The organism is Litoreibacter halocynthiae, assembly GCF_004365635.1.
GTDB classification, from domain to species: domain Bacteria; phylum Pseudomonadota; class Alphaproteobacteria; order Rhodobacterales; family Rhodobacteraceae; genus Litoreibacter; species Litoreibacter halocynthiae.
This window is the reverse complement of sequence record NZ_SOBH01000001.1, coordinates 1248808-1306478: the sequence shown is the minus strand read 5'-3', so window position 1 is coordinate 1306478 and position 57671 is coordinate 1248808. Positions and strand designations below refer to the sequence as shown.

Genomic DNA, 57671 nt, shown 5'->3' with positions numbered 1-57671 from the left:
ATCAGTGCTGGCGCGCACATCATCATGGTCGTCCCCGCCATTCCGATGCTCAGAGCCTCGCCATCCAGAATGTAGCTTGCAACCAACCGGTTACAGGATGCGTTCCCCGCAAGGCCGCCATCCGGCAGAAACAACAGACTGGCAGGGCTGTTGTCGATCACACCCTTGCCGCCAATGTCCTCGATAAACCACTCGCGGCCCGAAAGTTTAGGGCTCGATTCCTGCGCCATCAGGTAGTCGGCAACGGCGCGGTAAGCGGGCAGGGACGTCGGGTCGCTTGCCGCGTTTCCGGCGACGGGGTTCGAGGCAAAGCGGACGATCACCATGTCAGCGGTTGGATCAATCCAGATCGTCTGGCCATGCACGCCACGTGCTGCGAACGAGCCGTGATCGTCATGGCTGACCCACCACATCCCGCGATAACTCCAGCCCGGCAACAGGTCATAACCAGCCTTTGCAAACGTGTCTTTACTGCCTCCTTCGCGGATCCGTGCGATGGCTTTTGCGGGGATGATCTGCTCCCCGTTCCACGCGCCTTCGTTCAGTATCAACTGACCGAAGCGGCCCAAATCGCGCAGAGTGGCGTTGAAACCGCCGCCGGCAAAGGGGGTGCCGATGGAGTCGACGGTATAAAACGCCTCGCGCTCCGCACCGATGCGAGACCAGATACGCTTTGATAGATACTCCGCCGCCGAAACGCCCGTGGTTCGGGCAATCAACCAGCCTGCCGCATCGGAGTTGACGGTTTTGTAGCCAAAGGCGTCGCCATGTTCGGCGTCGTTCTTCTGCACCGTTTGCAGATATTCGAAATAGCTGCGGGGGCCATCATATCCTTCCGGCTTGGGCAAGGGGCTGCCAGCCTCGGCGTAGGTCCAGACTTCAGCATCGGGATCAGAGTAGTCTTCGGAGTAGTCCAGCGCCGTGGTCATTTCCAAGACCTGCTGCACCGTCGCATCGCCGAAGGCGCTGCCTGCCAGTTCCGGGATAATATCCGCGATCGGGGCGGTTTCATCCAGCTTGCCTTCGGCGACCAGCACTTCGGCCATCAGACCGGTCAGGCTTTTGGTGACAGACATCGCGCCGTGCAGGGTGTTTTCATCCAGGCAGCCGTCATAGCGTTCATAAACAATGCGGCCTTTATGCAGAACCAGAATTCCGTCGGTGTAGTTTGTATCGAAGGCCGCGTCCCACGTCATCGGGTCACCGCCATCAAGCGGGGTGAACTCGACGGCATTGATACCCGCGTCAATATCAGCGGGCAGGGGGCTAACCTTGCCCGAGCCGTTATTCACGCCGGTCGACGGCATCAGTTCGCGAAAGTGACAGACTGTCCAGCGCAGTTTTGGGAACGCGAAGTAGTCAGGGTCGGTAAACCGGATTGTCTTGTCCGCTGCTGGTGGGAATCCTTGCATCCAACCCATCGTTACCGGGTTCGATGCCTGTGCTGAAAGCGGTTTGGATTCCTGCGCCATTGTGGCTCCTCCAAATGTCAGAGATGCGGCCAGCGCCGTGCATATCGCTTTTCTCATTACAGTCTCCTTAAATCGGTTAAGTATCGTCGCAGTGCTTAGGGTGAAGTACGCGCGCAGTTGCCTGAAAATGCGCGGTGTTAAAACGGTTCCTGAACAGTCCCTCCCGAAACCGTCAGTATCTTATCAATGACCCATGCCGCGGCAGGTGAGCACAAAAACAGCGCGGCGTTCGCCATGTCCTTCGGATCGCCCAAATTGATGTCCCAAGGACTGATATCCGGGCGTTCAGGACAATTAACCAAAGTTGGCACTTCGGTGATTTTCGAACCACGGCGACGCCATCGCTGCAGTCTTCAACGGTCAGTTTGGAATTTTGCTGCCATCTGCAGGATAACCTGCTTGTCTGATTTGAATATGCACCGTGTTCCAGATTCTACAAGCACCGGCTACCGACTGCATTGCCCATCTTGGGTAGACAACGGCGAAATTATCCGCGTTTGGCGCTCTGATCTCTTTTTTGTTTAGAATGGAAACTCCAAAGTCGTGGTCAATTAATTGTGCCGTGCTTCGGGCACCAGATCAGCACATCACAGACCGCATCCCTCAAAAGTCGCCTTGAGACGCTGCCGATGAATGCCCGACTGACAAGACTGCTTCGCCCTTGTCCCAAGGCAATCAAATCGAAGTCCTGATCACGACACATACGGGTCAGGACGCTCAAAGGATCGCCCTTCAAAACGCGAGAGGTCATTCCCCGCCCGTGGCTCTGGGCTTTAACGTCACGCAAATGATCTTCAGCCTCCTCGATCAATTTGCGTCGGTGCTTTGTCAGATCTTTCGTGCGGGATCCAAAGCGCAACATGGCTTCTTTGAGCTGAGGAGGAATCTGCACGGCCTGAACCACATGCAGTTTGACTTCGGGTAGAAGGTTGGAAACGAAAGCAGATCGGTCCAACGCGTTGTCAGTCCCGTTGGTCGCCAAGACGGCGCGACCGTAGCGGTGCTTTACCGGACGTTTCACCACAAGCACTGGGGTATGTCCGGCGGCGATGACCCGATCTGTTGTTGAGCCAAGCAATTTTTCGCTGATTTTAACCTTCTGGTGCGCGCGCATAACGATTAGGTCGGGAGACAGATCATGGCAGAGGTCAAGCAGCGCAAGCGCATGCGAGCCCAACACAATATGTAACTTGGTACTGGAAAGGTCTGCACCCAGCTCTGTCAGTGCTGCCTGGATCTTGTCACGAGCCGCAAAAGCGGCCTGACCGGGCAGGGTGGTCAGATCGTCCAGCTGTGCGGAGCTTCCTGGAAGGTCGAGGACGTGAACTACGTGCAAATCAGCTCGAGAGGCGGTCGAAACTTCCAACGCACGGTCCAGAACCGCGACGTCTTGCGGCAGTTCCCCAATCGCAGCGAGAATTGTGGTTTGTGTCATGGCTTTGCCCCCCAAATGCAGTCTGGATGTTGGAAATGATCAAGTAAATGGTTTGCGACGGCTCTAGACGTGTTGTGCCTGTCGGTCCTGACCTGCACCTGCGCCGGGTTTTTCGCCCGACGGCAGCTTGCGCGCTAACACATTTGGACCTTCTTCCGGTGCGGCCTTTGCCTGCTTCGGGTCGCCCTTCAGCAACAGGTCATGCACTGGTTGTTCCCTTGGGGCGAACACGTGCGGGAAAAGTTCTTCAAAGTCAGCTTTGCAAATCATCATGGTCTTGCTCCTTCTGATGAAGTTGTCTTTCGTTTTTCACTTGGTCGGTCGCGTCAGTAGCGATCAATGACGCGACCGATCGGGGCTAGGATTAAATCAGGCGACCAGTCTTACATTGCCGAGATTATCACAGGCCGCCTTTGATGCCGGAGCGACCGGAGACATCCCAAGCTCGCGGCTGTCCAAGCTCTCTACAAACCGCTTGATCTCGCTTCGGTGAATACCGATGTCATTGAGAACAAAGTCATCCATTGCCTCGAATGCTGCGATCATTTTGCGCCGCTTCCAACTTTGGTTGGCGTCGCGCAACCAGCGTCGCATGAACCCACCCTTTTTGGGGGGGGTGATTGGCATTCATTGCCGCCGCATTGAAATGCTGGGTCATGTAGTTTCGATGTGAAAGAAAGGGATGCATGTCATCCTCCAGATATAAGGTTACTGAAGCCGTGACGTCGGTTTTTGAAGTCCCGTAGCGACAGACTGCAATTGATCGCAATTCGCCGTTGGGCAGTGCAAAAACTGATGTCGTCTAAAGCAGATCAAACGATCTGAAAGAACCCCGTGGCGTGAAGCGGCACAAACGGCTCGCCCCGCCCGGGGCTACCGGCGGTTCAGGGTTTTTCCTGCGAAAAGCAGGGACCTCATATGGAAGCTGGTGAACATCATGCTTCTTAGATGGGATGCACAGCTGAATCTTTCAATGCCGTTGAGGGCGGATATCAGGTTTTGGATGAAACAGGTATGACTCTGGGCCATTTAGGTCACAAAGCGCTCAAGCCTCCAATGTTTTCGCCTCAGGATTGACTAACGAGACGCGGATACATAAATCGAAGTCATGATGGTACATGCAGATCATTTTCGATTTCTACTGCTGAACCGCCCGTTTCCCCGGGCGGTCTAGGCGCGTTCGCGCCTGCCATACCCCCGGGGCCTCCTTACATTCCTGAACTTAAACGCGGTGTGTATTCGTTTGACGAGCACTCGAACCGCTCCCGTCAGACCCTCAGCAAATTTGCGAGCAAATCCAAGGAGTCCATGAAATGACTGCGACTGTCTCGACTGCAAAAAAATCCGCCCAACGTAACCCCAAGATCGTTATCAATGCGGACGATCTGGACCATCTGGAAGGCTTGGCCGACGGAATGATGAAACGTCACCCTGCCTTGGCTGACCGCTTGTTTAATGAGATCGGCCGGGCGCGTATCGTTCCTGCTCAGAAGATGCCAAAGAATGTCGTCGGCATGGGAAGCACAGTGACCTATCGTGATGAATCCACCGGGCAGGAAAAATCGGTGACGCTGGTCTACCCTGAAGAGGCCGATATCACCCGACTTCGGGTTTCGGTGATGACACCTATCGGCGTTGCCCTACTAGGGTTGGCCGAAGGGGCCAGTTTCTATTGGGATACGCGTGGTAACCAGCGGCGCATGTTGACCATCATCGGAGTTGAGCACCGCACAGAGCAAATGTGAAAGTTGCATTTGCGGCATCAAAACATTTCGATGAGCAGCATTCCCGTGCCATGGTGCTCATCGAGACGCATATTTTAACTGCAGGCAGGGCGATTGTTTTGCCACGCACTGCAAATGAGGGGCATCTGCCATGAAAGTCGTTGTTATGGGCGCGGGCGTCATTGGCGTCACCACCGCATATTACCTGGCCAAACAAGGCGCGGAAGTTGTGGTGATTGACCGTCAGACCGGTCCCGGTCTGGAGACGAGCTATGCCAATGCGGGCCAGCTAAGCTACGGCATGACCTCGCCCTGGGCGGCACCCGGCATTCCCGTGAAGGCCGTTAAATGGATGTTCATGAAACGCCGGCCGCTGTTCATCTGGCCTTTGATAAGCCCGACCATGTGGAAATGGTGTGCGCAGATGGTCGGCAACTGCAACGAGGAAAGCTACCGCATCAACAAGGGCCGCATGGTGCGCGTCTCCAGCTATTCACGGGACGTCATGCCGGAACTGATTGCGGAAACCGGCGTGGAGTATGACGGGCGGGCGCAAGGCACCTTGCAATTGTTCCGGACCGCCAAGCAGATGAAGGCTTCCAAGGCTGATCAGGAAATTTTGTCTGAATACGGCTCTCCCTACGACGTGCTTGGCCGCGACGCCTGCATCGAGGTCGAGCCCGCCTTGGCCGAAGTCCGCAACAAGTTCGTGGGCGGCCTGCGCCTAACAGCCGACCGCACCGGAGATTGCCGGATGTTCACCATCGCTTTGACCGAGAAATGCGTCGAGATGGGCGTCGAGTTTCAGTATGGCCAGTCGATCAAGTCCATCGCGGTCGAGGATGGCAAGATCGCCGGTGTCGACACTGAAATCGCGGGCCGCATTACCGCGGACGCCTATGTCTGCGCGATGGGCAGCTACGCGGTGAACGTGCTGCGCCCGATCGGGATCAAGTTGCCGGTCTATCCGGTGAAGGGCTACTCCGTGACGCTGCCCGTCACGGATGACGCGTTTGCACCGCAATCCACTATCATGGACGAAACCCACAAAGTCGCGATCACTCGTCTGGGAGACCGCATCCGCGTGGCGGGGCAGGCGGAGATTGCAGGGTATTCCAACCGCCTCGGCCCGCATGCGACCGACACCGTGAAGCACGTAATTGGCGATCTGTTCCCCAAGGGCGGCGATATAACGCGCGCCGAAGGGTGGACCGGCCTGCGCCCCATGACGCCCGACGGAACGCCTGTGCTGGGGCCGAACCAATACGATAATCTGTTCCTGAACACAGGGCACGGGACATTGGGCTGGACGATGGCCTGTGGCTCAAGTCGTGCTGTCGCCGATGTGGTACTCGGCAATACGCCGGAGATTTCAATGGACGGGCTTACCGCCGCAAGATACGCGCGCTGATCCTACGTATCGGGCGGCGCGACAACACCCGATCTTTGAACGCTCCTCTACCTGCTTGAGAGCATCACGCGCAGTCCTCAGTGCGTGGATCGAGCGCCATGGCGACAGGTGTCACATCGGGAAGCGGCACATATGGTTCCTGCTGATCCTCGGACACAAAAGGCCTTTTGGCGACGCTGACCAAAACGAACATAGCGTAAAGGATCGCCACCGCAGATTCGAACAGGAAGAAGCTGGAAGGCCCGTAGATCGACATCAGTGTCGCGGCGAGTAGCGGACCGATGGTCGCGCCGACAGAATAGACCATCAGCAAACGTCCCGACGCGGCGATGTAGTATTTGCGCTCCAGACGGTCGAAGGTCTGTGCGACGCATAGCGGGTAGACGCTACTCATAGCACCTCCGAACGCGACTGCCATGACCAGCAAAGTCGTGAACGGCAAACCGGATACAACGAAGCTGGCGAGCGTCCCCCATGCAACGCCTACAGCAATCAAGGCACCGGACATCACAATGCGCCGGTCGAACCGGTCCGCCAGTACCCCCATGGGAATCTGTGCGGCCAAGCCGCCAAGCACCACGGTGCTCATGAACAGGGCGGCTTCGGTCACGCTCAACCCGATCCTGCGGGCAAAAACGACACCCAGTGCATAGAAGGATCCCACCATCAGCCCCGCGACCACGGCGCCGACCACGCCAACCGGCGACGCCGAATACAGGTCTTTGACCTTGAGCACACGGCTTTCGCTGAGGTTGGGCTCGCCCAAACTGGTCATTGCGACCGGAACCAGCGAGAGCCCGATCAGCGCTGCGGCCAGCATGAAGAGGTCGGGCGTGTTGACCTCGGCAAGGTTCACCAAGGTCTGCCCCGATGCAATCGCAAGATAAAAGGTCAGCATGTAGAAGCTCAGGACGCGTCCGCGCGTCTCGTTGCTACTTCTCGTGTTCAGCCAACTCTCGATGGTGGCCGTCAGTCCGGCAATACAGAACCCGTTGATAACGCGAAACACCAGCCACGTGGCCGGATGGAAAAAGGCGGCGTATGCCAGCGTGGTCGCGGTCGTCAGCGCGGCGAAAACAGCGAACGCGCGGATATGCCCAATCCGGAAAATCACATGTTTGCCGCGCAGGCCACCAAGCGCCAGACCAAGGTAATACGCCGCCATGATCGCGCCGGTCAGCGCGACAGGGTAGTTCGCGGCTTCCATGCGCAGCGGCAGGATCACGCCGAGCAGGCTGTTGCCGATCATGAAGGCGGCAGTACCGCCGAGAAGGGCTTTAACGGAGACGAGAATTTCACGTAGATTATGTGCCATGATCGTTGCTCCGAGTTCTGTCGTCCGGGAGGTGCGGTCAGCCCACGCTTGAGTGACTTTGCCCTTCGACGTTTATGTTGTTGATCTGAAAACGGAACAATTCAGATGTCCGTCGTAGTAGTCTTGCCATGGTGCAGCGGTATGCAACACTTGCACAGGAGACTACGCGTAGAAAAGCCCCGGACAAGCCGGGGCTGATCTGTCTGCCTTCACAAGGGTTCGGCGTCAGGCGGCCAGCGAACGCAGCATCCAAGCCGTCTTTTCGTGGAACGCAGCGCGTTCGGTCGCCAGATCCGCAGTTGCGGGATCGTTTTCGGTTTCTGCGATCTCCACCAGCGTGTGCATGCGGCCTGCCAGTTTCTCGTGGTCGGACAAGAGGTCCTTGACCATCTCGACGGCAGTCAGGGCCTCACCGCCGCTCTTGTTCGTGTCCGTGACGTTTACCGACGCCATCATATTCAATGCTCTGATGCGTTCGGCGATGACGTCTGCCGCGGCGAACATATCGGTGTATTGTTCCTCGGTCAGGCTGTGCACGGCGAAAAACAACGGGCCGGTGACGTTCCAGTGGTAAGTGTGGGTCTTGATGATGAGTGCGTAGGTATCGTTCAGCACCTCGGCCAAGGCCTCCGCGACGGGCGTCGCATTCCGGATGCCAGCTGTTGCGGTGTCGGTTGCCGGGTTTTGTTTCAAAGTCGTTGTCATGGTGTCTCCAATTCTACGGTTAGTGGTGAGGTGGTGTAATCGTTGGTGCGGTAGCGTCGACTGCCCGTCAGACGGCCCGCAAGTCGCGGCGGCTTTGCCCTGCTGCCACACGAGGGATGTCGCTTCGTTGAAGCCCGATGTCTGCGAGCATTCTGTCGCTTAGCCCATGCAGGGCGTTTGCCGTTGCGTGCCGTTGCCACCAGAAGGATGCTGCAAGTTGCAAACGGCGCAACAGGCTGGTGTCGCTGTTCGACAAAGCAGGGCGGGTGGCGGAAGCGATCATTGGTTTTGTCATATAGATGGACATGTAATTCTCCGGTTTCGAGGTGACTGACATCGAAACGGCCGCGTCCGCATATTGCGGGGCGCGTGATGCACAAGCTGGCGCGCCGCCCGTTCAACACGGCGTTTCGGTCAGATCAGTTGATTGGTGAAAGATCATGAAAACCCCAGAGCGTGGACAGGCGCAATCGCCCGCCTCGCCCGGGGCTACCGGCGGTTCAGAAGCTTTCCCGCAATAGTCGGGAACCTCTTATGAGTGCTGAAGGTCATCATGTTTTTGATATGGGCACCGCAACCCGGGCTTTCAACGGGGCATACGCCAAATATTTACCGGTCCGGCCTCGCTCGTCGGGGTTGTGTTTCGAGCCGCGTTGCCCATGTCCTGAAACGTGTCAATCGCGAGCGGTCGTCTCGCCCTCCAAGCGCCCCCGTCGTGCAAGCCAGCTGGCAATTACCCCGCAGAGCAACGCCCACGCAGCCCCCACGATCCAGCCCGCCAGAACATCGGTCGGCCAGTGAACGCCAAGATAGACGCGGCTGACGCCGACGGCGATGACCACGAAAGTCGCCAACGTGATGACATAGGCCTTTGCAGTCCTGCTGTCCAAGGTCCGGGCCAGCAATACGGCAAGCGTTAGATAGACAATCGCCGCCATCAGCGAATGGCCACTGGGGAAACTGGCAGTATACACCGCGGACTCGTGCGACACGAGTTCAGGTCGCGGGCGGTCGAATCCCGACTTCAGCATTTGACTGAGCGAGATGCCGGTCGTTACCGCCACAAGCAGCAATCCGGTGAGGCGCTGTTGCCCTTGCAGCCATAAAAATCCTGCCGAAGAGAGGGCCAGAAACGTCAGGATGCCCACACCGCCAAGGGCTGTGATATCGCGGGCAAGCTCTTCGACCCAGACGGGCCCCAGCGGATCGCTGAAGTCGGCAGGATTTCGAAACGCCAGCATGACAAGTGTGTCGAACCTGTGCGTTTCGTTCTCGATGACAGCGTCGGCGAGCTCAAAGAAAACCCAGATCATGCTGGCCAAGACAAACAGCGCGGAGATTATTCGGCTAATTCCGCCGCGGTCACTTTGCGTGTTTTTCGTAGTGCTGTCCAAGGCTTGGTCCTTGTCTTCTCAGAGATGGCTCTACACCTGAATAGCCCAAAATACTGAAACTGCACTACTTCGGATTTCGCCAACTGCCTGTGCTGCTAAGAACGGAAAACTCAAAGCGGAGTAACGAGAACATCGCATGTCGGGTCTGCGAGCAATTGTTCGGTGGTGCTGCCAAGCAATGATCTGGACAACCACGACCGTGCATGCGGGCCGACGCAAATCAGATCAGTGCCAAGGCGTCGTGCTTCTCGGTCGAGAACGACCGTCGGAGCCCCTTCAATCAGTAGCCATTCATAGGTGCGCGCGCTGTCCAGTTCATCCTCAAACGACTGCATCGGCGCTTGCAGTTCGGCCTCTGCCCGTTGTTTGTCCCTCATCGAAATTTCACCAGCCGCGTTTGCTGTCGTAGTCAGCGCTCTGAAAGGAATGTGATAGGCGTGAAGTAGCGTGAGATTTTGCTCGGGTACCAGCGTGGCGGCAAGGCGGGCTGCGTTTCCGGCGCATTTGGAAAAGTCCACGGCAACCAGCGGGCGGCAGTAGGCGCCCGTGACCTGTTGTGCGACGACCAGCGTAGGAACGGTATTTGACGCGGCGACCCGCGCAATGGTCGTTCCTCTGAACCGATCCAAGAACCCGCGTGAGCGATGTGTTCCCAGGACGATAATATCCGCGTTCTTCAGCACCGCAAACTTCAGAATTTCTTTCCAAGCGTCCCCAAGGAGCAAGTGCACGTTGACGTTGATACCCCGGAAGTCATCGTGATTAACTATTTGCCGGTTGAGCAACCCCTCAACGCTTTGGTGCTGAAGGTTCACGACCGACTTTGGCAATTCGTCATCAATCACATGCACGACGTGGAGAGTGGCGGAGAACTGCCGTGCGAGCAGCGCTGCTCTGTTTAAGGCCCGATCCGAACGTGCAGATAGATCGGTTGCGACAACGATATTGTCCATGGTCTGCCCTTTCCACTGGCACGGGTTTTGTGAGCGATTTCGCTGCGACATTGATCGATCGCGGATGTCATCCGTCTATGCGCTTGGAATGGCGGGTTCATTGACCGAGGTTAACGATAGACGCGCTTCGCTGTTTCATATCTTGGCCAAGGTTTTGCGAGGACATCATGTTGGTGAGTAAGATCATGCAGACGAGGGTGTCTGTCGTAAGTCTCAGCACCTCCGTTCGGGCCGCTGCTGCATTGATGCTGGACCGCGATATCGGCATGTTGCCGGTCTGCAAGGATCACATACCGGTCGGAATCGTGACAGATCGGGATTTGGTGATGCGATTGCTGTCGGACGCCGAGCCCGGCCTTGAGCAACCTGTCTGCGCAGTGATGACATCGCATGTTCTTTCGTGCCGTGCTGATCAGGACGTTGTGGCCGTTGCGCGTGTCATGGGCGACGCTCAGGTCAGGCGTCTTGTCGTATGCGACAGTATCGGACGCTTGGTAGGGGTAGTGTCCTTGGGCGACATCGCGCGCGACGCCAGCGAGGAACTGGCAGGGCAGGCCTTGGGCGAGATCGTCGAATGCCGTTAATCCACGACCCCGTGGAGGGGATGGCGGATCAAGATCTCATCGCGAAAGAGGTCAAGATCGACGTCAGCAAGGGTGCAGAGCGCCTTCATATCCGTCAACGCGATGGAACGGCTATCGGGATGGGCAATGATGCCCTCGCGTTCGAAACGGCGAAGCGTGCGGCAAACATGTACGTTCGTTAGCCCTGTAAATTCACCGAATTTCTGCTGGTTAATCGGAAACTCCAAGATATTTCCGTCGGTGCGCCCGACCGCCTGCAATCTCGTGTGAAATTCTATCAAAGCATAGGCGACCCGGCTCGCGGCGTTTCCGCGCCCCATGCGCAGCAGCAACTCCGATGTGCGCGACTGTGTCGTCAGAATTGATGCGGCTAGAACTTCCCGTAAGTGGGCTGACGCCGTGTCTGGGCCGTTGGCTTTGTCAGGTTGGATGTTGATATACTCAATGTCGCTCAACGCCTCGACAGTGCAGGCGGCCACGGGCACAATCCGCGTCCCGACAAGCGCGAAGTCGCCCGGTAGCATCACGTCAATGATCTGGGTTTCACCACTGGCGAGGGTCTTGGAAAGGGCTATCCAACCTTCAAGCAAGAGCAGCGAATGATCGGCGAAGTCACCCTCGAAGGTAAGGGTTTTCCCTTGGGGTGCGCGACTGGTTGGCGCATGATGATCGGACAAAATTGCATCCGTCAACGTAGTATGGATGCGGTCCGACGATCTTTTAGAAATCATTTTCACGGACCTTTCCACGGAGAGACAAAATTATTCACTTGTCACACTTGGGCACGTCTTGGAGTTAATTCAAATGATCCACGTCAATTTCCGCCTTTTGGCGCTCCTTGAGTGAGCGACGAAAAGGCGAGGACCGGTCGTGTCACCATCTTTTCAAAGCTGATACGGCGTTCACGCCGTCGAGGCTTTGCCCCTTGATCACAAAAGCCATTCAACAGGCAGCCAGCCGATGACTGTCAGCGCAAGTCGTTTAATCAGCGTGGAGCCGGGTTCCCGGCTTGTTTCAGTGCCGTCCGACGAACTGGCCCATATCAGGCGGCGGTCGCGCAATTCTACGCGCCACGCAAGTCCGCTCAGTCCCTCGTCGAAGGCGTCATGCAACGCTTCCGCCATTGTCGTGCTTTCAATCAGCAAACCCATTTCCGTATTCAGAGTTGCCGAACGCGGGTCAAAATTGAACGAGCCGACGAAAATCCGGGTGCCGTCTACTGCAAATGTCTTGGCGTGAAGGTTGGATCCGGACGATCCCAACGGACCCAGAATATCGTTTGACGAAGAGCTTGCTGCGCGGGCGCGCAACTCGAACAGGTCAATACCTCCGCTCAACAAGTCTTCGCGGCGTTTTGCATAGCCTGCATGCACCGGCAGGGCATCTGTCGCCTCAAGCGAATTGGTAAGCATCCGCACGGATATTCCGTTGTCTTCCAATGCGATAAAAGCTCTTACACCCTGAGCTCCGGGAACGAAGTAAGGCGTCACGCCGTCAAAGCGGGACTTGATTGGTCCAACGGCTTCAAGCAACCGCGTGACAAATAAATCCGAGTGTGGGACGTCACCGAACCCAAGGACCGGATCGTCACTGACCAAGACAGCATTGGTCCACTCCAAGGCAAGCTCGCCCCTTGCAAGCGATCCGACTATGTCCGACGTCTCAAGCAGCGCGCGGTACTTTTCATACTCAGGCTCGTTGTCGAACGCCGCCAACGCTGCAGCGATCGAAACTCCGGCAGAGGGTTCACCCAATATTTGTGTGGCAGGGTGAACGGGCTTGGAATTCCAGTAGCGGTCATAATCAGCCGATATCTGGGGGACGATATCGCCTACCGCGAGAACATCCAGGTCAACTTGCAACGGTGTTGTGCCTGTCCCGAAATACTCGTCACCCACATTGCGACCGCCCAGGATGCTTGCGCGGCCATCGACGGTAAAGGCCTTGTTGTGCATGCGGTGGTTCAGTCGGAAGAAATCGAAGGCATAGGACAACCGTTTGAAGCGGCGCAAGGTGAACGGATTATAGAGGCGGAACTCAATATTGGGATGGGCGTCCAGTGCCACCAGAATGTCGTCGAGACCTTCGATCCCGTTGTCGTCCAGCAACAAGCGCACCCGCACACCGCGTTCAGCGGCGCGATACAGCGCCTTGAGCAACAGATGCCCCGTCATGTCACCGCGCCAGATGTAGTATTGCACGTCGATCGAGGACACTGCGGCATTGGCGAGCAATATGCGCGCCGCAAAGGCATCAAGGCCATTTTGGAGAGGCGCGATGCCGGTCAGTCCTTTGTGGCGCGCGCTGCTTTGGGTCAACGCCTCTGTCAACGGGCCGCTTTCCGCAGGACCTAGCGCAGAGGTTTCGTTGCGATCTGTGTTGGACGGTGCCGGAAAAATCAGTCGCGCGACGAGGATCGCGGAGGCGAGAAAGACAACTGTGTAAACGAGATACCGTAAAAGTGTCAGAAGCATCTATTCAACTTCCCCTTACCTGTACCAGATGGAGCCGCGCGCAAATGGGACGATGGTCCGACGCAAACTGAGCACAATCGCACTGCTCAAAGCCCAATGTCGTGGGTCATCGCAAGGTTGTCCAGCCTCAGATCAGACAAGATACCCCGCAAGGGCATACTAGTCGTTGATTAAGGTTAAGGTGTTTGCCGCCCAGAAGCGCCAAGCTTGCGAAAAACCCCCGATGTTCCTGGACGTGTTCGGGTGGCATCGCGTTGAAATTGAAACGATTGAACTGCCACGGAAAGTAAGGTCGCCATGAAACGAATTCTCTATGCTACAGATCTCGACGCTCATTCTGATCGCGCCCTGCATCGCGCCATGATGTTGTCGATCCAACACGACGCTGAGTTGCTCATATTTCATGTAACCGACCCTCGTGCCGCGAATGCAGCCGTCCGGATTTCGGAACTTGAAGAGCAAATTCAGAAATCCCAATTGCCAGATATATCTGCTGCGAAAAGAGGCGCATTGCGCCATCAGATCAAAGTGGTTTCCGGTGACCCGATCTCGGAATTGGTCGCGGCGGTAGATTCGTTCCATCCCGATCTTGTGGTCATGGGCCCCAGCCGCGAATTGACGCCTATGGCGGTTTTCTATGGAACGACCGCCGACAAGGCTGTTGCCCGGATTGGTTCGCCCATACTGGTCGTGAAAAACCGTCCTTATGCCCTGTATGGTAAATCACTCGTCGCGTTTGATCACACATTGGGGTCGCGCGCGGCGCTGGAGCTTGCGGCAGGGCTGGCACCCGACGCCGAGCTTTTGATTGCAAGTGTGACCGGTGCTGACGGCAATTGTTTGAAGGAGTTGAACAACGTCAACGATATGGTTTCGGGTCATGTCACCGAGATACTGAAGAGCGTGCCGGACGGAAAGCTTCGGGATATCGAGCCTCAGGTAACCATTAGAAGCGGTATCGCGGGTGATGAACTCTTGAACTGTGCCGCGCAGATCAAGCCGGACTTACTTGCATTCGGACGGACTCAAAAGACGGGCCTCAAGTCGCTGGTACCGGGAAGTACAGCAAACCTGCTGCTTGGCCATGCTGCTTGTGACGTCCTGATCGCGGGTCGCATAGGGTAGCAGTTGGCCGCGTCATGGCTCGAGGCGCTTGATCTTGTTTTTCGTGTCAGAAGGAAACCGATCCAAGCACGATCACTGTGACGGTTGCCAGCACTGGGATCGCCACCGCGCAGACGAAGATGTCGCCGTAGCTTTGCTTGTGAGTCAGCCCGCAGATGCCCAACAAGGTGATCACCGCGCCGTTGTGGGGCAGGGCGTCGAAGCCGCCTGACGACAGGGCCGTGACACGGTGCATCAGCCCCATGCTGACCCCTTGGGCCTGACCCATGGCTGCGAACTGCTCGCCCAACGCATTCAGCGCGATGGACATACCACCGGAAGCCGATCCGGTAATCCCCGCCAGCACGTTGACCGCAACTGCAAGCGAGGCCAACGGGTTGTCAGGGAAGATGCCTAAGACACTGTCACGGACGATCAGGAAGGCGGGCAAGGAGGCTATCACCGCACCGTATCCGACCTCGGATGCAGTGTTGAAGATCGGCAGCAGCGAGCCCATCGTACCCTGATTGACACTGTCTTTGACGTCGTCGAACCGCTTCCAGTTCGCCACAACCGCCATCAGGATCGAAATCACCAACGCTAGGATAATCGCCCAAATGCCCGCGACCGATTTCAGCGAGGTTGCCCCGTATTGCGGCTCTGCCAGATAGGCGGCGTCCATATTGGGAAACACCAGATAGGTGAACGCCGCGTTCAGCGCGATCACGGACACGACCGGAGCAATTGCCAGTACAAAGGCCGGCAACTGCACGCCGTCAGGCAAGGCCGCATCGGCGGCGGTCGTTTTATGTGTGCCATAGCCCTCGCCGCGCGCCTTTGCAGCCGCCGCGCGCCGGTTCAACCATACAAGCCCCCCTAGCAGCATGATCAACCCGGCCAGCGTACCCAGTATGGGGGCCGCAAAGGCGTTGGTGCCGAAGAAAGGCATCGGGATCGCGTTCTGGATCGCAGGCGTGCCGGGCAGGGCGGTCATGGTGAAGGTGAATGACCCCAATGCTATAGCGGCGGGCAGCAGACGTTTGGGAATATCGGCCTGCCGGAAAAGCGAGTTGGCGATGGGATAGATGGCAAATGCCACGACAAACAAGGATACGCCGCCGAAGGTTAACACGCCGCACGCCAGAACCACCGCGGCAATCGCCCTGTCTACGCCAAGGCCCTCGATAATTTGCTCGGCGATCACGCGTGCAGAGCCGCTGTCGGCCATGACCTTGCCGAAAATGGCCCCCAGCAGGAACAACGGGAAATAGAGGATGACGTACCCGCCAAGCGCGTTCATGAAGACCTGCGTGTAGGTCGCCAGAACGGGTAAGTTGCCACTCATCAAGACCGCCAGCAGGGCCAATCCCGGCGCAAGGATCAACACATTTAACCCGCGATATGCGAGGTACATCAGCAGACCCAGAGACAGAAATATCCCGATCAATCCCACATCTATCTCCTTGATAAATCGACGTTGCCCAACGATTGAGCAATGCGACGAATTGCATGGCTACATTGGACTAGAGGATCAGTGCCTTAACTTGGATCAAACTGAAGTCGCTAATCGCCAGGATAGGTCTAACGGCATGTTGTCAGTGAGCTGCGCGGTCTAGAGTCAGCCGTATGTTTGATGTGCTTTTACTGGATTGATGGGAAATATCCGGCAGGCGACATACGAATATCACTCAGATTGTCGTCTCCGTTTGTCAAAAGCAGGACTCCGGGACCGGCGGGGCCCACAGGCGCAGACGTTATTGACGTGGCTTGGCGAATTGCCATCCGGCCCTGCCGCATGGGGTCGTCGAAAGATGCAGCCAGCACGCTCCCATTCATCAGGCCGCGCTTGATTGTATGGTTCGCATATGTCGCCACAAGCAGCGGTCCTTCCGCGCCCGGTCGCGACGCCAGCAAACCGATCGCCGCCTCGACAGCGGGTGCGCTGCCGATGAGATAATCCGCGTTCGGGTACTCCTCAAGCGCGGTCTCAACAAGCGCCAGTTGCGCTCGCAGACCGGTATCGGCACCGTAGACGCCTGTGAGTGTCACCGCGCTATCTGTCAGCCCGTCTCGCAGTCCGGCTTCAAGCGGGCCGGTCCATCCCGCCATAGGCGGTCCGGTAATGAATACTGCGGTTTGCGGCGGTGATCCGTCCGGGTGCAGCTCGCTCAAATAGCGTCCGACGACGGCCCCCATGTCCTGCCAGTCCACGCCGATACGACCGCGGAGCGTGCCGGCGTGCAATTCGTTGACCAGTCCGAAGATCGGGATGCTCCCAGCGGCATCGTCGATGGCAGTGATCAGGTCGGGATGATCCGATGTGACTGCCCCGATCAGGACCGCGTCCACGCCGCGTTTGACGCATAGATCAAGTTGCTCAATCTGCTGTGCGCGCGCACGATAGCCTCCGGCCTCGAAGAACAGCAGATCGACGTTTTCGCGTTTCGCCTCCTGCTCAAGCCCGTAGCCGACGCTGAGCCAGTATTCGTCCTTAAAATGGGGAATGAGCGCGCAAAACAGCCGTTTCGGCTCGGCCACTGCGGCGCTGGACAGGACAGCAACACAAAGAGCCGCAACGCCGATTGAACAGGCAGATGTCGCCCCGTAATGTCTGGCTATGAAACGAACGAGATTTGACACGCGGCTGATCCAGATTCTCTCTGCAATGGCGGTTTTGGCCATAATGGTGGGGGTGGCCGCGATTGGCGTCAACCGGTATCTGGTGCGCTCGCATGGCGATCTGATCCAGAGCAACCTTCCGGCGATGGAGCTTGCAAGCAGGGTCGGCGCGTCGGCGGAACTGGTCGGGTCGCTGGCCGCCACCTTCGTTCAGGCGGATACGAAAGACGGTCTTGAGCGGATATCTGGCGCGCTAAAGGCTGCAGTCGAACGCATTGAGACCGGCGCCCGGGAACTTCGGAACATGAGCCCTGCGGTGCAAACGACGCAGCAGGAAGGGCAGGCTGGTCAGATTATCGCCCGAATGACCGACAACGCGCATGAAGAATTGCGCCTGGCGCAGCAGATTGCCGAGGAAAGTCGCGATATCGCGCGGGTTGGGGGGCGTCTGGACGCGTTAATCGAGGCGGAAACCGATCTTGCGCGGCTTAGAATTACGGCCGGCATCGCGAATATCTACTCGGAACCGGATATCAGCCCACGCCCCGCGCTTGATACGCTTGCAGACCAGTACTTCTTTGCTTTCGAGCGGCTGACCGAGCTTGCGCGCATCACCGAAGCCGGACGGTTGCAATTGCAACAGGTGCCACGCCTTTTCGCGCCGGAGGAATTGGAAAACCTGCAAACACTTCTGGCAGAGCGTCTGGTGCTTGCGGGGCGACGCATCAGCTATATGCCATCGCTCACGGCGCGGACCGAAGCGGAGGAGTTGCTGCAACGCTTCAGGCAGGCGTTGGCCCCCGAAGGGATGATCAAGCTTCAGGAAAAGCGAGCCGCATTGCACGCGGCAATTGCGGTGGATAGCGAAAAACTGACGGACGTCATTTCCGTCATGTCGGTTCAGGCGCGAGAAGCTCGCGACATTGTGCAGGCGCAAGGATTAGAGAAAATTGCGACCGCCCAGCGACGCGCATCCCTGATGACCATGGGACTTCTTGCGATTGTCGCCGCAGCGGTGATCGCTGGTGCAATTCTGTGGCAATACGCCCGCCGGCAGTTGGTCGCTCGGCTGGGGAACCTGTCGCGCCGCATCGTGGCGGTAGCGGAAGGAACCTATGGCAAACCGCTGTCGATCACCGGCCATGATGAAATCGGGCGCATGGAAAAGGCGCTCAACATTTTGCGCCGGCGCGCGATTGATGCCACCCGCTTGCAAACACATCTGGAGGATGCGGTACTCGCGCGGACAGGGGATGTGGTGGCCGAGATGAAAGCCGTTGACGCTGCCCGCGCCGAGGCCGAAGCGGCCGACCGCAGCAAGACGGAGTTTCTTGCACGTATGAGCCACGAAATTCGTACCCCTTTGAACGGCATTATCGGGATGCTGTCGCTGCTGGAAAGCGAAGCGGTTGACGACGATCATCGCGAACGGGTCAAGACCGCGCATAAATCGGCCCGTGATCTTGTGGATATCACAAATGACATTCTCGACTACGCAAGCAGCGAAGATCGGGCCAATCGCGGTAATCCGGTGCATTTTCCGCTGCGGGAGCTTGTTGGCCAGCTTGGGCATCAATTGCAGTCACTGGCGGCAGACAAGAAGCTGGAGGTTGTCATAGACCTTGCCGAAGACGCGCCGTTGGTTCTGTTCGGAGATGTGGTGAAACTGCGTCAGATCGTTGGCAACCTGATCTCCAACGCCGTGAAATACACCAAGCGCGGAACGGTAACGCTGTCGGTAGATCATGCCATGTCCCCCGAGACCGGCCAGCCCGTGGTGAGCTTTGCGGTGTCCGATACCGGCGTTGGCATGACCCGCGAGACGATTGACCACGCCTTCGACGCTTATGCGCGCACCGAGGAGGCCCGTCGCTCTGGTATCGAAGGGCTTGGCCTTGGGCTTGCGATTTCGCGCAAGCTGACCGAAGCATTAGGCGGGGCATTGAGCGTGGAAAGCGAGCTTGGGATCGGCAGCCGCTTCACCCTGACCGCTCCCTTGGAGACGGGTGATCTGGCGTCGATTGCCGATGATGATGCACAGATGCCAACAGGCAATCTGGGCCGCGACGTTCTGGTGATCGACGACCACGCAGTGAACCTGATCGTGGCGCGCGGGTATCTTGAGCGGCTGGGATGTACGGTCAGCTTGGCCGCGACCGGAACGACGGGAGTTGAAGCCGCTAAAACTGCCAGTTTTGACTTGATCCTGATCGACCTTGATCTGCCGGACATGCGCGGCGAGGAGGTGGCGGCCCGGATTAACGCAATGCCGGGCGCGCCTTTGCTGGTCGCCTTAACAGCGCATTTGATTGACGACACAAAAGAGAACCGCGACCGCCTTGGCGTTGCGCATATCCTGTCCAAGCCGATTTCGCCGCGGGCTTTGACCGAGGTGTTGAGCGCATCTGCGCCGGAAGATGCGTCGCAAAGCGGCGACGCTGTCCTCGACAGCATTCGCGGCGATGTCTCGGATCTTGGACCGGAGACCACCGGGCTGATCCTGCGCGAGTTTCTGGCAGACTTGCCTGCCGCAATGAAGAGCATCCGCAGCGGCCCCGTCGAGCAACAGCGCAAAGCGGCGCATCGACTGAAGGGGGCCGCGTCGAATTTTCAGCTACACCAGTTTTGTTCAGATTTGGCGAAGGTCGAAACGGCGGAGCAGGGGGCCGACGATGAATTGCTCAAGCAGGTAGACTCCAGCGCAGACGAAGCCGCCGTGATCCTGAGGGCCGCGGCGGGGCAGGCGGGTCTTCAAACCGATGCCGGATCAACGAAATGATAGCCCTGACCGTGTTCTGTCAGGATCCACTCAGGCTTGGTCGGGTCATTTTCCAGCTTCTTGCGAAGCCGCCCGACCACCACATCAATCATCCTGTCGTTAGAGCGATGCGACCCACGCCCGATCATCTCCGAGAGGCGCGCGCGGCTCAGGGTCTGGCCCGGATGATCCGCAAGAGCTGACATCACTTCGAATTCCTGCACGGTCAGCGTCTCTGTGCGTGCTGCGGACACCAGCCTGCGCCGGATGCGGTCAAAACACCACGGGCCGAAATCCTCCACGGGTGGCGCACCCTGCGGTGCCTGCCCGATGTCGGCGATCCGCGCCAGCAGGTTCTTGACCCGCGCCGCCAGTTCGCGCTTGTCGAACGGCTTGGTTACGTAGTCGTCCGCGCCCATCTCCAGCCCTACGATCTTGTCCACCTGATCGTCGCGGGCGGTCAACAGGATGATCCCGACCCGTGAAACGGCCCGCTGTTCACGGGTGATTGTCAGCCCGTCTTTGCCCTCGAGGTTGATGTCGATCAGCAGCAACTCGGGCGGGTCCACGCTGATGGTGTTCTCCATACTTTCGGCATTTTCAGCCTCGCTGACGCGATGCCCCTGCTCACGTAGATATGCTGCAAGGCGCAGGCGGGTGGTGCGGTCGTCTTCGACAATGAGGATGTGTTGGGCCATACCGTCATCATTACAAATCTTTACATCTTCGAACAAGCTCTCTTGCGCAAAGTCAAAGTCCACCAAAGCCCTGAATAGTAGTGTCATGCCCAGATAGTCAGCCATAGGAGGCACGCATGTCATTCAATCAACCTACTCGCCGCGCGTTTTTGCAAGGTGGTGCCGCCGTATTCGGCACAGCCAGCATGATGGGCTCGACGGCGCTTGCCGCACTGGATCCGAACTCGTTCAAAGACCGTATTTTCCATGCGACCCACTACGGCCCGTTTGAAGCTGTCGTGCGCGATGGCAAGCTGGTCGGCGTCAATAACATCATGGAAATCGATGCGCGGCCCACCGAAATGCTGAGCCATGGCGTCATGGATCGGACCTATGACAAATCGCGGATCAACTACCCGATGGTGCGTAAGTCCTATCTTGAGGGCTGGGAAACCGGCGAGACCAAACCGGAACTGCGCGGCAAGGAAGAATACGTCAAGGTTGACTGGGACACCGCCTGGAGCCTGACCGCCAAGGCGCTGTTGGACACCGCCGCGAACCACGGCAACGAAGCGATCTTCAGTTCTTCCTATGGCGGCTGGTCGAACGCGGGTACATTCCGCCCCAACGTGCTTCAGGGCCGTTTGATCAACCTCATCGGTGGTTGCACCAACACGTCCGGCGACTGGTCTGCCGGTGCGTCTCAGGTCTCGCTGCCGCACATCATCGGCGACATGGAAGTCTACTCGGCGCAATCCGCGTGGGAGACCATTCGCGACGAGACAGATGTGTTCGTGCTGGTCGGTTGTGACCCGATCAAGAACAACCGTATCGAATATCGCGTGGCCGACCACGGCATGTATGCCCACTGGGAAGAAATCCGCGATGCAGGCGTCAAGTTCGTCTCCATCAACCCGCAGCGCACCGCATCTGATGAGATGTTGAACGCTGACTGGGTCAAGATTGTACCGAACACCGACGTGGCCCTGTTCTGCGCCATGGCCAGCCACGTGCTGGAGCAAGGTCTCGAAGACCGCGCCTATATGGACAAATATACTGTCGGCGCGGGCAAGTGGATCGCCTATCTGAAAGGCGAAACCGACGACACGCCAAAGACCCCCGAATGGGCCGCGGAAATCACCGGTATCGAAGCGGACAAAATCCGCGAGATGGCCGAGCTGTTCGCCAAGTCCAACACCGAAATCGCCGGTGCATGGTCGCTGCAACGCGCCCAACACGGCGAGATGACCCACTGGGCCATCATCAACTTCGCTGCCCTCACCGGCAAAATCGGCAAACCGGGTTGCGGTGTGGGCTTCAGCTGGCACTACGGCAACGGCGGGATGCCTGCCTCGGGTAAATCGAACCCTGCGGGCATGTCTCAGGGCCGTAACTTCGTCAAAGGCGTCTGCCCTGCCAGCCGGATCACCGAAATGCTTGAAAACCCCGGCAAGGAGGTCTTCTACAACGGCAACACCCACACCTATCCTGACGTGAAGCTGGTCTTCAACGCAGGCAACAACTTCATGAGCCACCAGCAGGATACAAACCGGCTGATCCGTGCACTTGAAAAGGTCGAAACTGTGGTCAGTGTCGACGTGTGGTGGACCGCTGCGACCCGCTGGGCCGACATCGTGCTGCCCGCCGCGTCGACGCTGGAACAGGATGACATTTCTTCGGGCGGCACCTATTCCAACGACAAGATCTACGCCATGAAAAAGGTGATTGAGCCTGTGGGTGAGAGCCTGCCGGACTATGAAATCTTCGAAGGGCTGGCCGATAAGTTGGGCCTGTGGACGCAGTTCACCGAAAACGAAGACAAGATGTACCACATCAAGCTGGCTTACGAGAAATCCAGCGCGGCGCAGCATACCCCGTTCGAAGAGTTCTGGGAGAAAGGCTATGCCCGTCAGGACGTGCCGGAAGAAGCCCGCCAGTGGACCCGTCACAGCGAGTTCTACAACGACCCCGAAGGCACGCCGCTGCACACGGCATCCGGCAAGATCGAGATGTTCTGCGAAGACTTCGCCAAGCTGGAAATCGACGATATGCCCGGCATGCCGATGTGGATGGAGAAACACGAATATCTGGGCAACGCCAAGGAAGGCCAGTTGCACGTTGTGTCGCCGCACCCATGGTTCCGCCTGCACAGCCAGATGGACCAATCGGAAAAACTGCGTGCTCTCTACAAGGTGCAGGGCCGTGAGCCGGTTCGGATCAACACCGAGGACGCCGCATCGCGTGGCATCGAGGATGGCGATCTGGTCGAACTCTACAACGACCGTGGCACGGTCATTGCCGGTGCAGTGGTATCGGACGACATCATGCCGGGCGTGATCTCGCTCTACGAGGGTGCATGGCCGTCGCTGGACAGCAAGGGCCGCTGTAACTCCGGCCTGGTGAACTTCCTGACCTCGACCCAGCCCTCATCGGGTCTGGCACAGGCAACGACTGCGAACACCACGCTTTGCAGCATGCGCAAATGTGAAGACCCCGAAGGTCCAAACATGGCCTATGAGAAACCTGCGATCATCGAGGACATGGAAATCGCAGAGATCGACGAGGACAAACTTGGTCTCGACCGTCTCGAAGCGCTGACCGAAGCCTTGTACGCCGACATGACGCCGGGCGAGAAAATCTACTTCGAGCGCTGCACCGTCTGCCACGCTCCGCGCGAAGTGACGCACTTCACGCAGCAACAGTGGAAAGGCATCACGCCGTCGATGTTCCCACGTGCAGGGCTGGAAGATGACGAGGCAACGTTGGTCATGGACTACCTGATGATGAACGCCTCTGACGCTCCGAAGTAAGCGCAACCACGAAAAAACAAGGGGGCCGGATAATCCGGCCTCCTTCCCTCACCAAAACCAAAGGACACGGCAGATGCACATGGCTCGCGTTACTGGTGGATGCGGCTGCGACAGCCTCTCGCACTCCGCCGATATGATGAGCGTCCCGGACGCGCTGGACCGCGCACTTGCGCAGGTAGCACCGATCACCGACACCCGCTCCGTTTCCCTCGCAGATGCACTTGGCCGGACCACCGCCAAAGCCGTTGCTGCTCCCGAGGCGATGCCGTTCTTCGACAACTCCGCCATGGACGGCTTCGCCGTGCGTGTCGCTGATCTGGAAGGCCGCTGTTGCCTGCCAATTGCTGGCACCGTCGCTGCCGGAGACGCCCCAATCACGCTTCCCGAAGGCACAGCACTGCGTATTTTCACCGGTGCGCCTTTGCCCGCAGGGGCAGATGCCGTCGTGATGATCGAGGCTTGCGTCGACAAGACCCACAAGGTTCATATCGAACGCGCCCCCGCCTTGGGCGACAACATCCGCCGTGCGGGCAGCGATCAGGCCGCGGGGCAGCAACTTCTGCTCGCTGGCACCCGCATTGCCGCGCATCACATCGGCCTGCTGGCCGCCAATGGCATCGAGCGGATCAACGTCACCCGCCGCCCGCGCGTCGCGGTTTTTTCCACCGGAGACGAGTTGCGCAGCGGGGTCCGCACGCTTGGGCAAATCCCCGACGCCAACCGCCCGATGTTGCTGGCTTTGGCCCAGCAGGCGGGTACAGAAACCACCGATCTGGGTATCCTCCCCGACGATGCCGCCGCTACCGCCGCCGCGCTTGACGGCATCTGCGAGCACTACGACCTGATCCTGTCATCCGGCGCCGTATCCATGGGCGGCAAGGACCACATCCGCGACGCTCTGACTGCCGCAGGTGGCACGGTTCATGGCTGGCGCGTGGAGCTGAAACCCGGCAAGCCGGTCATGTTCGGCACCTTGGGAAGCGCCGCCTTCACCGGCCTTCCGGGCAACCCGTTCGCCGTGCATGTGGGCTTCCATATGTTCGTGCTGCCCCAGATCATGCGCCTGATGGGCATCGAGGCCAAACCGTTTGCACCAGTCCCCGCCGTCGCCGGATTTGACTGGACCCGCAAGCCGGGCCGCGCCGAGGTCTTTCCGGTGCGCCTGGTCGCCTATGATGAACAGGGCCTGCCTGTCCTGCAACGACTGGGCCAAAGCGTCTCGGCCACGCTGTTGCCTCTTGGCACGGCGGACGGTCTTGCCATCGTCCCTGCCGGGACCACTGAAATCACGACAGGCGCGCGGCTGTTCTGGCGCCCGTTTTGCCATAATGGAGATGTATCATGAGCCTTTCCCCCCTTGCTGCCATCCGCTTCGAGTACGGTGATATCGACGGGTTTCTGGATAATATTTCCCAAACCCTGACGGCCAGCGGCCTGCGCATCCGCGGCGCGGTGCAAACCCGCGGGGCCGAGGGTGGTGAATGTCACTGCGCCGACATGGACCTGACCACGCTTGGCTCAAACCGGACCTTCCGCATTTCGCAACCATTGGGCAACGGCTCACACGGCTGCCGCTTGCATCCGGGCGCGCTGGCGGAATGCTCCGCGTTTCTCGAGCGCGAGCTGGAGCAGGGGGCCGACCTGCTGATCCTGAACCGTTTTGGTCGTGGCGAAAGCGAGGGGCGCGGGTTTCGTGACCTGATGGTCAAGGCCATTGCGCTTGATATACCGGTACTGACTGCGGTCCGGCCCACCTATGCCCAAGGCTGGTCAGAATTTGGCGGAGACGCGGCTTGTGATCTGCCGATGGATGACGCCGCTATTCTACATTGGCTCGCGACGGTTCAGCAGGCCCGCAATGCGGCTTGATCTGATTTAAGAGAACCACATAACCCGTTGAAAGGAAGTAATATGAACAAAGAATTGCCCGGTGCCGCCGGTGATCTGGCCAAGAATTACCCGTCCATCTGGGCGGCGTATGCCGAACTGGGGGCCGCGACCGCCAACGCAGGCGGTTTGACGGAACGCGAGCGCCGCTTGATCAAGCTTGCGCTGGCCATCGGAGCAGTTTCCGAAGGCGCTGTCCATTCGCATGCCCGTCGCGGCGTCGCGGAAGGGATTGCGAAAGAGGACCTGCACCAGGTCGCGCTCCTTGCGATTGGTCCTCTGGGTCTGCCGCGTGCTGTTGCTGCCGGTACTTGGATATCGGACGTAACCGATAAGGATTAGAAAGTTCCGGCACCGCGGCAACGGCGGCGGTGCTGGGGATTACTTAAAGGGCTTTCACTCGGCCATCCCGAATTATCGGCACAAGTTGTTGGTATATGGGGCTCAAAGGGCTTGATTAGCAGTCATCGGCTCCAGCGCAGTGAACTGCAACAAGATGTCCGAGGGGTTGCAGCAAGCGACTTTGCTTTATGCGAGTGTCACTCGGGTTTTTGAGACTGCACGCATGCTTTACAGTAAATATTTCCAAGGCAGCGTGACTTAAACTCATCTATCAGGACGGGTTGATAGATGCTCATAGAGTATCCAAAGAACACGTTTAGGTGTAGTAATACTATAATATCAGTAAGTTACGAAGCAAATGAGAGTGACTGTCTAGCCGCCAGTGCGGACTTCGCGCACCCAGTCGATGATGGTAGCGCGGGCCTCCAGATCCATTTGGACAGCATTGGGCGGCGGCATGGCATGGCTGACACCTGCGTGAAGGTAAATCTCGCTTGCGTGCCGCGCAACGTCGCCTTTGGTTTCAAGATAAACACCTTTGGGCGCCCACAGCATACCATCCCAAACGGGCTCGCGTGCATGGCACATCGAGCAGTTTCCAACGACGGTGTCGTAAGCGTCTTCGAACGAAGCGGCGGAGGCGAATTTTTCCTCATAGGCGGTCAGAGGACGGGCTTCGGCTTCCTCCCATGTTTCGCCCGTGCGCACGGTGGACAGCCACGCGATCACGATCATCAACACAACTGTCACGCCCCATGTCCAGTTCGGACCTTTGCCGGTGGAGTGCATGGTGTTGAAGTAGTGACGGATAGTGACGCCCGTCAGGAAGATCAGGCTGGCGATGATCCACGCATATTGCGTGCCGAAAGCCAGCGGGTAGTGGTTGGACAGCATAAGGAACACGACCGGCAAGGTCAGGTAGTTGTTATGAGTGGAGCGCACTTTGGCGATCTTGCCATACTTGGCGTCCGGTGTACGGCCTGCCTTAAGGTCGGCCACGACGATGCGTTGGTTCGGCATGATCTGGAAGAACACGTTCGCGGTCATGATCGTCGCGGTGAACGCGCCCAGATGCAGCAGGGCGGCGCGGCCGGTGAAGATCTGGTTATACCCCCAAGACATCACCACAAGGATCACGAATAGAAGCAGCATCAGCAGGGTAGGTTGCTCGCTCAGCTTGGATTTGCACATGAAGTCGTAGGCCAGCCAGCCGATGGTCAGGGAACCGCCGGAGATCAGGATACCTTGCCACAAGCTTAATTCGGCTTTGGTAGGGTCAAGAAGATACAGCTCGCCGCCGACCCAGTAGACGATCATTAGCATGGCTGCACCTGAGACCCAGGTGATGTAGCTTTGCCATTTGTGCCAGATCAGATGCTCCGGCATGTTCTCGGGGGCGACCAGATATTTCTGGATGTGGTAGAACCCGCCGCCATGCACCTGCCATTCTTCGCCATGCGCACCTGCGGGCATGTTAGGGGCTTTGCGCAAGCCCAGATCGAGGGCGATGAAATAGAAGGATGCACCGATCCACGCCATTGCGGTGATAAGGTGTAGCCAGCGGACCGAAAAAGCGATCCAGTCCCACATGATAGCCAGGTCGTACATAGCAAGCTCCCAAGATTCGAGTTCAATCACACACTAGTCGTCACTGCGTTATTCTTGTATTGTTACAAAACACCAAGCAGCATCAAAAAAAACAAAACAATGTCCTATCTAGATAATATCCGCACTTTTGTCCGTGTCTACGAGTTAGGCAGCATGTCTGCTGCCGGTCGAGATTTGCGCATTTCGCCTGCGGTGACGTCCTCGCGGATATCGCAATTGGAGCAACATCTGGGTGTACGACTGTTCCAGCGGACCACACGAAATCTGGCCCCGACAGAGCAAGGCAAAGTGTTCTATGGCGGGGCGTGTACCGTATTGGAATCCGTCGAAGCTGCGGAAGCGCAAGTGGTCGACATCACCGATTACCCGCGCGGCTCGCTTTATGTGGCGGCCCCTTTGGGGGTTGGCCGACGGCTGATCGCGCCACAAGTACCGGCCTTTTTGGCCGAGTATCCCGAAGTAAACGTGCGGCTAAGGTTGACGGACAGAACGGTGGACCTGACTACGGAAGGGTTGGACCTTGCCTATTTCCTAGGGCAGCCCGAAGACAGCACCCTTCGCATCAAGAAAATCGCGGACGTTCAACGCGTGTTGTGTGCCTCGCCACACTATATCGAGAAACGCGGACATCCTCGGTCAGGCGACGAGATCGTCAAGGACAGGCATGAATGCCTGAACCTGCGCTTTCCCGGCGCGGCCGAATTTCAGTGGCCTTTGATGACCAAGGATGGCCCGAAACGGTATCGCGCAACGGGGCATTACGAATGTGACGATGGTGACATTTTGGTGGATTGGGCATTGGCGGGGCAGGGCATCACGCTGAAGCCTGTTTTCGAAGTGGCCGAGTATTTAAAGTCGGGCGAATTGGTCGTGGTGGGCGAAGAGACACCGCCCGAAGCGATCCAGATGGCGTGCCTGTTTACCCATCGCCGCCACCAAGACCCTAAAACCCGCCTGTTTATGGAGTTTGTTTTCGACCGCATCAGCAGTGTGATCAAGAAAACAAAGTTGCCGGAACAATTGCCACGCTAGGGACATCCAGTGGGGGAGACTACGCCTCTTGCAAAGATACCTTCGCGTTTATTTTGATAAACAATTTCTTTGTTTCGAAATACAAGCAGCGAAGCATGGCATGCCCCAAGGGCAGCTTGATTGTGTTCGTTAGGGCTCTGGTTGGCGGAGACATATATGATCGGGACAAAAGAATCCGGTTGGCGCGCCCCCAGTAATAGGTATCGTAGGTAAACCGGAGGAAAAATGATTTACCCATTCTCAAGCCAATCTGGTGAGGTCGGTCCTCGTGCCACATGTGGCGACACTACCTTCAGGGCCTATCCTGCATGCCGCAGCGTCAGCCCCACAGTAAACCAGAAAGCTATCGCCCCGTTGCCAGATTGTGAGGTGGGCCTCCGCTTTAACACGTATTTTTTCAACAGGCCGGGGATGTGACCCGGCTTTTTTGACTCAAAATCAGACGCCATGCGGTTCGCGTCTGAATACTGACATTGACCCAATTCCAAGCGTCTATCGGAGATACAGAATGACAATCCAGAACACCGACATTGATCCGATCGAGAGTCAGGAATGGCAGGAAGCCATTCAGGACGTGATCGAAAAGGATGGCGCAAACCGTGCCCATTACCTGCTGGACAAGGCTGTTCAACAAGCCCGCGCCGCAGGAGCTACGCTGCCGTTTTCCGCCACGACGCCGTACCAGAATACCATTCCGGCCGATGACGAGCTGGCCGTGCCGGGCGATCTGGACATGGAATGGCGCATCCGCACGATCAACCGCTGGAACGCGATGGCGACGGTGGTACGCCGCAACAAGGAAAGCAGCGAGTATGGCGGGCATATCGCGTCGTTTGCCTCCTCGGCGGTGATGTATGACATTGGGCTGAACCACTTCTGGCGTTCCAAATCCGCGATCCATGGCGGCGATCTGGTGTTCTTCCAGGGCCACGTGATCCCGGGCATCTACGCGCGCTCCTTCATGGAAGGCCGGATCAGCGAAGAGCAGCTCGAGAGCTTCCGCTCCGAAGTGGATGGCGGCGGCCTGTCGTCCTATCCGCATCCGTGGTTGATGCCGGATTACTGGCAGTTCCCGACCGTCTCGATGGGTCTTGGCCCGCTGATGGCGATCTATCAGGCGCGGTTCATGAAATACATGCACAACCGCGGCCATATCGACATGGGCGACCGCAAGGTCTGGGCGTTCTTGGGCGATGGCGAGATGGACGAGCCGGAAAGCCGCGGCGCGATTGATCTGGCGGCGCGCGAAGGCTTGGACAACTTGATCTTCGTGGTCAATTGCAACCTGCAACGCCTTGACGGACCTGTGCGCGGCAACGGCAAGATCGTGCAAGAACTGGAAGGCGACTTCCGCGGGGCCGGTTGGAACGTGATCAAGCTGCTCTGGGGCAAAGGCTGGGACGAGTTGCTGGAAAATGACCACACCGGACGTCTCAAGCAGTTGATGGACGAGACCGTCGACGGCGACTACCAGACCTTCAAGTCGAAAGACGGTGCCTATATCCGCAAGCATTTCTTCGGCAAGTACCCCGAGACCGCTGCCTTGGTGGCCGATTGGAGCGACGAGCAAATCTGGGCGCTGCGTCGGGGCGGGCATGATCCGCAGAAGGTCTACACCGCGTTCAAGACCGCCAGCGACACCAAGGGCCAGCCGACTTGTCTGTTGATCAAAACGGTCAAAGGCTACGGCATGGGCACAGCGGGCGAGGGGCAAAACATCACCCACTCCGCCAAGAAGTTCGCTGACAACCAGTTGCGCGAATTCCGCGACCGGTTCGATATCCCCGTCTCGGACGAGGATCTGCCCAAAGCGCCGTTTGTGGCGTTGAACAACTCGCAAAAAGCCTATCTGGCGGACCGTCGTTCGGCACTTGGCGGGGAGTTCCCGAAACGCGACTGGCGTGATGCGCCGAAGCTGGAAATTCCGCCTTTGACAAAGTTCGAGGCGCAATTGAAAGGCACGGGTGATCGCGAAATCTCTACCACCATGGCCTATGTGCGCATTCTGACGACGCTGCTGCGCGACAAGACCATCGGCAAGTTCGTGGTGCCGATTGTGCCGGACGAGTCGCGCACGTTCGGCATGGAGGGGCTGTTCCGCTCGGCGGGGATTTATAACCCGCTGGGGCAGAACTACACGCCTGAAGATGCCGACCAGATGATGTTCTACAAGGAAACGACCGACGGTCAGGTCCTGCAGGAAGGCATCAACGAGGCGGGGGCGATGGCTGACTGGATCGCGGCGGCGACGTCGTATTCCAACCACGGCGTTCCGATGATCCCGTTCTACATCTACTACTCAATGTTCGGTCACCAACGCGTGGGCGATCTGGCATGGGCCGCAGGCGACAGCCGCGCGCGGGGCTTCCTTTTGGGGGCCACGGCGGGCCGGACCACGCTGAACGGCGAGGGTTTGCAGCACGAGGATGGCCACAGCCACATTCTGGCCGGCACCATCCCGAACTGCGTCACCTATGACCCGACCTTCAGCTACGAGGTCGCGGTGATTATCCATAACGGCCTGCAACGGATGTTCGTCGATCAGGAGGACATCACCTTCTACATCACCCTGATGAACGAGAACTACAGCCACCCTGATATGCCGATGGGGGCGGAGGAGGGGATCCTGCGCGGTCTCTACCGCATGACCGAGACCAAGAAGCCGGGCAAGAAGCACGTCAATTTGATGGGCTCCGGCACCATTCTGGTACAGGCCATCGAGGCGGCGAAGATGTTGAAAGACGACTTTGGCGTCACTTCCGACATCTGGTCGGCCACCTCGTTCAACGAGTTGGCCCGCGACGGCCAAGACGCGGCGCGCCACAACCGGCTGAACCCGTTGATGGACGAACAAGTGCCTTATGTAACCCAAGCTTTGAGCAAGGCCAAAGGCCCGATTATCGCGGCGACGGATTATATGAAGAACTACGCCGAACAAATCCGCGCCTTTGTGCCGGGGTCCTACACCGTGCTTGGCACGGACGGCTTTGGCCGCTCCGACAGCCGGGTCAATCTCCGCCGCTTCTTCGAGGTGGATGCAAATCACATCGCCGCGGCGGCGATGGTGGACCTCTACAAAGCGGGCAACGTGACCAAGAAAGACCTGGAAGCAGCGCTCAAGAAATACGACATCGACGGCGCCAAGCCGAACCCACGGCTGGCCTGATCAGCGCCTGAGAGAAGGAACAAACTTATGACTATTGAAATAAAAGTCCCAGATATCGGCGATTTCGACGAAGTGCCGGTGGTAAGCATTCTGGTCAGCGTTGGTGACACCGTCGCAGTGGAAGACCCGCTGGTCGAGCTGGAAAGCGACAAGGCCACGATGGAGGTCCCAAGCTCGGCCGCCGGTGTAGTCAAGGAAATCAAGGTTTCCGAAGGCGACAAGGTGTCCATGGGCTCGGTTCTGCTGGTCCTTGAAGGCGATGCGGCAGGTGCTGCGGCTCCTGCGGCCGAGGCAGCACCGGCCCCCGCGGCCCCCGCAGCTGCTCCGGCGGCGGCTCCTGCACCTGCGGCGGCTCCGGCCCCTGCGGCTGTGGTCGATAGCGGCTTCTCTAAGTCCAGTGCTTCGCCATCCGTGCGCGCCTTTGCACGCCAGTTGGAAATCGACATCACCAAGGTGAACGGCACGGGCCGCAAGGGCCGTATCCTGCGCGAGGACGTGACCAAGTTCCTCAAATCCACCACAGCTTCTGCCCCTGCGGGCGCAAGTGGTGGCGGCATAGGCATTCCGCCGATGCCTGCCGTGGACTTCTCGAAATTCGGCCCCGTCGAAGACGTCGAGATGCCCCGCATCAAGAAGCTGTCCGGCCCCGCGCTGCACCGCGCATGGCTCAACATCCCGCACGTCACCGTCGATGAAGAGGCGGACATCACCGAGCTGGACAAGTACCGCAAGGAACTCGACACAGCCGCCAAAGAGCAAGGCTACCGCGTCACGCTTTTGAGCTTCGTGATCAAGGCCTGCGTCTCGGCCCTGAAAGAGCATTGGGAGGTCAATTCCTCGATCCATCCAGACGGCGACAAGCTGATCAAGAAGAACTTCTACAATATCGGCTTTGCGGCGGACACGCCCCAAGGCCTGATGGTTCCGGTGATCAAGGATGCCGACCGCAAGGGGATCGTCGAGATTTCCAAGGAGTTGGGCTCGCTGTCTCTGGCGGCGCGTGAAGGCAAGCTGAAAGGCCCCGACATGCAGGGGGCGACCTTCACGATCTCGTCTTTGGGCGGCATTGGCGGCACGGGCTTCACGCCCATCGTCAACGCGCCGGAGGTTGCGATCCTTGGCCTGACCCGCGCCAAGATGGCCCCTGTCTGGAATGGCGAGGAGTTCATCCCCCGCCTGATGCAGCCCTTGTCGCTGTCCTTCGACCACCGCGCCATTGACGGCGCTTTGGGCGCGCGCTTCAACGCGTCGCTGAAACACCTGCTCGGCGACGTGCGCCGGCTGATGTTGTAAGGGGGGCGTTCAGATGGAAGTCAAAGTACCCGATATCGGTGATTTCTCCGATGTGCCCGTCATCAGCATTCTGGTCTCCGTCGGTGACACTGTCGCCGAGGAAGACCCGCTGATCGAGCTGGAAAGCGACAAGGCCACGCTGGAAGTGCCAAGCCCCGCCGCTGGTGTGGTGAAGGAGATCAAGCTGTCCGAGGGCGACAAGGTCTCGATGGGCGCTGTCATTTTGGTTCTGGAAGGCGCTGGCGCGGCGGAAGCTCCGGCAGAAGCGGCACCTGCACCTGCGGCGGCTCCTGCCGCCCCGACCGCAACCGCGCCCACAGGCACGGCCACCGGTCCGGGCGATATCCACGCTGAAGTTGTCGTTCTGGGCTCCGGTCCGGGCGGCTATACGGCGGCGTTCCGCGCGGCGGATCTGGGCAAGAACGTTGTTCTGATCGAGAAGAACCCGACACTTGGCGGCGTCTGCCTCAACGTGGGTTGTATCCCGTCCAAGGCGCTGCTGCACGTGGCCAAGGTTCTGACCGAGGCCGACGAGATGGCGGCCCACGGCGTCACCTTCGCCAAGCCGAAGATTGATCTGGACGCGCTGCGCGGCTGGAAAGACTCGGTCGTAGGGCAGTTGACTGGTGGTCTCGATGGCTTGGCCAAGGCCCGCAAAGTGACCACCGTGCGCGGCACGGGGCGCTTCACCGGTCCCAACATGATCGAGGTCACCGGCGATGACGGCACCAAGACGGTCAGCTTCGATAAGTGCATCATCGCGGCAGGCTCCGAGCCGGTCGAGTTGCCGTTCATTCCGCATGACGACCCGCGCGTTCTGGACAGCACTGGTGCGCTGGAACTGGCGGATATTCCGAAGCGTATGCTGATCCTTGGCGGCGGCATCATCGGTCTGGAAATGGCCTGCGTCTATGACGCGCTCGGGGCGAAAATCTCCGTGGTCGAGTTCATGGACCAGCTGATGCCCGGTGCCGACAAGGACATGGTCAAGCCGCTGCAAACGCGGATTGCCAAGCGGTATGAGAAGATCATGCTGAAAACCAAGGTCACCGCGATGGAGGCCCAGAAGAAGGGGCTGAAAGTGACCTTCGAGGACGACAAGGGCGAGGTTACCACCGACACGTTCGACAAGGTCCTCGTCTCGGTCGGGCGTCGCCCGAACGGCAAGCTGATCAACGCGGAGGCCGCAGGTGTGGCCGTGGACGAGCGTGGCTTCATCGCCGTCGACAACCAGCAACGCACCGGCGTGCCGCATATCTTCGCTATCGGCGATGTGGTGGGGCAACCGATGCTGGCACACAAGGCAGTCCATGAAGGCAAGGTTGCCGCCGAAGTCTGCGCCGGTGAAAACCGCGCGTTCGACGCGCTGGTAATCCCGTCGGTCGCTTATACCGACCCCGAGGTCGCTTGGGTCGGCATCACGGAGACCGAGGCCAAGGCCAAGGGTCTGAAAGTCGCCAAAGGCGTGTTCCCATGGGCGGCGTCGGGTCGGGCGCTGTCCAACGCGCGTTCGGAAGGGATGACCAAGGTGATCTTCGACCCGACCGATGATCGTGTCGTAGGCGCTGCCATTGTCGGCACCAATGCCGGTGATCTGATCGCCGAGGTGGCGCTGGCCATCGAGATGGGTTGCGACGCGACCGATCTGGGCCACACCATCCACCCGCACCCGACCTTGTCGGAAACGGTCAACTTCGCGGCAGAAATGTTCGAGGGAACGATCACCGACCTGATGCCGCCGAAGAAACGGCACTAGGCCGCTGGGAAATGACAACGGAAAAGCGCGTCCCTCGGGGCGCGCTTTTTTAGTTTGCGACCTCGAACAGCAGCAGCATGCCGGGTAGCCACGCTGTGAAGACGCCACAAAATAGTGTGAAAAAGGCGGCCAGCTTCTGGATCGGCTTTTGCAGGGTGAGAACGAGGAAGTAGACAAGCCAGAGTACCGCCCACGCGGCCCACGAGAAGGCCAGCCAGATCGACATCACGCTGTCCGCCTGTGCAAAGCCCAGAAGCGCCACAGGCACGACGGTGACGGACACAAACAGGCTGAACCAGCCAAGGCCGCGACCGTCGCAGTCTTGCAACCGGTTATAGGCGACCCACAGATAGGTGATCGCGAAAAGCAGTGTCATGGCAGCAGCCCTGACGTCCGTAATGGTGTCGGCGAAAACTGCCGTATGGATTGCCACAAAGAACGATATCGCTGCGACGACCAGATTGATAAGGATGATCTCGCGATCCTCGATCCGGCCCGAGAGCCAAAGCCCGTTGAGGATGAGAACGGCCCCGACATAGAGCAGTGATAATCCGAGAAGCATTAGTCGATCCTTTGTTGGGGCATTGGCACCCGTTAGACGAGCGAAAGGGGCCAGACGGCCCCTTTCCTTATCATGCAGCGATGGAGGGCGGAATTAGTGACCGCCATCCGACTGAAGTGCAGCTTCGCGCAGTTCGTCTTCCGAGATGTCTTTCGCGCCGTTGAACACGACGTTCAAGCCAACCGCAGCGATTGCGGCCAGAAGGATGCCGGAGTGGATCAGCGGCTCGATCGAGTGCGGCAAGTGCATGGTGAATTCCGGCGCGATCAACGGGATCATGCCCAGACCAAGCGAAATTGCCACGATCAGGCCGTTGAAGCGGTTGGTCTTGAAATCCACCGCACCAAGGATGCGCACTCCCGTGGCAGCAACCATCCCGAACATCACCAGACCGGCACCACCTAGAACGGCGACGGGCAGGGACTCGACCAAGGCACCCATTTTCGGCACCAAGCCCAGCACGATCATGATCGCACCACCGGCCACGCAGACATAACGCGAGCGGATGCCGGTCACACCGACAAGCCCGACATTCTGGCTGAAAGAGGTGTAGGGGAAGGTGTTGAACAGGCCACCGATCACAGTGCCCAGACCATCGGTCCGCAGACCTGCGGAGAGGGACGGACGCTCGATCTTTTTCTCGCACATTTCACCAAGGGCCAAGAACATGCCGGTGGATTCGATCATAACGACGATCATCACAAGCGTCATGGTCAGGATCATGATCGGGTCAAAGATCGGCACGCCCCAACGCAGCGGGGTGATCAGCTCGAACCAGCCAGCGTGGCCGACCTTGTCGAAATGCATCAAGCCCATAGCAGTCGCGGCCAACGCACCAACGACGATGCCGATCAGCACCGAGATGTTGGCAAGGAAGCCGGTGGTGAACTTCATCACCAAGACGATTGTTGTCAGCACAATGCCGGAGATCAGCATGTTCTGCGGAGTGGCGTACTTGACGTTGTCGATAGAGGGCGCAACCTGAAGGCCATCCGGAATTGCAGGAATAACACCGGCATCCAGCATTCCGCGCACCTGATCAAGCCAGGCGAGGTGTTCCGGAGCAACGATTTTCGGTGCTGTGGGGCCGAACGGAAGGCCGAAGATCCAGTTGATCCCGACACGCATCAGCGTGACGCCGATAACCAGAATGATCGTGCCGGTGACCACAGGCGGGAAAAACCGCAGCATTCGGCTGATCAACGGCGCGATCAGCATTGCGATGACACCGGCCCCGATGATGGCACCGAAGATCATACGTGCGCCTTCCAGCCCCGGGTTGGCGATGGCGATGGAAACCATCGGTCCCACCGAGGCGAAGGTCACGCCCATCATGACGGGCAGCTTGATGCCGAACCATTTCGACGCGCCGAGCGATTGGATGATGGTCACAACACCACATACAAACAGGTCGGCAGAAATCAGAAATGCAACCTGTTCAGGGTTCAGTTTCAGAACGCGGCCAACGATAAGCGGCACCGCGATGGCACCGGCATACATGACAAGGACGTGTTGCAGTCCCAAAGTAAAGAGGCGGCCAGCTGGCAACCTCTCATTGACGGCGTCAGCCGTGGCAGTAGTAGACATGGGGTTCTCCTCCTTAAGTCCAGATATATCGCTCTGGGGCGTGGGTGAGCCGTTCGCAGGGCGGCATATCAAACCGATCTGCGTTTCGCTCTTAGTTCGCTAGGTGTGGTATCAGCCCGTCGCGTCAGCACGTGTGTAGGTCGTGAGCGCAGGCGTGGCATTTGGAAGAAGGCACCAAGTCAGGTCACAGGGGGTGTCCTGCTCTGGTGCCTACTTCCCGTTCCTCAGAAATCGACCTCGATTGCGACGCCCTTTTGGACAGCCAGCTCGACAACGCTTGCGGCGACAGCCAAGTCTTGGAGGCCGACGCCAGTGCCATCGAACAGCGTGATTTCATCGTCAGACGTGCGGCCTTTGTGGGTGCCGTTGATCACCGCGCCAAGCTGGTGCACGTCGCTTTCCTTGATCAGACCTTCTGCGACTGCGTGTTGTGCCTCGCCGATGCTGATGGATTGCGCGACCTCGTCGGTGAACACGGTGGCGCGGGCGAGCAGGGCGGCCTCGACCTCTTGCTTGCCTTTGGTGTCGGTGCCCATGCAGGCGATATGTGTGCCGGGTGCAATGTGGTCGGCCATAATGGTCGGTGCAAAGGTGGAGGTGATGGAAATCACCACGTCGGCCTCACGCATGCCTTCAAGCTCGACCGCTTCAAACGGAAGGCCCGCTTCATTGGCGATCTTCTCGATATTGGGCAGCATCTCAGGGTGGTAGTTCCAACCGATGACTTTCTCGAACTGGCGCTGCTCAAGAGCTGCGCGAAGCTGGAATGTGGCCTGATGGCCGGCACCCACCATGCCCATGACCTTCGCGTCTTTGCGGGCCAGATGCTTGATAGACACGGACGACGCCGCGGCGGTGCGCAGGGCGGTCAACAGGTTGCCACCGACCATGGCGCTGACCATGCCAGTGTCCGGATCAAACAGGAAAATCGTGGACTGGTGGTTGATATGGCCATGTTTTTCGAGGTTGTTCGGCCAGTAGCCACCCGCTTTCAAACCAAGCGTCATGCCTGCTTTGTCAAACCCGCCCTTGAAGCCATAGAGCGCGTCTTCGTGGCCGATGGCTTCGCGAATGACGGGGAAGTTATAAGCATCTTTGGAGGCCATCGCGGCAAACACACCTTCGACAGCGTCGAAAGCGGCGTCGCGGGTCATCAGGTTGGCAATTTCGCGTTCTGGGACGATCAACATGGGCTATTTCCTTTGGAGTGCGTGCGCCCGCATGCGCCTTTAGCAGCGCATGCGGGTGTCTTGTTTCAGTAGGCTTTACCGCGGGCAGAGATCGGCCACACTGTTTCAACCTTGCCGTTGCGCACGCCGACATACCAGTCATGCACGTTGGCGGTCGGGTCGCAGTGACCCGGAACCAGCTTCAGCTTTTCGCCGACTTTCAGCACGCCTTTGGGATCGGCTACGACGCCATGCTCGTCCGAGCATTTGATGTATTCCACGTCGTCGCGGCCGTAGATGAACGGCAGGCCGCTGTCGATGGATTGGGCTTTTAGGCCTGCGTCCACGATGGCCTTGTCGGCTTTGACGTGGCTCATGACTTGGGTCAGGATGAAGAACGCGTTTTCCCATTCGCCATCGTCGATGCGCTTGCCGTCCTTGTCGAGGATACGGCCGTAATCCGCATCCATGAAGGCATAAGAGCCGCACTGAAGCTCGTTATAGACGCCGGAGTTGCTCTCGAAGTAGTAGGAACCTGTGCCGCCGCCGGAGACCAGATCACATTCGATGCCTTCGGCTTTCAGCCCGTCGATGCCGTCCTTGACCTGCGCGATTGCCGCGTCGAGCTTGGCCTGACGGTCCTCGAAGCTGTCCATGTGCTGCATCGCACCTTGGTAAGCCTGAATACCCTTGAAGGTCAGGTTCTTGGCGTCGCGCACGGCTTTGCCGATTTCGACAACGGCTTCGGTGGTGGTCACGCCGCAACGGCCTGCGCCGCAGTCGATTTCGATGAACACGCCCAAATCGGTGCCGTGCTTTTGTGCCGCCGCCGAAAGGTCGGCCACGTTGTCCACATCGTCAACGCAGACGATAATTTCAGAGCCACGCTTGGGCAGTTGTGCCAGACGGTCGATCTTGGCCATGTCACGGACTTGGTTGGAGACAAGGATTTCCTTGATGCCAGCGCGTGCGAACACTTCGGCTTCGGACACCTTCTGACAGCAAACGCCAACAGCACCGCCCAATTCCATTTGCAGCTTTAGCACGTCCACGGATTTGTGCATTTTTCCGTGGGCGCGGTGCCGCATGCCGTGGGCTTTGGCGTAATCGCCCATTTTCTTGACGTTGCGCTCCAGCGCGTCCAGATCAAGGATCAGGCACGGCGTCTGGATGTCAGCTTCGTCCATGCCGGGCAGGGCGGGAACGTCGTAACCTACTTCGAGATCTTCGAGTTTTACATGTGTGTTCATTGCGTGAACTCCCTTTACTTAAGCCATGGCAGAAGGTCGAGGTCGACATTCCCACCCGTGATAATGATACCGACACGCTTACCAGCGAACCGGTCTTTGTTTTTCAGGATCGTCGCCAGTGGTACGGAGGAACTGGCCTCCATGACAATCCGCAGATGCTTCCATGTCAGCTTCATCGCGTCGATGATTTCTTCCTCAGATGCGGTCAGAATATCGGTTACGTGGTTCGACACGAAATGCCATGTCAGGTCCTTCAGAGGCACCAGCAGGCCGTCGGCGATGGTTTTAGGCGCATCATCCGCGATGATATGGCCGGCCTTGAAGCTGCGATAGGCGTCATCGGCTTGTTCCGGCTCTGCCGCGATGATCTGCGTTTCCGGTGCTTGATTTGACAGGGTCAAACAGGTGCCCGAGATCATCCCGCCGCCACCGATAGGGGCCATGACGATATCCAGCCCGTCGGTCTGTTCCATGAACTCCCGCGCACAGGTGCCTTGGCCCGCAATCACGCGTGGGTCATTGTAGGGGTGGACGAAATCGCCACCGGTTTCGGCCTGCACCTTGGCGAAGGTCTCTTCGCGTGACGATGTCGACGGCTCGCATTCGGTGATCACGCCGCCATAGCGCCGCACGGTGTCTTTTTTCGCCTGCGGGGCCGTGCGCGGCATGACCACGTTGCACGGGATGCCACGACGGCTTGCCGCATAGCTGAGGCAGGAGGCGTGGTTGCCCGATGAGTGTGTTGCCACACCCATCTTGGCCTGTTCGTCGTCCAGCCCGAACACCGCGTTGCTGGCACCGCGCACCTTGAAGGCACCCGGTGTCTGGAAGTTCTCGCATTTGAAGAACAGCTGCGCGCCGGTCAGTTCATTGAGGTAATCCGAGGTCCGCACCGGGGTGCGTTGGATATACGGCTCGATGCGTGCGTGGGCGTCCAGCATGTCTTGATAGGTTGGAATATACATCTGTCTCTCCTCCCTTCGGCTTTATTTGCCTGCCGTCGGATTGGTGCGATAGTACTCTTGAGCTGCGGCAACGCCAGAGCCCAGTTTCACATCCAGACCCAAATCTACCATGCACATCTCGGCCGTGGCCAAGCCGCTCAGCATCATAACGTCCGTCAGGCTGCCCAAGTGGCCGATGCGGAAGACCTTGCCTGCAACTTCACCAAGACCAACGCCGAAGGCCACACCGTATTTCTCAGCCGCAAGGGTCACGATATCGGTGGCGTTGAAGCCTTCTGGTGTGCGGATCGCGCTGACCGTGTCGGAATACAGATCAGGCGAGGCCGCGCAAAGCTCAAGACCCCATGCCGAGACAGCTGCCCGAACACCTTCCGCGATGCGGTGGTGACGCGCAAACACGTTCTCCAAACCCTCGTCCAGCAGCATGTCCAGCGACAGTTTCAGGCCGTTCATCAGCCCGACCGGCGGCGTATAGGGAAAGGCGTTCGCATTGTAGCCCTTCTGCATGTCGCCAATGTCAAAGAAGGTCGTTGGCAGGTCGGAATTTTCCGCAGCCGCGATGGCCTTGCCGGAGAAGCCGATGATCGCCAGACCAGCAGGCAACATGAAGCCTTTTTGCGAGCCGGTGATGGCGATATCCACGCCCCACTCGTCAAAGCGGAAGTCCATCGACGCGATGGAGCTGACCCCGTCCACGAACAGCATCGCAGGGTGGCCCGCAGCATCCAGCGCTTTGCGCACGGCGGCGATGTCGGATTTCACACCGGTTGCGGTCTCGTTATGGGTGGCCAGAACAACTTTGATCTCGTGGTTTTTGTCGGCCTTCAGGACTTCTTCGTACTTGTCTGTAGGAACGCCTTCGCCCCAAGGGGTCTCTACAACGTGCACGTCCAACCCATGACGCTGGCACATGTCGATCCAGCGGTGCGAGAACATGCCGTTGCGGGCGGCCAGAACCTTGTCACCCTTGCTCAGAGTGTTGGACAGGGCCGTTTCCCAGCCACCGGTGCCGGTCGACGGGAAGATGAAGATCTTCGCGTCTTTCGACTTCAGAACCTTCCTCACGCCATCAAGGCAAGGGTGCAGGATTTTGCCGAAGGTCGGCGAGCGGTGGTCGATCGTCGGCATATAGCAGGCTTGGCGCACTGCTTCTGGCATGTTGGTCGGGCCGGGAATAAATACGGGGTTCTGGAAGCTCATGATCGTCTCCTTGTAAGCGTTGAGACCAACCTAGGGCCGCGTGCCTCAAAGAGATATTTTTTTGAAATTGTTTTTTATTTTTGCATTTTGGTAAATAATTGAGCATTGTCAGCATGTTGTATTTTTCATGTAGTGAATTCTCTTTTCACATAAAATTGGATGCATCTTATGGATTCGCAAGATAATGCCGGAATCAGTCAGCGCAAAGCGCGCGGCCGGCCACGGGACTGGGACGATAAAAGCGCGCAGAACACGATCAAATCGCTGGATCGCGCGATGGAGGTTTTCGAGTTCCTGAGCGAAGCGCAGGGCAAAACCCTGACCATGCTGGCGAATGATCTCAGCCAGTCTCCGGCGACGGTGTACCGGATTTTGGTGACGCTGGAGGGCAGGGGCTTGGTCGAGTTCGACCAAGACGATCAGGTCTGGCATATCGGCCCGCGCGCCTTTGTGATCGGGGCGCGGTTCCTGCGGCGCACCAGCCTTGTGGAGCGTGCGCGTCCGGTCTTGAGGTCGTTAATGGAGGACACCGGAGAGACTGCCAATCTTGGCATCGAGCAGAACGGCCATGTGTTGTTTGTCAGTCAGGTCGAGACAACGGCCAGCATTCGTGCGTTCTTCCCGCCCGGAACTTTGTCCCGCATGCACGCCTCCGGAATTGGCAAGGCGCTGCTGGCGGAAATGGAGGAACATCGTATCAGCAAGCTGCTTTCCAAGGCTCCGCTGGAAGGGTTTACCGAATTCACATTGACCGATCACACAGCGCTGCTGGAAGACCTGCGCCTCTCGAAAGCGCGCGGATACGCGATTGACGGGGAGGAGCGGAACCTCGGCATGCGCTGCATTGCGGCTCCGGTTTTTGACATAAACGGAGAGGCGATTGCGGGGATTTCGGTGTCCGGCCCGACCACGCGCGTCGGGGCGGATCAAGTTGCGGCCCTAAGCGAGGCTGTCGTTGCGGCCGCGTCCAGATTGACGAATGCCATTGGTGGAGCCGCAGTGCCAGCGCGCTGATGGCCGCTCTAAGTAAGAACACGACGAAATCCGTCGCTTAAGGACAGGCGAGGCAGATATGCGGGATTTAAAACGGGAACAGGCGGACTTCTAAGGCAGATACCATGACCGAAATGGAAACGCTCGCTGGCCCCAAGCCGGTTTTCGACACGTTAAATGCGTGGCTGCGCGGGCTGGATGCCAAGACCATTCCGCCAGCGGTAATAACCACCGCCAAACTGCTGATCCTTGATCTGATCGGGGTTCTTGCGGCCGCGCATCGGCTGGATGCCGGTCGTATTGCCCGCGACCATGCGGTGCGGCACTGGGCGGCGGGACCTGATGCGCCCGCAGCGCGGATTGCCTTCGACGGGCGCGAAGCGTCGTTGCCGGGGGCTGCGTTCGCCATGGCGACCCAACTCGACAATCTCGACGCGCATGATGGCTGGCAGCCGTCCAAAGGGCATGCAGGGGCGGCTTTATTGCCCGCATTGTTGGCCTTGGCAGAGGATGCGCCGGAGATGTCTGGCCGCGAAGCGTTGGTGCTGATGATCGCAGGCTACGAGATCGCCTACCGCGCGGCGGAAGCGTTGCACGCAACGGTGCCGGACTATCACACATCGGGGGCCTGGAATGCGCTTGGCTGTGTTGCAATGGCTGCCCGTGCGCGCGGGGTGAGCGATGATGTGTTCCGCCACGCGCTTGGCATTGCCGAATATCACGCCCCGCGCAGCCAGATGATGCGTGAAATTGCCAACCCGACAATGCTGCATGACGGGACCGGCTTCGGCGCGCCCGTTGGCCTTTATGCGTTGCTTATCGCCGAGGACGGCTTTACCGGCGCCCCTGCCGCGACGGTCGAGTTCGATGATGCGGCAGGGTCTTGGGCGGATCTGGGGCAGGTTTGGCTGACCTGCCAACAATATGTGAAACCTTATCCAATATGCCGTTGGGCGCATGCCCCGATTGACGCCGCCTTGGGGTTACGTGCCAAGTTTAATATTGATCCGCAACTCATTGCATCAATTGATATCTATACCTTCAAGTATAGCGCTGATTTAAGCGCCTCAGTGCCGGACACATCACCCAAAGCGCAATATTCGCTGGCGTGGCCCGTCGCCTGCGCCTTCTCGCGCGGCATGGTGGGTGTGGACGAGGTCATGCCGGAGGCGTTTGGCGACCCTGACTTGATCAAGCTGACAGGGCTCACGTCTGCGCATGTCGATGCCGCGCTGGAGGCTGATTACCCCGCGCGGCGGCAGGCTTCGGTGAAGGTCACTTTGCACGACGGGCGCAGCTTCGAAAGTGGCGTGGTCGAGGCGTCGGGCGGCCCTGATCCGCAACCGACCGAGGCCGAAATTGTGCAGAAATTCCGCCGCTTCGCAGGGAGCGTGCTAAGTGCGGATCAGGTGGTTGAACTGGAGGATATGGTGATGGGATTGGACGGCAAAGACGCCGATTTCAAAGTGTTGGTGCAGCTGGTCAACGAGATGAAGATCAATCACTAACGATATGAATTCATCCACTTTAACCCGCTTTCCATAGTGCCACGTGGCTTGTATTCTGCTCCGAACGGGGTGTCCCAGCCCAGACGCTTTAATTCCAGCAACAACACCTTGTAATCCACCTCTCCGGTATCAGGCTCGCCACGGTCTGGCACGGCGGCGAATTGGACGTGGCCAATCTGCGCCTGACACCCTGTAAACAGCTTCACCAAATCGCCCTGCATGATCTGCAAGTGGTAGCAGTCGAACATGATTTTCAGGTTCGGCAGGTCGACCACGCTTAATGCTTCCTGCGCCTCGGGGATTGTCCCGATATGGTAGCCCTTGGCGTCGCGGTTGTTCAGTGGCTCGATCAGGACCGTGCGTTGCGTCAACGCTGCCTGCGCGCAGGCGTAGCGCAGGTTTTGCGCGAAAGTGGCTTTGGCCGCAGCACTTCGGTCGGTGAAGCCCGCCATCACATGCACATTCGGCGCACCGATTTCTCGGGCATAGGCGAGTGCCTGGTCGATATAGCCGCGCGCCTCGGCCTCTCGGCCCGGTATGGCGGCGCAACCGTTGTCACCGCCGGCCACGTCGCCGCGCTGCGTGTTCAGGCCAAGACAAGGCAGCCCCGTCTCGTCCAGCGCAGCTTTGACGTCTGCCGAGGGGGTCGCATAGGGCCAGTGCAATTCAACGGCGACGAAGCCCGCGTCTTTGGCTTTGTGGATCGCGTCGGGCAGGGGGAGATCATTCCACAGGAACCCCAAATTGGCCGAGAATTGTACCATCAGTCCCACTCCACATCGAATTTCGCAACAAGACTTTGCACCTGCTCGGGGCTCAACGCCCGCGCATCATAGCCGCGCATCAACATAGCAAGGCGGGCGGTGTCCTCCAGCTCCTCGATGGCGTTGCAGGCGGCCTCCACGTCCTTGCCTGCGACCACGGGGCCGTGATTGGCCAGCATTACCGCAGAGCGCTTGCCCGCAAGCCCGCGTACAGCTTCCCCCATGGCCGGATCGCCGGGCATGAAGAAGGGTAGCAGCTTCACTTTGCCAAGTTTCATGATGGCATAGGGGGTCAGGGGTGGCAGGAAATTGTCCTCATCCGCATCGGGCATCATCGACCACGCAACGGAGTGACAAGAGTGCAAATGCACCACGGCCCCTGCGGTGGAGCGCGTGTCATAAAAGGCCGTATGCAGCGGCATTTCCTTGGTCGGTTGGTCGCCACCAACAAGCTGACCTTTCGCATCAAAACGCGACAAGCGGGCTGGATCCAAGCGCCCGAACGAGGTGCCCGTAGGCGAGACCAGCAACCCGCCATCCTCGGTGCGCGCGGAGATGTTTCCGGTGGAGCCACCAGTCAAGCCGCGATCAAACATGGATTTGGCGAGCAGGCAAATCTGCTCGCGCAACTGGGTCTCGGTCATAGGACCCTCCGTAGGGTTGTAGCGTTCATCGCCGGAAAAGGCCGTTTGATCAAGCTTTTACCGAATCCAGTCGGGGGCGAACTCCGTATCTGTGACCGCTGAAAGCCGCGCCGTGCGCTCGATGGCGGTGGTCAGGGCCTTGATCCGACCGGACCCCATGCGCAATCCTGCCTCCGGCCAGAACGCCCGCACCGCCATCACACCGCGCGCACGGTCCGCCTTCATGTCGATACGCCCGATCAGGCGGTCGCCTTCAAGAACGGGGAAGACGTAGTAGCCATATTGCCGCTTCGCTTCGGGTACAAAAACCTCGATCCGGTAGTGGAACCCGAACAACCGTTCGGTGCGTTTGCGATCCCTTAACGCAGGATCGAACGGTGACAGGATGCGGATGCGCTTGGTCGGCTCCATCAGCGGCACCTCCAGCACGCGCGGTCGCGCGAAGGAGCGGCGCGGTTTGCCTTGGGCGGTTTCCAGCTCCACCTCGATCAATTGCCCTGCTGCCAGCTCATCCGCGCACCACTGCTTGGCTTCAGCGGGGGTGATAATGTCCCAGAACGCGGCGATCTCTCCGGCGGTTGCGAAGCCCAAACAGTCCAGAGCGGTGGTGCAGGTATGCGCGATCGTCTCTTCGGGCAGATACTGCATGTTCAGGTAGGGCTGCGGGATCACGCGTTCGGTCAGGTCGTAGAACTTGCGAAACCCCTGCCGATGCGTGACCGACAACTTGCCGGACCGCCAGAGATATTCCAGCGCGGTCTTTGACGGATGCCAGTCCCACCAGCCGCCGGAGCCCTTCTTTTCATCCGCGCCGACATCCGACGAACAGCATGGGCCATGATCCGCAATCCGCTTCAGCACGGTGTTGAACTTCTCCTCGTAGCCGTCGCGGCGCCAGTTCTTGTAGCGCGCTTTCAGGGTGACGGCGTCGCGGGCGAATTTCAGCTTCCAATGGCCGAAATTATCCATGTCGATGACCGAGGCGTCATGGGTCCAATGCTCGAATGCGAGACGGTCGGACATCAGCTTGTCCAGCGCCTTGGGGCGGTAATTGGTGCGTCTTGCGTGCAAAATCATGTGATGCGCCCGCGCGACGGTGCTGATGCTGTCGAGCTGTACGAATGTCAGGTCCTGCATCAACTGGTGCAGGTCTTGGCCCTTGCCAGCACCTGTCGGGGTCTCGCACAGACGGTGCCGCGCCAGATGGTGATGGCGCACGGTGGCAAGCGGGATCAGGGGAAGGGTCATCAGGGCGGCTCCAGCGGTGTTTTGCCACTATGTCCAGCTACGCCCTTTCGCGCCACCCGTATCCTGCGTATCTTCCGGCAAAACCATGCGGGGCAGCGGAATTCCATGACAAAAAGACGCGCAGTAATTGCTGGAGGCGGCATCGGGGGACTTGCCTGCGGCTTGGCCTTGGCGCGCAAGGGCTGGGAAGTCGAGGTGCTGGAACAAGCGCCAGAGCTGAAGGAAGTTGGTGCAGGTATTCAGGTCAGCCCGAACGGCATGGCAATGCTGGACCGTCTTGGCGTGACCCCCATGATCGAAGACACATTGTTCGAACCCGAGGCGATCGAGCTGCGCTTGGGCCGCTCTGGCCGACGGATATTCCGCCTGCCGATGAAAGGCTACGCGCAGGCACGTTGGGGGAACCGGTTTATCCAGATCCACCGTGCGGACCTGCATGATGCGCTGGCGCAAGCGCTGCGTGCGCAGCCTTCCGCGCAATTGCGCACCAACGCGAAAATCACCGGATATGTGCGCGAGCGAGGCGGGGCCTCTGTTTATCTGGAACGCGGTGACCGTGTGTTTGGCGACGTTCTGATCGGCGCGGACGGGGTGCGCTCGGAGATACGTCAGCAAATCTGCGGTGCGGACCGTGCGCGGTTCACCGGCAATGTTGCGTGGCGTGCGGTGGTGCCGGTCGATGCGTTGGGCGACAACGCCCCACCACCGTTCGGTGTGATCTGGGCAGGTCGCGGCAAACACGCGGTGACCACGCGGGTAAAAGGCGGCACCCATGTCAATTTCGTGGGCATCGTGGAGCAGGACAGCTGGACCGAAGAAGGCTGGTCGATCCCCGGTCGCATCGAGGACGCTTTGGTGGATTTCGGCGAATGGCAGCCCTGCCTGCGCGCGGTGCTGGAGGCGTCCAGCGGGCTGTTTCGCTGGGCATTATACGGGCGGCCGCCACTGGCCAAATGGTGCGACGGGCCTGTCACCTTGCTGGGCGACGCGGCGCACCCGATGTTGCCCTCCATGGCGCAAGGCGCGGTGATGGCGTTGGAGGACGCGGTGGTGCTGGCCGAGGTGCTGGATCAAGACAGCGACCGCGTACGCGCGCTGCAAACCTACGAGGCGCAGCGCAAGCCGCGTGTGACCAAGATCCAGCAACGCTCGGCGGCGAATGCGAGCATGTTTCACCGCCATACCGGATTTGCGCAACTGGCGACCTACGGGCCGATGGCCGTGGCCTCGCGGCTTTCGGTGGGGGCAATCCATCGCCAGCAAGACTGGATTTATAGTTTTGATGTAGAGAGTTGAGGAGCGTTCTTCAGGTTTCTTCTGACGCTGGTTCTACATCCTCGACAAGATGCTCGACCGCAAATTCCTCGGATTTGGTGGCTTTTGTGAACGCGGCCCACATCGCATCGAACTCTGCGCTTGAATGGGCGTCGTGCCGTTCGGGTTCATGCGGCTCGATCATCAGCACCCGGGATTTTGCCTTGTCGATCAGCGCGTGCTCAATTGCCTTCATCGGGTGACGCCACGGGCGTGACTTGCCCCATGCCCATGTTTTGTTCGATGGCACCATGGCTACGAAATCCTGCGCATAGACGCCTTGCGCCATCCAGTTAAGATTGGCATGCGGGCTGTCCAGCGTGCCGTTGAGCGTCGCGTTGTGAGAGCCGTGATGACCCGCCTTATAGAAGGTGCAGCGCGCCAGCAGGTCTTTGGCGGTGACGGTGGAGCCATCAACTTGCCATGACAGGTCGGACCAAGATATCCATGACCCACGCTGCGCGTCGCCTGTGAACAGCAGGGTGCGACCGCTTTTTTCCAACTCGAAAGCAAGCACTAACGAGGTGTTGTTCACCTCGGAGTTCAGCCGCAACGCCAAGGCTTCGGCTTCGCCCATCCAATCCCCGTCGATCCGTCGATCCGCATCCTCCTCGGCCAGATAGGTCCTCGAAAGATAGGCCAGCTCCGGTGGCGCGTCTTCGGCAACACTGTCGGATATCTGGTCTTGCCGGATGACGAATCGCGGGGCGAAAGGGGATGATGTGGCGCCTTCTGTGCCACTGGCAAAGGCGGCGAACAGCCCCGCACCAGCCTCGCCCATGGCGAAAGGCCCGATGTGGAATTCCTCGGATTGGTGCGGGTTCAGGCTGGTTAACAGCTTTTGATCGCGCGGTGGACCGAACGGAAAGACCCGCACGCCCTTTACGCCTTTCAGCGGGAGCGGCGGGTCACCGGGAGACAGGAACTTGATCTCGCCTTTCACCATCGAGCGCAGCCCCGCAAGGCGTTCCTTGTAGCGTTTGCCGCGGATTTTGGTGCTGCGGGCTGCAGCGAAGGCCTGTTCCGGCCCTGCGCTGATATCGCGCGGGGCGACGCCCATTTCGATGCACGCTTCTTTTAGTACCTCCGCGCCAGTGCGGTGGCCGGTTTCCAGTTCCAGAAACTCGGCTATTTCATCGGCCACACCGTCCGGCGCCCCGACACCTTGCAACGCCCGCAGCTTTTCATGCGCGAGCGCCAAGGTTAACAGCTTGTCGCCATAAAGTTCGCGGTAGCGGTTGGCGTCCGCATCGGTGCCATCCTCCGTCCATGCAAGCCACAGGTCTTCGACGTGGAACTTGGAGAACGGGTGGCTGTCATCGCCCGCTTTGGGAAAGCCCGAGACGTGGTCTTCGTGCTCATGGGTGACCACGACCACGTCCAGCTTGCCGCCAGTGTCGACCCACAGGGCTTCGATCACCGCGTCCATGTCGACGTCTTTGTCCTTCAGGTCGGCGGGGGTGCTGCCTTTCTTGCGCCCGCAATCAATCAACATAAAGAACGGCTTGGCCCCTCGGCTGCGCCGGAAGGTCAGCAAAAAGCAGTCACCGTGTCCTTGGCGATACATGCGCACACGCACGCCGGATTTCGGGGCTTTGATGCGGGGGGTGGGTGGCTTGGTCATCGGAAACCGTCCTTGATATGGGGCGGATGGTGCAGATCGGCGAACGCCGCCGCACGAGAGGAGCGACCGGAGTAAAACGCATTGGCCGCCTGCGCGTCGGTGCCATCCACATAGGCGCGGCACGCGGCCAGCCCATCGGGATCGTCAACCGCATAGGTGGACCGGATCAAGCGGCGGATTTTGAAGCTGCGGGCATCTACAAGAAAGGTCGTTCCGGCGCGGAATTTGAAGTCGCTGGCACGTTCGGAATCTTTGGGGTCAATGGGCCGCGCATCCTCATGGGCTTGACGATCGGGGTCAAAGTAGCCGCGCCGTGTCTGGATCACCTCGATGACATATTCGCGTTCCGGCTGGCCGCGCTGGCCCTGCCTGCGGGCAATGCGCACCGCCGAGACATGGAGCGAGGGTAGAAAGGTCGTGCGCGACCGGCGCACGGTGGCAGGTGCGTCAGGTGAAAAAGTCAGGCCGGTCAGTTCGGCAAACCGAGGAGAGCTGGCAGAGTTCATCAATAGCCAGAGCAACCGCTGGTAATGGCTGGAGGCGTGGTAGACGATTTCACGGTCGCGGCTGTCATCGACCTCCAACAGGTTCACATCCAGCTGCAACGCCCGTGCCGGTACCTTTTCCTTCACGGTCATCGTGGTGCTGGCATCATTGAAGCGGGTCAGGCGGTCATGGATCAGAATGCCAACCTGCTGGGCTTCAACCTGCGCGCGCTTCACCTCTTCTTGGTAACGAGCGCGGCGGTCTTCGCCGTCAATACTCATCGGGCTGGCGAAATGCGACAGCATCTTGCGGGGCTGGGACAGCATCAACCCCAGATTGGAGTGGATTTTGTCGAGCCAGCTCATGTCTTCCGAGATGCCACGCAGCGCCTGACGGTCGGCCTCGGCAATGTCCAGTGTTGGCCAGCACAAGGCCGGCTCTGAAATCGCGGCGATGCCTTCGGGCAGGATGCCCCAGCTTGCGAACGCCTCAATGAACGCTGCGCGGTAGCCTTGTGCGTCTTCGGGGAACAGGTCGCGGTCGGCGGTGATGATGGCCCGCAGGTAGTTGCCGAAACTGACATTCACAGGCGGGGTGTAGTCCATCGCGCGGATGCAAATACGCATGACGCGGCGCGCGCATTGCGCGGCCTCGGAGGCGAGGCGGCGTTTCAGGTCAGGGTCGATCGCCCCGTCGCGTAAAACGCCGGAGCCATTCGAAGCGATGCGGAACAGATCGCCTACGCGGGTTTTGTAAATGGTCAGGAAGGCGCGGAAGACAGCAGCGACCAGCACCGCGCCACGGTCATGCGGGCCTGTGGCGTCGCGCAGTTTGGTCGGGTCGGGTTCCTGCGCCTCCCAGACGCCATGTTCGTTCACGCTGCCCAAAAAATCGCGGAGCGAGCAGCCGCGTCCGACAGCCTGGCCGAATTCTTGTGCAAGCTCGCCCAACAGGTTCTGACGGCTCAGATCGCCCCGCGTTTTGGCGATTTGCTCCTCCAGCACCGACGGGAACGAGAACAATTGAAACAGCGCGATGATGTCGGCGAAGGCTTCGTGCAGCGCGCGCATGTCGGGATTGGCGTCCTCGGCGAAGGTCGGGTGCAGCCCGTCGAGGATGGCATGCACCGTTTCGTGCACGATGATGTCGTGGCTCAGGCAGGTGAACACTGTGGTGCCGGACGGCGCGCTGGTGCTATCGGGGCCTGCGGTGAAATAGCCGAACAGCAGGGCTTTCTTTGCGGGATGGTAATAAGCGTTGGCCTCGCGCAGTGCGTGCGGATAGATGCGCAGCCGACGGGTGAAATCATAGGTCCATTCGGGGTCTTTGCCTTTGCGCTCGATCTTCTTCTCGGTGGGGGCCCATTGGACGACGCGGCCCAACGCCTCCTCGAAGGCGGCGATGGTGTTCATCGACACCGCATAGACCATTTGCTGATGAAATTGCGGATTCTCGGGCGAGGGCGGCAGCCCGTCATTGAACATCACCGCGTCATCGTTGAGGTTCACCGGCGCATAGAACGCGCCGCTTGCGGGGTCGAAATCCACCACCTCCACATATTTGCCTTTCGGCCCGTAGAAGGGTTTGCCCAAATCAGGCGGGTCCAGCTCGTAGGGCAGGGTAATCTTCACGGTGCGCGCGTTGCGGTTGGCAAAGCTGCGCGCGGTGGAGGGGTCGAATGCGAAGACGTTCAACCTGCGTGGTGGGCGGAATTCCGGCGTCATGGAAGCACCGGAGCCGCGGTTGGTGCAGGCGCGTCGGGCAGAACGAACTGGCGGATCGTGCCATCCGCGTAGGAATAGCCTGCCAGCACCGCCGCGCGTTGGGTTTCGACCGGAAACTTTTTCAGTCGTGTCGCCATGTCGGCGGCCATTTTCAATTGCGCGGGGCTGGCCTTGAATCCGTCCCAAGCAAGGTTGTGCGTCGGTGTTTTTATCGTCCAAAACGCACCGTTGCGTTCTTTCAATCCGTCGGCCAACTGGTTGCGGAACATGTTGACCAGCATCCGTTCGCGCCAGTTCACCGACACATCAAGGAAGGTGTTGACCACGCGCATCATCATGCCCAACCGGAATTGCGACACCTTGGCGGGGTTGTTGGACCCTGCGTTGGAGGCAATCAGGATGCCGCAGCGCTTCCAGATCGGCTCCAGCCCGATATTGTCATACACACCGCCATCGACCAGCACGGGGTTCTTGCGCAGGGCCTCGTTGTCATACACCGCACCTGCGGGCGCAGTGACGGTCTCGCCGCTCAGATCAAGGCGCAGGGGGGCCAGAATAGGTGGAAAGCCGGACGATGCGGCGACTGCCTCGCTGAGTTTGATGTTGTGTGTGGTCGAGAAGAACGCTTTCCAGTCAGCCACATATTCCTTGGTGAACCGCACCAACCCGCCGGTTTGCAGGTTCGCCGCGCAAAACAGGAACCGGCGGCTGCCCGTTATGGTGTTCAGCTTTTTGTTGTGAAAGATGTGCTTGTCGTAGCTGCGGGCCAGCTGGTTGCCCCCAGAGATGCCTGGCACGAACCCTAAGATCGAGACGCCCACGTCGATGTTGAGCGCCGTGGCGTCCATCAGCGGCTTGATGAAATGCTCGGTCATAGCCTCATGGGTGGCGACCCCTTCGGACTTGCCGTTCCAGTCGATTTTGTCCCAGTTCATTGCCAAGATGCCCGTGGTGATCGAGCCGCCGGAGACAGAGGCAATGCGAGACGCCTTGGACAGAATTCCCAACTCGTTGAGCCGGATCACCGCGCCCGCATGAAACAGGGATGCGCGGTAGCCACCGCCGGAAAACGCAAGACCGATGGCGGCGGGGTCATACTTGCTGTCGCGGCTCTCGGAGGAGCGGAAGAAGCCAAGGTCGGAGGAGGCGGGGGCTAGGGGCATGTTATTCTCCAAATTGCTTTTGTTTTATTGGAAGAGCTTAACGGTCTCGGAGTCCGCTTTTCTCAGGGAAACATACAGGTTCTTTAAAACAACTTTCATCTTGCGGTCGGCACCGGCCGCGTCGGTATTGATCGCTTTCACCTTCGCGACCTCTGGCAAATACACCTCCCGCACGGCATCGGCGTGGGTGGTGGTGCGCGCTTCCAAAACACGCTGGATCGCGACACGCTTCTTGGCGACAAAATCAAGCCGGGCTTGCGGGACACCCGATCTGACATACGCTGCCGCGTCGTTGGCAAAGCCCTTGGTGTCCACCGGTGCTGTTTGCGTGTCGGTGGGGTGCTTGACGGCCGAGGTCACCTCGGTCGCCAAGGGGCGGTAGATTGGCACGGCAAAGCCGTCATCGTCTTTATAGCCCAAAATCTTCGGCTTGTCGGCAAATAGCGGTGTCGCCTCCAGTTCGGCCAAGCGGTCCAGACGCGATTGCAGCTTTGTCGTGGCGTTCTTGTCCGAGGCCAGTTTGACCGTCTGCTTCTCGTTTGGGTCGACGATTTTGTGGGTTTTGGCCGCATGAACGAAGGATTTATCGAGGATGTGGTCATACTCGATAAAGTCGCCCAAGCCTGCGGTGCGCGATCCGTATTTTTTGCCAATGCCTTCAATTTTGATCAGGTTGTCGCCGCCTGCCTGACCACCCTCGAAATAGATGTCGCTGCCGTCTTTGGCGGTGACCTCGTCGATTTCGTGTTCGGGGCGTTTGGGCTGGATGCGGTCAAGCCCGTAAAGTTCAATGTTTTGAGCCTTCAGGTTGGCGAGGCCTTTGCTGACATTCGCTTTCACGGTCTCGGTCGCGGTGGGGTCGGAATTGTAGATCTTCTGAACCTCCGCAGCCTCGGCGTTCAGCTGCGCCCTGATCGCGGATTTAACATCGTTGACCCGTTCGGGGACGGTCTTCTTTTTCATTGCACTGGCGATAATGGCGGCTGCGTTCGGCAGACCTTTGCCCTTAAGATTGATGTGGTTGCGGTGATAGAGCGCGATGGCAGGAAAGCCGCCCGCATCCGGCCCGATTTTGTCACCGGTAGCTTTGCTGTTGAGCAGCCCAAGCACAGGGGCGGCGCCTTTTTGAACGCTGGCATCCAGACTGGTGCCGGGCAACGGATTCACACCGGTTTTTTCAGCCTTGGCCTTGCGCGACGCACGCAGAAAATGGGTGTCGGGTTGCGGGGTGGCAGACAGGTCGTTGAGCGTGTGCAGTTGCTCGAACACGCCCAAGGGAAAGCGCTTTTCGATGGTGTGATCCAGCTCGTAGAACCGCGACAGGCGATAGCCCTCTTTGGGATCGTTCTTGGACGCGGCATCGGTCAGCTTGCTATAGGTTTCCACCTGACCCTCGAAAGTCTCGGAGCGCGGCTCTTTCGCGCGCAGCAACGCTTGGCCATCGCCATCGGTGTCGAGGAACGGGTCGGTTTCAATGTCGCGACCCAACAGTTCGAATTCCGCAGCGGCCTCTTCAAGTTCGGCATGCAGCGCGGCAAATTTGGTTTTGTTGTTTTGCTTTTCCGATTGCGGGTCGATCCCTTTGGTTTCCGCACTCGTCTCCTCGGTGGACTCGTTGCTGGATTTCTCCAACTTGTTGGATCGCTCGGTGGCGGTTTTGTCGTCGATATCCTTGGTCGCGGCGTTGGTGGCGGGGCCTTTGCCTTTCAGCGGACCTTCCTCACTGGCCATGTAGACCTCGACCTTCCGCCCGACCTTTTTACCAAATATCGTGTGGGGCGTGCGCCCGATCTTGAACGCTTTGGAGGGCAGTTTGCGCTTGCCGTTCAGCTTGCCGATGAGTTTGGAAAACAGCGCCTTGGCCTTCTTGATCACAAAGGAGATCATCTTGCCCATGGCCTTTTTCACCGGTGCTTGCAGCTTGGTAATCACCGCCTTGATCTTGGACGATATTCCACCCAATCCCAAAGCGGCAGCGAGGAAGGCAATAACAACTGGCACCGTGCGCCCGATGGTTTGTTCAACAAAATTGGCCGCCGCCTCCGTCTGGCCGCGGGCAATGGCCCCGACAGACGAGAAGATGGACTGCGCCACATCCATGATCTGTTGCAGCCGCTCGATGAAGGCCACGATCAGATCGTAGATGCCCAAGACCACCTTCACCACGGCCCCCACAGGATTGGACAGGCCTGCCAGCCATGAAATACCTGCCTTGATCACCGTCGTGATCACCATGGTAGAGATGCCGCCGATCAGGGTGGCTTTGAAGTTCTCGATCATCTCCAACATTTTCTGCCAGATGCCCGCGAAGCCTTCTTTCAACAGGACCCGCACGATCTCGACTGATTTTTCGATCAACGCCACTTTGCGCTCACCTGATGGGCCCAGTTGCTTGACCAGTTGCGCGCGGAAGGTGGCGTAGGTCAGGCCGAGGATTTGCATGACCAGCGACATCAGCCCTTTGAAGTCGAACTTGGCGGGCAGGGTAATTCCTGCGCCCGCAATGGCCCCAAACAACCAACCAAGCAGACCTTTCTTCAGGTGCTGCAAAATGTTGGCCCCGAATTTCATGAAGCCGCCGACGACGGCTTTGATCAGGTTTTTGGCGAACGCCAACGGGTTCTCGACGATCAAATCCAGCACGTCGCCCGCTTGCTGAATGATCGCCCAGACCTTGTCGGCGTAAGGCCCGGCCAGTTTCAATGCGCCGCGCACGGTGAATTCCAACACCTTCTTGCCCACATCCACCGCGAAAGTGCCGATGTCGCGCACAAGGGGCAGGAACTGCTCCATGATGAACTCTTTCGCGCCCAAAAGCGGCGGGCTGAGCGCCTTGGCGATCACCCCCTTGAGGCGCGACCACGTCAGGTTCAGATCGCCAAGGCGGGTTTGCACCCATTGGAAGGCCTCTTCGACCATGCGGGTTTCGCGCAGCTTGTCGAACAGGACGGTGCCAAGCGGGTGCAGCCCAAAGAGGCCACCCAGCAGGTTGGTGGCGGTTTTCAGCACCCGTTTGCCCGAGAACAGCGTGCGGCCCATGATCACCGTGATCAGCGTGTAGCCGGGAACGTAGCGGGCGAGCGCCTCGATGGCGCCGCTGCCGAACCCTCCGGCCTCGGGGGCCGCTTCCTCGCGCCGGACGGGCTCGCGGCGCAAAGGTAGAGCCTCGGCACCTTTGGTTTGCTGCACCACATGGGTCAACTCATGCGCCATCAGTCGGGTATTGGTGGGGCTTTCGCCACGGCCAAGCCAGATGCGGTTTTTATGGGCAAAGGCGCGCGCGCCGATGCGCGCGGCGGCGTCTTGGTCGGCGGGGCTGTCATGCAGCCGCACATCTTCGAAACTGGTGCCGAAATGCGGCTCGACCCGCGTGCGCACGCCGCTTGGCAGCGGACGGCCGGGGCCGGGATTGGCAACCAGCCGCGACACATCAGGCGGGGCGGGACCGCCCATGCGCCCGACGACCGCAATGGGCGATGCGGAGGCCTGAAGCTCGCCCTCCGGCGCGCCACCCGTGTCAACGGGCGCACCGCTTTCCAGCTCTCCCATATCAGCGGCGTCCAGCCCTTCGGTGGCCACGTCATTTTCGGCGGGCAGGTCGAAATCCTGTTGGTCCGCAGGGGCCGGAACGGGGGTTAGCTCGTCAAGGTTCGGCTGGGCCTCGGCGTCGCGCCGGAGGGCTGCGGCCGTTGCGGGGGCTGCGACGGCAACAGGGGCAGCGCGCGCAGGTGTTGCGCCGACAACGCGCGCAGCCATGGTTTCGGCTTCCCGCTCTGCCGGATCATTGACCGCACCCACCGTCAGACTGGGGCTCAACACAGGCGGCGCAGGACGCAGGATCGCAGGCTGAGGTTTGCGTACAGGCACCATGGGCCGCGAGGAACGGGCGGTTCTAGTGACTGTGCGCGCCTTCGTTTTCATGACCCTGCCAGCACCTTACTTTTTCGGCTGGCGCGGTTTGCGAGTGACCCCGCGCGGCTTGCGCGTGCCTATTCCCTTGCGCGTCGTTTGGGTGCGCGTTTTGACGATCTTCTCTTTTGCCGGAGCCTCGTCCTGTTCTCTCTCCTTGGTCGTCGGTGTCTTGGTTTCCACCTTCAGGCGCGACGGGTTTTTAGCAAGGATGTCCAGCTTGCCTTTGAGGACCTGTTCGGGTGCTTTTTTGATAATAACCGGCTTTTTTTCGATCACCTTTTTCTTGTCGACGTCCTTGATGCCGGAGATATCCAGATCGCGCCCTTTCGGCAGGTCTTTGGTGCCCGGGCTGGGTTGATTTTTGCCGCCCTTTTCACCGATATCGAGGATTGGCCGGTCTTGGTCCTGCGACAGTTTGCCAAGGTCACCCTTCAGCTTGTCGGCCAGTTTGCTTGTGTTGCCTTTGAGCAGGCCTCCAAGTTCGGCAAACCGGTTTTTGAAAAGAGGGGGGGCTTGCTCGATCACCACGAACTCGACCGCGACGCCTTCGCGTTCAAGCAGAACGACCCGATCACCCCGTCCGGGACGGCGATTGAGCAGCGGGCGGCGGGCATCGGCCATCTCGACCAACAACGCCACATCGCCGATATCAAGCTTCTCGGCGAGTTCGAAACCCGCCTCTTTAAGCTCTTTCATCGCCTCGTCGTTCTTCATCCCCGTGATATCGAGGATCGGCGGGTTGTAGCCGCGTTGCCATTCGTTCAGCACCGCAGCGCCACTTCCACCGCCATGGAACGGGCCGCCAATCTGGTAGTTGGTTGCGCCATAGGTCGGCTTGATCGGCCAAAGCGGTGTTTTTTGCGGCGGATCCCACGGGGCGGGACCAGCGGCGGCGAGCCACGCGCGTAAACGCCCCGACGGGCCATTGTCGGCGCGCAGAACTTCCTCGGTGCAAAGGTCCTTGAAGCCCGACAGGATCGTGCCGATCAAGTCGCCGTTATAGTAGCGCTGACTGCGCGGCGTGTTGGCCTGCTTGCGG

At 59.1% G+C, this 57671-nt stretch carries 45 protein-coding genes and 1 pseudogene (2 of these 46 only partly in view); 17 read left to right on the top strand and 29 right to left on the bottom strand.

Going from position 1 to position 57671, the window contains the following annotated elements; genetic code table 11:
* The 4 genes from BDE40_RS06300 to BDE40_RS06280 form a co-directional block, all read right to left on the bottom strand.
* On the bottom strand, positions 1-1529 hold the 5' portion of the coding sequence (locus BDE40_RS06300; protein WP_211342402.1) for a serine hydrolase. Its footprint begins 121 nt before the window's first position; 1529 of the gene's 1650 nt are visible here — the first part of the coding sequence; its start codon is at positions 1527-1529; the stop codon falls past the left edge of the window.
* Between the two features lie 490 nt (positions 1530-2019).
* The gene (locus BDE40_RS06290) at positions 2020-2907 is read right to left on the bottom strand and encodes a universal stress protein (protein WP_134013568.1); all 888 of its coding nucleotides are present in this window, start codon (positions 2905-2907) and stop codon (positions 2020-2022) included.
* A gap of 63 nt (positions 2908-2970) precedes the next feature.
* Positions 2971-3180 (bottom strand): hypothetical protein, encoded by a 210-nt coding sequence (locus BDE40_RS06285; RefSeq protein ID WP_134013567.1) that lies wholly within the window; start codon positions 3178-3180, stop codon positions 2971-2973.
* A 96-nt stretch (positions 3181-3276) separates the two neighbouring features.
* Positions 3277-3501, bottom strand: a complete 225-nt coding sequence (locus BDE40_RS06280; RefSeq protein ID WP_162848035.1) for a DUF1127 domain-containing protein — start codon at positions 3499-3501, stop codon at positions 3277-3279.
* Between the two features lie 719 nt (positions 3502-4220).
* Between BDE40_RS06280 and rnk the strand changes: the two genes are divergently transcribed.
* The 3 genes from rnk to BDE40_RS06270 are packed head-to-tail and all read left to right on the top strand — an operon-like array spanning position 4221 to position 6042.
* Positions 4221-4652, top strand: a complete 432-nt coding sequence (gene rnk, locus BDE40_RS06275; RefSeq protein ID WP_134013565.1) for a nucleoside diphosphate kinase regulator — start codon at positions 4221-4223, stop codon at positions 4650-4652.
* Entirely contained in the window at positions 4649-4786 is a 138-nt protein-coding gene (locus BDE40_RS18175; protein WP_162848034.1) for a hypothetical protein, read from the top strand. The genes rnk and BDE40_RS18175 overlap by 4 nt, the downstream gene beginning before the upstream one ends.
* Positions 4783-6042, top strand: coding sequence for a D-amino acid dehydrogenase (locus tag BDE40_RS06270; protein ID WP_134013564.1), 1260 nt, complete (start codon positions 4783-4785; stop codon positions 6040-6042). The genes BDE40_RS18175 and BDE40_RS06270 overlap by 4 nt, the downstream gene beginning before the upstream one ends.
* Before the next feature lie 64 nt (positions 6043-6106).
* On the opposite strand, the gene BDE40_RS06265 is transcribed toward BDE40_RS06270, so the two are convergent.
* The 5 genes from BDE40_RS06265 to BDE40_RS06245 form a co-directional block, all read right to left on the bottom strand.
* Positions 6107-7357 carry an MFS transporter gene (locus tag BDE40_RS06265; RefSeq protein WP_134013563.1) on the bottom strand — a complete coding sequence of 417 codons (1251 nt, stop codon included), beginning with the start codon at positions 7355-7357 and terminating at the stop codon, positions 6107-6109.
* 225 nt (positions 7358-7582) lie between these two features.
* Positions 7583-8062: a Dps family protein gene (locus BDE40_RS06260; RefSeq protein WP_134013562.1), complete on the bottom strand. Its 480-nt coding sequence runs from the start codon at positions 8060-8062 to the stop codon at positions 7583-7585.
* Between the two features lie 67 nt (positions 8063-8129).
* Positions 8130-8369: a DUF1127 domain-containing protein gene (locus BDE40_RS06255; protein WP_246030369.1), complete on the bottom strand. Its 240-nt coding sequence runs from the start codon at positions 8367-8369 to the stop codon at positions 8130-8132.
* A 367-nt stretch (positions 8370-8736) separates the two neighbouring features.
* The gene (locus tag BDE40_RS06250; protein WP_246030368.1) at positions 8737-9456 is read right to left on the bottom strand and encodes a phosphatase PAP2 family protein; all 720 of its coding nucleotides are present in this window, start codon (positions 9454-9456) and stop codon (positions 8737-8739) included.
* Positions 9457-9566: 110 nt separating this feature from the next.
* On the bottom strand, positions 9567-10409 hold the full coding sequence (locus tag BDE40_RS06245; protein ID WP_162848033.1) for a universal stress protein: 843 nt from the start codon (positions 10407-10409) through the stop codon (positions 9567-9569).
* 167 nt (positions 10410-10576) lie between these two features.
* On the opposite strand from BDE40_RS06245, the gene BDE40_RS06240 reads away from it, so the two are divergent.
* Positions 10577-10993, top strand: a complete 417-nt coding sequence (locus BDE40_RS06240; protein WP_134013560.1) for a CBS domain-containing protein — start codon at positions 10577-10579, stop codon at positions 10991-10993.
* On the opposite strand, the gene BDE40_RS06235 is transcribed toward BDE40_RS06240, so the two are convergent.
* Together BDE40_RS06235 and BDE40_RS06230 are read right to left on the bottom strand one after the other, a co-directional pair.
* Positions 10990-11724 carry a Crp/Fnr family transcriptional regulator gene (locus BDE40_RS06235; protein ID WP_134013559.1) on the bottom strand — a complete coding sequence of 245 codons (735 nt, stop codon included), beginning with the start codon at positions 11722-11724 and terminating at the stop codon, positions 10990-10992. The two genes, BDE40_RS06240 and BDE40_RS06235, sit on opposite strands and share 4 nt — an antisense overlap.
* Positions 11725-11922: 198 nt before the next feature.
* Entirely contained in the window at positions 11923-13467 is a 1545-nt protein-coding gene (locus tag BDE40_RS06230) for a phospholipase D family protein (protein ID WP_134013558.1), read from the bottom strand.
* Positions 13468-13764: 297 nt separating this feature from the next.
* On the opposite strand from BDE40_RS06230, the gene BDE40_RS06225 reads away from it, so the two are divergent.
* Positions 13765-14592: a universal stress protein gene (locus tag BDE40_RS06225; protein WP_134013557.1), complete on the top strand. Its 828-nt coding sequence runs from the start codon at positions 13765-13767 to the stop codon at positions 14590-14592.
* Between the two features lie 46 nt (positions 14593-14638).
* Here the strand turns inward: BDE40_RS06225 and BDE40_RS06220 are convergent, their stop codons facing one another.
* Both BDE40_RS06220 and torT read right to left on the bottom strand, forming a co-directional pair.
* Positions 14639-16024, bottom strand: coding sequence for a GntP family permease (locus tag BDE40_RS06220; RefSeq protein ID WP_134013556.1), 1386 nt, complete (start codon positions 16022-16024; stop codon positions 14639-14641).
* Between the two features lie 188 nt (positions 16025-16212).
* The gene (torT, locus tag BDE40_RS06215) at positions 16213-17211 is read right to left on the bottom strand and encodes a TMAO reductase system periplasmic protein TorT (protein WP_246030367.1); all 999 of its coding nucleotides are present in this window, start codon (positions 17209-17211) and stop codon (positions 16213-16215) included.
* Here torT and BDE40_RS06210 point away from each other — a divergent pair.
* Complete coding sequence (locus BDE40_RS06210) at positions 17189-19969, top strand: ATP-binding protein (RefSeq protein ID WP_134013554.1); 2781 nt, start codon at positions 17189-17191, stop codon at positions 19967-19969. The two genes, torT and BDE40_RS06210, sit on opposite strands and share 23 nt — an antisense overlap.
* On the opposite strand, the gene BDE40_RS06205 is transcribed toward BDE40_RS06210, so the two are convergent.
* On the bottom strand, positions 19942-20769 hold the full coding sequence (locus BDE40_RS06205) for a response regulator (RefSeq protein ID WP_342774997.1): 828 nt from the start codon (positions 20767-20769) through the stop codon (positions 19942-19944). The two genes, BDE40_RS06210 and BDE40_RS06205, sit on opposite strands and share 28 nt — an antisense overlap.
* Here BDE40_RS06205 and BDE40_RS06200 point away from each other — a divergent pair.
* From BDE40_RS06200 to BDE40_RS06185, 4 genes are all read left to right on the top strand, one after another.
* A complete protein-coding gene (locus tag BDE40_RS06200; RefSeq protein ID WP_134013553.1) occupies positions 20763-23435 on the top strand; it encodes a molybdopterin-dependent oxidoreductase in 2673 nt (890 codons plus the stop codon). The two genes, BDE40_RS06205 and BDE40_RS06200, sit on opposite strands and share 7 nt — an antisense overlap.
* A 79-nt stretch (positions 23436-23514) precedes the next feature.
* Positions 23515-24780 carry a molybdopterin molybdotransferase MoeA gene (locus BDE40_RS06195; RefSeq protein WP_246030366.1) on the top strand — a complete coding sequence of 422 codons (1266 nt, stop codon included), beginning with the start codon at positions 23515-23517 and terminating at the stop codon, positions 24778-24780.
* On the top strand, positions 24777-25304 hold the full coding sequence (locus tag BDE40_RS06190) for a DUF2478 domain-containing protein (RefSeq protein ID WP_134013551.1): 528 nt from the start codon (positions 24777-24779) through the stop codon (positions 25302-25304). The genes BDE40_RS06195 and BDE40_RS06190 overlap by 4 nt, the downstream gene beginning before the upstream one ends.
* Positions 25305-25346: 42 nt before the next feature.
* Positions 25347-25664 carry a carboxymuconolactone decarboxylase family protein gene (locus BDE40_RS06185; RefSeq protein WP_134013550.1) on the top strand — a complete coding sequence of 106 codons (318 nt, stop codon included), beginning with the start codon at positions 25347-25349 and terminating at the stop codon, positions 25662-25664.
* A 372-nt stretch (positions 25665-26036) separates the two neighbouring features.
* On the opposite strand, the gene BDE40_RS06180 is transcribed toward BDE40_RS06185, so the two are convergent.
* A complete protein-coding gene (locus BDE40_RS06180) occupies positions 26037-27272 on the bottom strand; it encodes a urate hydroxylase PuuD (protein WP_134013549.1) in 1236 nt (411 codons plus the stop codon).
* A gap of 99 nt (positions 27273-27371) precedes the next feature.
* On the opposite strand from BDE40_RS06180, the gene BDE40_RS06175 reads away from it, so the two are divergent.
* From BDE40_RS06175 to lpdA, 4 genes and pseudogenes are all read left to right on the top strand, one after another.
* Positions 27372-28304 carry a LysR family transcriptional regulator gene (locus tag BDE40_RS06175; protein ID WP_134013548.1) on the top strand — a complete coding sequence of 311 codons (933 nt, stop codon included), beginning with the start codon at positions 27372-27374 and terminating at the stop codon, positions 28302-28304.
* A gap of 508 nt (positions 28305-28812) precedes the next feature.
* Positions 28813-31470, top strand: coding sequence for a pyruvate dehydrogenase (acetyl-transferring), homodimeric type (aceE, locus tag BDE40_RS06170; protein WP_134013547.1), 2658 nt, complete (start codon positions 28813-28815; stop codon positions 31468-31470).
* Between the two features lie 18 nt (positions 31471-31488).
* Positions 31489-32763, top strand: a pseudogene (aceF, locus tag BDE40_RS06165) (dihydrolipoyllysine-residue acetyltransferase); the annotation flags it as partial.
* Between the two features lie 13 nt (positions 32764-32776).
* Positions 32777-34519, top strand: a complete 1743-nt coding sequence (lpdA, locus tag BDE40_RS06160; RefSeq protein WP_134013545.1) for a dihydrolipoyl dehydrogenase — start codon at positions 32777-32779, stop codon at positions 34517-34519.
* Between the two features lie 49 nt (positions 34520-34568).
* Here the strand turns inward: lpdA and BDE40_RS06155 are convergent, their stop codons facing one another.
* The 6 genes from BDE40_RS06155 to bhcA form a co-directional block, all read right to left on the bottom strand.
* Positions 34569-35081, bottom strand: coding sequence for an AmiS/UreI family transporter (locus BDE40_RS06155; protein WP_134013544.1), 513 nt, complete (start codon positions 35079-35081; stop codon positions 34569-34571).
* Positions 35082-35174: 93 nt separating this feature from the next.
* Complete coding sequence (locus BDE40_RS06150; RefSeq protein WP_134013543.1) at positions 35175-36668, bottom strand: nucleobase:cation symporter-2 family protein; 1494 nt, start codon at positions 36666-36668, stop codon at positions 35175-35177.
* Between the two features lie 224 nt (positions 36669-36892).
* A complete protein-coding gene (gene bhcD, locus BDE40_RS06145) occupies positions 36893-37858 on the bottom strand; it encodes an iminosuccinate reductase BhcD (protein ID WP_134013542.1) in 966 nt (321 codons plus the stop codon).
* Positions 37859-37923: 65 nt separating this feature from the next.
* Entirely contained in the window at positions 37924-39087 is a 1164-nt protein-coding gene (gene bhcC / locus BDE40_RS06140; RefSeq protein WP_134013541.1) for a 3-hydroxy-D-aspartate aldolase BhcC, read from the bottom strand.
* 14 nt (positions 39088-39101) lie between these two features.
* Complete coding sequence (gene bhcB / locus BDE40_RS06135; protein WP_134013540.1) at positions 39102-40052, bottom strand: beta-hydroxyaspartate dehydratase BhcB; 951 nt, start codon at positions 40050-40052, stop codon at positions 39102-39104.
* A 21-nt stretch (positions 40053-40073) separates the two neighbouring features.
* Entirely contained in the window at positions 40074-41252 is a 1179-nt protein-coding gene (bhcA, locus tag BDE40_RS06130; protein ID WP_134013539.1) for an L-aspartate--glyoxylate aminotransferase BhcA, read from the bottom strand.
* A 168-nt stretch (positions 41253-41420) separates the two neighbouring features.
* Between bhcA and bhcR the strand changes: the two genes are divergently transcribed.
* Both bhcR and BDE40_RS06120 read left to right on the top strand, forming a co-directional pair.
* A complete protein-coding gene (gene bhcR / locus BDE40_RS06125) occupies positions 41421-42266 on the top strand; it encodes an HTH-type transcriptional regulator BhcR (protein WP_134013538.1) in 846 nt (281 codons plus the stop codon).
* A 104-nt stretch (positions 42267-42370) separates the two neighbouring features.
* Complete coding sequence (locus tag BDE40_RS06120; RefSeq protein WP_134013537.1) at positions 42371-43753, top strand: MmgE/PrpD family protein; 1383 nt, start codon at positions 42371-42373, stop codon at positions 43751-43753.
* On the opposite strand, the gene BDE40_RS06115 is transcribed toward BDE40_RS06120, so the two are convergent.
* The 3 genes from BDE40_RS06115 to BDE40_RS06105 are packed head-to-tail and all read right to left on the bottom strand — an operon-like array spanning position 43750 to position 46409.
* Positions 43750-44517 carry a hydroxypyruvate isomerase family protein gene (locus BDE40_RS06115; protein ID WP_134013536.1) on the bottom strand — a complete coding sequence of 256 codons (768 nt, stop codon included), beginning with the start codon at positions 44515-44517 and terminating at the stop codon, positions 43750-43752. The genes BDE40_RS06120 and BDE40_RS06115 overlap by 4 nt on opposite strands.
* A complete protein-coding gene (gene otnC, locus BDE40_RS06110) occupies positions 44517-45161 on the bottom strand; it encodes a 3-oxo-tetronate 4-phosphate decarboxylase (protein ID WP_134013535.1) in 645 nt (214 codons plus the stop codon). Before otnC ends, BDE40_RS06115 begins: the two co-directional genes overlap by 1 nt.
* 57 nt (positions 45162-45218) lie before the next feature.
* Positions 45219-46409, bottom strand: coding sequence for a winged helix-turn-helix domain-containing protein (locus BDE40_RS06105; RefSeq protein ID WP_134013534.1), 1191 nt, complete (start codon positions 46407-46409; stop codon positions 45219-45221).
* A 105-nt stretch (positions 46410-46514) separates the two neighbouring features.
* Here BDE40_RS06105 and BDE40_RS06100 point away from each other — a divergent pair, with 105 nt between their 5' ends.
* The gene (locus tag BDE40_RS06100) at positions 46515-47705 is read left to right on the top strand and encodes an FAD-dependent monooxygenase (protein ID WP_134013533.1); all 1191 of its coding nucleotides are present in this window, start codon (positions 46515-46517) and stop codon (positions 47703-47705) included.
* Positions 47706-47715: 10 nt separating this feature from the next.
* Here BDE40_RS06100 and BDE40_RS06095 read toward each other — a convergent pair whose 3' ends face one another.
* The 5 genes in view from BDE40_RS06095 to BDE40_RS06075 are tightly spaced (at most 24 nt apart) and all read right to left on the bottom strand, a layout consistent with a single transcriptional unit that may run on beyond the window.
* Complete coding sequence (locus BDE40_RS06095) at positions 47716-49347, bottom strand: ComEC/Rec2 family competence protein (protein ID WP_134013532.1); 1632 nt, start codon at positions 49345-49347, stop codon at positions 47716-47718.
* Positions 49344-51557 carry a gluzincin family metallopeptidase gene (locus BDE40_RS06090; RefSeq protein WP_134013531.1) on the bottom strand — a complete coding sequence of 738 codons (2214 nt, stop codon included), beginning with the start codon at positions 51555-51557 and terminating at the stop codon, positions 49344-49346. The genes BDE40_RS06095 and BDE40_RS06090 overlap by 4 nt, the downstream gene beginning before the upstream one ends.
* Entirely contained in the window at positions 51554-52720 is a 1167-nt protein-coding gene (locus BDE40_RS06085; RefSeq protein ID WP_134013530.1) for a patatin-like phospholipase family protein, read from the bottom strand. Before BDE40_RS06085 ends, BDE40_RS06090 begins: the two co-directional genes overlap by 4 nt.
* 24 nt (positions 52721-52744) lie before the next feature.
* Complete coding sequence (locus BDE40_RS06080) at positions 52745-56641, bottom strand: eCIS core domain-containing protein (RefSeq protein WP_134013529.1); 3897 nt, start codon at positions 56639-56641, stop codon at positions 52745-52747.
* A 15-nt stretch (positions 56642-56656) separates the two neighbouring features.
* Positions 56657-57671 carry the 3' end of a hypothetical protein gene (locus BDE40_RS06075; RefSeq protein ID WP_134013528.1) on the bottom strand. The gene runs 2372 nt beyond the window's last position, so 1015 of the gene's 3387 nt are visible here — the last part of the coding sequence; the start codon falls outside the window, past its right edge; the stop codon is at positions 56657-56659.

Coding starts and splice junctions, on each gene's coding strand:
- BDE40_RS06225 (WP_134013557.1), top strand. CDS start 13,765: ATGAAACGAATTCTCTATGCTACAGATCTCGACGCTCATTCTGATCGC.
- aceE (WP_134013547.1), top strand. CDS start 28,813: ATGACAATCCAGAACACCGACATTGATCCGATCGAGAGTCAGGAATGG.
- BDE40_RS06085 (WP_134013530.1), bottom strand. CDS start 52,720: ATGCCCCTAGCCCCCGCCTCCTCCGACCTTGGCTTCTTCCGCTCCTCC.
- BDE40_RS06150 (WP_134013543.1), bottom strand. CDS start 36,668: ATGTCTACTACTGCCACGGCTGACGCCGTCAATGAGAGGTTGCCAGCT.
- BDE40_RS06200 (WP_134013553.1), top strand. CDS start 20,763: ATGTCATTCAATCAACCTACTCGCCGCGCGTTTTTGCAAGGTGGTGCC.
- BDE40_RS06290 (WP_134013568.1), bottom strand. CDS start 2,907: ATGACACAAACCACAATTCTCGCTGCGATTGGGGAACTGCCGCAAGAC.
- BDE40_RS06105 (WP_134013534.1), bottom strand. CDS start 46,409: ATGACCCTTCCCCTGATCCCGCTTGCCACCGTGCGCCATCACCATCTG.
- bhcR (WP_134013538.1), top strand. CDS start 41,421: ATGGATTCGCAAGATAATGCCGGAATCAGTCAGCGCAAAGCGCGCGGC.
- BDE40_RS06120 (WP_134013537.1), top strand. CDS start 42,371: ATGACCGAAATGGAAACGCTCGCTGGCCCCAAGCCGGTTTTCGACACG.
- BDE40_RS06260 (WP_134013562.1), bottom strand. CDS start 8,062: ATGACAACGACTTTGAAACAAAACCCGGCAACCGACACCGCAACAGCT.
- BDE40_RS06230 (WP_134013558.1), bottom strand. CDS start 13,467: ATGCTTCTGACACTTTTACGGTATCTCGTTTACACAGTTGTCTTTCTC.
- BDE40_RS06155 (WP_134013544.1), bottom strand. CDS start 35,081: ATGCTTCTCGGATTATCACTGCTCTATGTCGGGGCCGTTCTCATCCTC.
- BDE40_RS06205 (WP_342774997.1), bottom strand. CDS start 20,769: ATGACATGCGTGCCTCCTATGGCTGACTATCTGGGCATGACACTACTA.
- BDE40_RS06080 (WP_134013529.1), bottom strand. CDS start 56,641: ATGAAAACGAAGGCGCGCACAGTCACTAGAACCGCCCGTTCCTCGCGG.
- bhcA (WP_134013539.1), bottom strand. CDS start 41,252: ATGAGCTTCCAGAACCCCGTATTTATTCCCGGCCCGACCAACATGCCA.
- BDE40_RS06280 (WP_162848035.1), bottom strand. CDS start 3,501: ATGCGACGCTGGTTGCGCGACGCCAACCAAAGTTGGAAGCGGCGCAAA.
- BDE40_RS06115 (WP_134013536.1), bottom strand. CDS start 44,517: ATGGTACAATTCTCGGCCAATTTGGGGTTCCTGTGGAATGATCTCCCC.
- BDE40_RS06100 (WP_134013533.1), top strand. CDS start 46,515: ATGACAAAAAGACGCGCAGTAATTGCTGGAGGCGGCATCGGGGGACTT.
- BDE40_RS06210 (WP_134013554.1), top strand. CDS start 17,189: ATGAAACGAACGAGATTTGACACGCGGCTGATCCAGATTCTCTCTGCA.
- BDE40_RS06240 (WP_134013560.1), top strand. CDS start 10,577: ATGTTGGTGAGTAAGATCATGCAGACGAGGGTGTCTGTCGTAAGTCTC.
- BDE40_RS06090 (WP_134013531.1), bottom strand. CDS start 51,557: ATGACGCCGGAATTCCGCCCACCACGCAGGTTGAACGTCTTCGCATTC.
- BDE40_RS06180 (WP_134013549.1), bottom strand. CDS start 27,272: ATGTACGACCTGGCTATCATGTGGGACTGGATCGCTTTTTCGGTCCGC.
- lpdA (WP_134013545.1), top strand. CDS start 32,777: ATGGAAGTCAAAGTACCCGATATCGGTGATTTCTCCGATGTGCCCGTC.
- BDE40_RS06235 (WP_134013559.1), bottom strand. CDS start 11,724: ATGATTTCTAAAAGATCGTCGGACCGCATCCATACTACGTTGACGGAT.
- BDE40_RS06255 (WP_246030369.1), bottom strand. CDS start 8,369: ATGTCCATCTATATGACAAAACCAATGATCGCTTCCGCCACCCGCCCT.
- bhcC (WP_134013541.1), bottom strand. CDS start 39,087: ATGAACACACATGTAAAACTCGAAGATCTCGAAGTAGGTTACGACGTT.
- rnk (WP_134013565.1), top strand. CDS start 4,221: ATGACTGCGACTGTCTCGACTGCAAAAAAATCCGCCCAACGTAACCCC.
- BDE40_RS06095 (WP_134013532.1), bottom strand. CDS start 49,347: ATGACCAAGCCACCCACCCCCCGCATCAAAGCCCCGAAATCCGGCGTG.
- BDE40_RS06195 (WP_246030366.1), top strand. CDS start 23,515: ATGGCTCGCGTTACTGGTGGATGCGGCTGCGACAGCCTCTCGCACTCC.
- BDE40_RS06270 (WP_134013564.1), top strand. CDS start 4,783: ATGAAAGTCGTTGTTATGGGCGCGGGCGTCATTGGCGTCACCACCGCA.
- BDE40_RS06185 (WP_134013550.1), top strand. CDS start 25,347: ATGAACAAAGAATTGCCCGGTGCCGCCGGTGATCTGGCCAAGAATTAC.
- bhcB (WP_134013540.1), bottom strand. CDS start 40,052: ATGTATATTCCAACCTATCAAGACATGCTGGACGCCCACGCACGCATC.
- BDE40_RS06175 (WP_134013548.1), top strand. CDS start 27,372: ATGTCCTATCTAGATAATATCCGCACTTTTGTCCGTGTCTACGAGTTA.
- BDE40_RS06285 (WP_134013567.1), bottom strand. CDS start 3,180: ATGATGATTTGCAAAGCTGACTTTGAAGAACTTTTCCCGCACGTGTTC.
- BDE40_RS06245 (WP_162848033.1), bottom strand. CDS start 10,409: ATGGACAATATCGTTGTCGCAACCGATCTATCTGCACGTTCGGATCGG.
- BDE40_RS06265 (WP_134013563.1), bottom strand. CDS start 7,357: ATGGCACATAATCTACGTGAAATTCTCGTCTCCGTTAAAGCCCTTCTC.
- bhcD (WP_134013542.1), bottom strand. CDS start 37,858: ATGTTGATCGTCCCAGAACGCGAAATTGCCAACCTGATGACCCGCGAC.
- otnC (WP_134013535.1), bottom strand. CDS start 45,161: ATGACCGAGACCCAGTTGCGCGAGCAGATTTGCCTGCTCGCCAAATCC.
- BDE40_RS06190 (WP_134013551.1), top strand. CDS start 24,777: ATGAGCCTTTCCCCCCTTGCTGCCATCCGCTTCGAGTACGGTGATATC.